The organism is Nocardia sp. NPDC052112 (assembly GCF_040680135.1).
Classification (GTDB): Bacteria; Actinomycetota; Actinomycetes; order Mycobacteriales; family Mycobacteriaceae; genus Nocardia.
The window spans coordinates 325,988-379,096 of record NZ_JBFAWD010000005.1 but is presented as its reverse complement, the minus strand read 5'-3'; the positions used below and the strand labels follow the sequence as shown (position 1 = coordinate 379,096).

The window sequence follows — 53,109 nt, the reverse complement described above, 5'->3', positions numbered from 1 at the left end:
TGCGAGCTGCGGAGGACGTGCTGGCTCGGGCCAGGGCGGACGACGGTGCGGCCTGGGCGCGGGCGCAGGTGCGGGCCGCGGAGGACGTGTTGGCTCAGGCCAGGGCGGACGAGGCTGCAGCCGAGGCACGGGTGCGAGCGCGGGAGGACGCGTTGGCTCGGGCCACGACGGACGGGAGTGCGGCCGGGGCGCGGGTGCGAGTGGCGGAGGACGCGGTGGCTCGGGCCAGGGAGCTCGAGGCTGCGGCCGGGGCGCGGGTGCGAGCTGCGGAGGACGTGCTGGCTCGGGCCAGGGCGGACGACGGTGCGGCCTGGGCGCGGGCGCAGGTGCGGGCCGCGGAGGACGTGTTGGCTCGGGCCAGGGCGGACGAGGCTGCAGCCGGGGCGCCGGTGCGAGCGGCGGAGGACGTGGTGGCTCGGGCCAGGGCGGCGCGGGATGCGCAGCTGACCCGAGACGTGCTGGACGGGGCGCGGGAAGAAGTAGCGCCGGCGCAGGCGCGGGACGTGGTCGCGCAGGCGCAGGTGCGGGAGGCGCAGGCACGGGCAGAGGTACGGGAGGCGCAGGCGCGAGTAGCCGAGGTACGGGCGAGGTTGCGCGAGGAGATCGCCGAGGCGCGTGCGAAAGCGGATGCCGCGGTCGCCACCGAACGCGAGGCCATGGAGAAGGAGGTGGGGACCGAGCGCCGCAAGGTGGCGACGCAGATCGCGGAGGAGCGGATAGGCGCGATCGAGACGGTCGAGCGGGAGCGGTTGGCGAGACTGGAGTCTCGGCGACGGATGGTCGAGCTGCGGGAGCAGGCGCGGCGCGACGAGGACAGGTTCCGTGAGCAGGCCCGTAGCCGGGTGCGGCAGATGTGGGAGTTGGAGCGGGAACTACGGCACCAGGCGCGGGAGCAGACCGATCCTGCTGCGCGACGTGAGCTGGAAGCGCGGATTCGTGAGTTGCGTACCCAGATTGCCGAACGGTGGGATTTGCTGGAGGAGCAGCTCCGGGTGCGCCGCCAGGAGCTGGTGGCCGAGATCGCGGAGATCCGCCCGGAGTTCGAGCGGGCGGTGGCGATCGAGCGGGAGACGGCGCACGGGCTCATCGTGACCGAGCAGATTCGGGAGGTGGGCGCCTCGGCCGTCGGGCGGCAGGAGGCGGCCGAGGCCGCGGGCCGTGGGCTGGCCCGGCATTACCAGCTGCTGGTAGCCAACACCGTAGCGGTGGGGGGTGGCATCCAGACGGTCTCGGATGAGGTGTTGACCCACATGCAGCGGCATGGCAACGCGCTGGAATCCCGGATGGCGGCCACGGAGATTCTGCGCCGCACTACCGCGGTGTTGGAGGGCGGGGACGGCAAGGTGCTGCGCTGGACGCAGTACGCGGCCGGTGAGGCGATGAGGTACGGCCCGGTCAATATGGATGCGGGCGAGGGTAAGTCGATGATGTATCACTACGTCGTGAGCAGGCTGGCCGCGGAGAAGGGCTCGGTCCAGTACATCAACAAGGCCAACCTGATCGCCCGCGAAATCCACGAATTGGTGGCGGCTTTCGGTCACCGTGGGTACAAGATCATTCGGATCGACTCGAATATGAAGATGCCGGAGCCGGTCGATGGGGAACCCACCATCTATCTCGGTGATGCCGAAGACGTGGTGGTGTCCCGGATGCATGGTCATCCGGTGCCCGGTCGCCATTTCATCGGTGACGAGATCGACGAGACGTTGATCTACGGCAGCCAGCGATGGAGCAGTTCCGATGGGGCCAACGACCTCGCCCCACCGCATGTCGAGGCAAAGATCCGGTGGGCGGACAAGTTCCTCACCGATGCCATGCGGGACAAGGTTCTGACCCATGAGGATTTCGGGCGGAAACTTCACCAAGAAGAGGGTCCGGCGCGTTTGACCGAGGAAGGGAAAGCGAAGGTCGAGGATTTCCTGTGGCAGGAGCGGATCAAGCAGGAGGAGCAAGACCGCGGGCAGGAATTGACCCCCCAAGAGCGGGACCGGCTCAGGCGGGAGCTGACCTCCGAAGAGCGGGACCTGCTGGATACGGCCGCGATCGCTCGCTGGGAGTTCATCCGCGGAAAGCATTACATCATGCACGGTGAACCGCAGAAGTTGGAGGTGGGGGAAGACGGTGTTGTTCGGAGGGGGATCCGTCGAGGTCAGATCCTGATCGTCGATCAGGTCACGCACAAATTGATGATGGGCAAGGGGATTTCCAATATTACCCGGTGGAAAAAAATCGCCCAAGCGCTCGAGGCGCGGTTGAATATGGAGATTCGCAACAATACGGAATATTCGAAGACGCAGACCATCGACGAGACGTTCACCAAGGAGCATTACGACCTTCGTTCCGGTGCTTCAGGGACCGCGAAAGCGGTGGCGGGTCAGCTGAAGAAGCTCGGTCTGGGGGAGACCACCCCGATCAGCCGGTTCTCTCCGAGCAAGTTGAATCTCGAGCCCGAGGCCAACCCCACCGGCACGAAATTCTCGACCACCCGGCAGGAGCGGGATCAGGCGATCGTGGATCAGGTGCTGGCGGTGCACTACGGGACCAAGCAGCCGATCGCGGTGTACGTCCACGATCCCCGGCTGGTACGCAAAATCGCCCGGATGCTCGAGCGCCGGGGCATCAAGGTCGCGACGACCGGACCGGAGAATGTCGCGAAGTGGGAGGATCCGAATTCGGGGACGTCCGCTGATGCGGAGCGGGCGCGGATCTACGCCGAGGCCGGTGAATTGGAAGCGGTCGGCATCTTCACGATGGAAGATGCGCGCGGGGTCGACATCAAGCCCAGCAAAGAGGCACTGGCCCGGGGTGGTCTGCATGTGATCGGTTCCGAGCACTCGCATCTCGCGGCTGTCGATATTCAGTTGATAAATCGAGGCGGGCGAAGCGGGCAGCCCGGTGAGGCCAGTTTCCACTCGATAGGCGATAGCGCGTTCTTGAACATGCTTCCCCCCGATCATCCGATGGCGGTGGTGGTCGAGCGGTGGAGAACCGCCGAAGATCCGTTGGAGCGAGCGGTCGCCGAGCAGCAGATCCGGGACAACCTGACCGAGATCCAGCGGGCGGCCGAAGCGCACCAGCTCGGCGTGGCTCTCAGCGATACGCCGGCCATGGGGGTGGCGGCCCAGCAGTTCGTCGCCGACGTCGAGCAGTTCGTTGCGGCCGCGGCGCAGGCGCCGGCCGTGCAGGTCGCAGCACCAGCAGCGCAGGCTGCGGCTGCCACGCCGGCTGCGCAGCAGGCGGCGGGAGCCCCGGCCGCTCAGTCGGCGGGTGCGCCATCGCGGGGCACGGTACTGCCGGAGACCAATGGCGCCGGAGCAGCGGGGACCGGTTCGACCGCAGTGTCTTCGGGTGGCGAGCGGGGGGCTCGAGCTGCAGGTGGGGACCGGGGTGCCTCCGCCGAGTCGAATGCTGACGGGACACAGACCCAGCCCGGGGAACGGTCCGACTCCCAGCCGGAACCGGGCGACCTGACCGGTGCTTTCACTCTGGTCGAGGAGCAGTCGCAGCCGCCGGCCGATGCCGGTGACGGCGGGCAGCCGTTGGTGTCCTCGGCCGAGGAAGGGACTTCGGTCGATTCTTCGACCGCCGCCGCGGCGCCCGCATCCGATGGTGCGTGGGCGGAGACCGATCCGAATGCCGAGCAGCTGGTTCTGCCGTTGGACGTGTCGAATCCCCATGCCGATCAGAACACGGTCGTCCTCACGGCCGGCGTCGCAGGCGGGACGGGAACGACCACCACCGCCGCGAATGTCAAAGGTGAAGCGGCCCAGGCGACTTCCGAGACCCAATCTCAGCCCTGGTTCCCGGGCCTGTCGGCCGGCTGGACCGCGGCGCAGCCGATGGCGACCCCGTTCAAGTCGGGTCGGCTGGAGCGGCGTATGCAGCAGGACAAGAAGATGCTGCAGCACGTGCGCCGCCGCTACGCGCTCGAGCTGATGGCGCTGCGCAGACGTGTGGTGCAGGCGGGTGTCGCTCCGGCTGGGTTGGCCGAGATGGATCTGCAACAGCTGGCGGCGGCTTATGGGCAGATGGTGCAGGCTGCCGAGGCCGAACTGCGCGCCCGGATCGAGCAGTTCCTCGGAGGGCTCGAAGGGGATCTGGCGGTGCCGGGCACGATCGGCGCAGGGATCGCCGGGTTGCAGGCCGCGCTCACCAATGCCGTGCTGCGGATCAGGCTCGCCCGTGCCGAAGCGACCACCCGAGGCGAGGTGGAATCGGGCGAGATCTTGGCGGCGGAGCTGCAGGCCGACGCATTGGCCACGGAACTGACCGAATTCGGCCGGGAAGCCGCAGGTGTGCGGGCGGCCCAGCGGCAGGCCGATGAGCTGCTGGAGCGGATGACGCAGGCGGCCTCGGAGGAGTTGCTCGACTCCCTTACCGACCAGGCGAAGGCGATGCCGCTCGGCGACGGGATGCAGTTGCTCGTCGACGAGAAAACGGTGCTGGTTGTCGGGGCGCAACCGGATCGGATGGTCGACGAGGCGATCCAGAGGTCGTCTGGCAAGAAGCCGACGGAGAGGTCGTTCCCCGAGGGGGAGTTGCAGCCGTGGATGAAGGCTCTCTTCCAGATCGAAACCACACAGTGCATCGTCGATTTCGACGGCAAGGTGTGGTACCGGAAGGTCGTCGCGCAGGAGGCGCCGAACACCGCGGATGACGGTTTGGCTCCGCTGGGAGATACGCAGCGGCAGCTGATTCTGGCCCAGGCGCTGTTGCGGGAGGGCGTGTCGCTCGAGCAGCTGACCGAGGATGTGCACAACGGTGGCCGGCAAGTCGCGCGACTGTGGCCGAAGCTGACGAAGCTCGAGCAGCAGGCGTTCCTGGAGGCACACCCGCTCCTGGTGATACGGGCGGAGGGGCTCGACCCTGAAATGCGCGCCGCCGAGTGCGAGAAGTGGTTGGTGCGGGCGCGGGAAGAGTTGGCCGCCGCCGAACAGCGCGACTTGATGACTCAGGCGATGGGGGCGGGTGCGGCCGGCCTGCTCAATGGGCGAACCCTGCTGCTGCGCACCCAGATCGCGATGGTGGAAAACATCGCGGCGAAGTTCACCGTGGACCGGGCGTTGGCCTGGTGGTCGGTGGAACTCGAAGACCTGGTCGAGGATGCCCGCGCCGGTGGCGGCATGCTCGCCGAACGGTGGCCGGAGCTGACCGGGCGCGAGCAGGCGGCGCTGATGAAGCTGCATCCGGAAATCGTTGCGACGAATCAGGCCCTCCCGGACGATGTGCGCGCAGCAGCGCAAGAGCTGCTGGGAGATGTTGGGCGGCAGCGGATTCTGGCCTTGGCGCTGCAGCGGGAGGGGGCGACGCTCGAGGAGCTTGTCGCGGATGCGGGCAACGGCGGGCAGCGGATCGCGGATCTGTGGCCGAGGCTGACGACGTTCGAGCAACAGCTGCTCCTGGAGGAGCACCTGATTCTGGTGATGCGGGTCGAGGGGCTCGATCCGCAAGTCCACGCTGCCCGGTGTGCGACGTGGGTGGTGCTGGCGCAGGAAGTGCTGGCCGAACTGCAGCAGCGCGATACGGCATTCCGGGGGATGCGGCCGGGTGCACCCAGCCCGCACACCGAGCGGCTCGCGACGCTGCAGGGCCAGATCGAGGCAGTCCAGCACATGGCGGCGGAGCTGGCCGCCCCGGCCGGCGGGTTCTCCGCGCACGATCGGGGGCGGACCGCTGTGACACGCGCGCGTGCCCGGATGGCAGCCAGGCGCGGGCAGGACAATCGCGCACTGCTGGACGCGGCGTTGGAGCGGCTGGATATGCCGGTCGAGGATCTGGCGTCGGCCGAGAGCGATGTGATTGTCCAGCTGTGGCAGGAGTTGAATGTCGATGAGCGAGAGGCATTCATAGCTGCCCATCCCGATGTCGTCATGCGGGCGCAGGGGCTGGCAGCCGAGGTGCGCGAGTTCGCCTGCTTTATCGTGCTGGAACGGAAGCGGGCCGAGCTCGCGCGGGAGCGGAATAATCCCGACGCCGATCCCGCACAGCTCACGATGCTGCTGACCGAGATCGACGCGGTGGCGAATCTGGCGGGGGAGTTGGCGGGGGGCTCCCGTGGCGGCGCTGTGGTCGGGGACGGAGATGCACCGAAGCCCGCGAAGGATTCCGCTGAATCCGGTGCGGCCGTTGACAATCGGCCGCTGCGGGGTGAACCCGGGAACGGCGAGCCGGAGCATGCGGCATCCACGCTGACGGCGCATATCGACACGTCGCAGGCGCAGGCCGGGCTGTCCGACCTGGTCGACTATCACATTGCGCGCCAAGCGATGACGGAGGCCGCGGGCGAGGTGCGCGCGGCGCGTGAGCTGGACGAGTCCAGCTACGAAGACGGGATGGCGGAGCGCCCCGAGGACGACAGCCCCGGTCCGGAGGAGCAGCGGGTGCGAGGGGCCGCCGAGGCGGCGGTGGCACGGCTGCAAGCCGCCCAACAGCGCGTCGACGCCTTCTTCGATCTGCTCGGAGCTGATCTGCCGCAAGGGATTTCAGCACAGCAGCGACAGTGGTTGCACAACTTCGCTGCCGCGGTGGCGCAGTGGCGCGCCGTCGATGACGAGATGGCGGACGCGGATCCGCACGCCGAGGGCCACGAGGCGTTGACGCAGCGCCACGAGACGGCTACTCGCCGGCTGCACGCCGCCGCGCGGCGCCTGGCCACCGTTGCCGAATTGCGCCCGGTCGCCGAACTGGACGGCGGGTGGGGCCCGGTCGATCCGAGCGGTGAGGTCCTGTCCGGAATCGCCACGGGCGCAGCCGATGCCAACGAACCGGTCGACCATTTCGCCGTCGATCTCGACACGATCGTCGGAGTCACCGACAAGGGCGCGAACGCCAACAAGCCACACAACCAGGACTGGATGGAATCGGTGGTGGTCAACACCCCGAACGGGCCGGTCCGGATCTCGGTGGTGTGTGACGGCGTGGGATCGACGATCGACGGTCACCGCGCCGCACGGGTCGCCGCCGAGGCCGCCCGCGCGCATCTGGCAGGATTCGCCGCCCAGAACCAGGGCATGTTCACCGCCGAGGACGCCGACCGGGCGATGCGGGAGGCCATCGACGCCGCGCAGGCCGCGGTGGTGCGGTTGAGCGAAACGGAGTACGCCGACGTCGACAAGCCGCCGCGCACCACGATCGCGGCGGTGATGGTCACAGCGGAACACGACGGCCGGCCGGGGCAGTACACGGCGGGTGGGGTCGGTGACACCCGGGTGCTCAGGCTGCGCGCCGACGGCCGGTCGGAGGCAGTGACCACGGACCACACCATGGCCGGGTACCTCCAGAAGACAGAGGAGGAGCTGCCGCCCGAGGATCGCACGTCGCAGCGCGAGCTGCTCCGGGACCCGGAAGCCCATGGGATCATGCATTCGCTCGGCGTGGACGCCGGTCCGCCCGCGGCCGACGATGCGGTGTTCTCGGAGTACATCTTCCAGGGCACATTGTCTGCCGACGACGTCATGGTGATCTGCACCGACGGTCTGTGGAATACCAACCCCGAGGCCGACGAGATGGCCGTCTTCCTCGATGCCGGCCGCGATACCGATCTGCTGCGGATGCGGACCCGGATGCTGAACCGGGCACTGCTCAACGGCGGGGCGGACCACACCACGTTCACGTTGATATCCGGTGCGCCCGCGGAGTCGACGCCCCGGCTGCTGCCCCCGCCGCCCATGGGCATTCCCGTCGGGTTCAGGCGCCACTACCGGGTCCTTGCCGACGAATACCAGCGCGCTCGTGCCGAGTTGTGGCGGGTGGCCGCGGAGGCGGGGGCGAATCCGGAACTCGTGGCGTCGCCGGAGAGGTTCCTCGGCGAAATACATCGTCTGGGTGACGATCCGGCCGTGGACCGGTTGGAGTCCGCGGCACGGCATTTCCACGCGTTCCGCGAGCGACTGGGTGAGCTCGGGCGGTGGCTCGACCGGCTCGAGGGCCGGTCACCGGCGCAGTGGACCGCCGATGATGCGGAATACCTTGCCGCATTGTCGGTTTGGTCGGTGACGCTGCGGGAGTTGTGGGAGGCGACGCAGACCGCTGTCGACGAAGCATGGTCGGACGGGAATTCCGGCCAGGTGGCGGTGTTGCGCGAATTGCCCAACGCGGGACTTGCCTCGGCCGTGGGCAATCAGGATGTGGTGGCCGCGACGCAGCGGTACACGGACGCGTTGGACGAGCTCCGCCGGACCGAGCGGCAACTCGACGACACTCGTTCGCGCGACGGAAGTTTGGAGATCCCGGCCGGGTTGCGGCGCGGATACCGAGCGTTGGTCGTCGAACAGCAGGCCGCGCAGGAGATCCTGGGCGAGCTGAGAGGATCGTTGCCGGTCGCCGTCCAGCAGCTGGTGGGTGTCGAGGACCTGATGGGCGACGACCACCACGGCACAATCGACGCCTTGCAGCAGATAGCGGCCGAGGAATTCGGTGACCGGGAGGCGCTGCAAATCACCGTCGACTGGCTCATCCACGCGACGCGGCGATTCCATCGGGCCGGCGACCGGATAGCGGCACTGGAGCGGTTCATCCGGACGCACGGTGACGGCCTGGACTCGGTCAATGCCCAGCCGCGACCACTGGTGGCCGCGGACGTCCTGGCCGCGGCGGCCGCACTCACCGATGGACAGCGTGCCGAGCAGCGCGCGCAGGCCGCGCGCCGGTGGCGGGCCTTCCTCATGTTCGCGCGCGAACCTGCCGATTTCCAGGTCATGTGGGATATGACCGATCACCCGACCAGGCGGGCGCTGATCCAGCACCTGCCCGAGGCGCTGGCTCGCACCGAGGGGCTCCCACGCGAAGTGCGCGATGAAGCCGCGAGGCTGAGCTTGCATCGCGAGCGGGAAACGTTGCGGCAGCAGCCCGATCCGGATGCGAATCGGGTGGCGTGGGCGAACTTCCAGGCCGATCTGGTGAATGCGGCGCAGCGGTGGGCGGCGCAGGTGCCGGGACATCCGACGGTGCAGATGACCGGCCGCGCCGGAACGCTGCTGGTGATCGGCGATCTGCACGCCGCGGAGGAGATCCGCTTCCACGCGGTGGATCAGAACGGCCGGGACACGGTGGGGACCGTGATGCGGGCGACGGCGGCGGCGGTCGAGGGGGTCGCGGCATCGCGACGGCCGGCCGCCGCGGTGGTGTGGATCGGTGCGGACGGCGCCGCGCTGGCCGCCGAGGTTGCCGGAATAGTGGAAGAACTTGCCGACAACGGACTTTCGGTGCCGGATATGGTGCTGGTGGGGCATGCGGATGTGGCCCCCGCGCGGGGCCCGCATATCGAGGGCATGCCGCAGGCCGATCCGGATCTGGTACTGCACGCGTGGGATGACGCGGCACTGGCCGAACATCGGGACCGGATCGATGTCGACGCGCCGGAGCCGGGTGTGGCTCGCTGGGAACTGTCGCATCGGGTGGAAGGCGTCGCCAACGATTGTGGCCAGGTTGCCGGCGAGGCCGGGCTGGGGCGGGTACTGGCGGGCCTCGAAGACAATCCCGATGCCGATCCCGATGTGATCGACGAGCTGGACCAGCGGCTGTCGATGCTGCGGCTGTTCGGAGTGCCGGAGAACGGTCTGAGCGGTCCCTTGCTCGCGCAATTGCTCGGCGCCGGTTGGCATCCGGATGGGTTCGCGGATTTCGATGCGATGGCTGCCGCGGTGCCCGAGGGCGGGGTGATGATCGGGGCGGTGGCATTCGACGGCTTCCAGCGGCGGGGGATGGTCGGTGCGCACGCGGTGATGCTCTTCCGGGAGAACGGCCGGGTCATGGTGCAGGACGGGAGGGGGCCCGCGGTCACCTTCGAGTCGTGGCGTGCGGGACTGTCCGGGGTGATCGGATGGCACGGCATCGTCATCAACGCCGACGGGTCACCTGCCGTCGAATTGGACGAGGGCGGCCGGACGCCGGGGATGGCCGGCGTCGCATATCCGATCGCGAACGTCGGTGCCCGGCCGGAAGCCCTCCTTGGTGTTCCTTTCGACAATTCACCACCTGGGCCGGAACGTACGCGGACTCTGTTGCAGGAGGCGCTGGATGACATCACAGCGCGCCGGGACGAGGCCGACCGGCATATGGCCGCCGTAATCGACGTGATGAACGCGGATGGTGTCGTCAGAGTGGACAATGCTTCGCGGGTGGCGCTGCAGTCGCAGGACTACGCCGGTGAACTCGCGCGTCTGCAGGCGTTGGCGCCCGATTCGCCGGATGCCGAGTTGCCCGCCCCGGCGCCGCGCAGCCCGCTGCCCGGATGGCATGAGCTGGCCGTGCACACCAACCATTACCACGAGCTGGACGGCATGGCCGCCCAGACAAAGGTGCTGCTCCACGAGATGGGCCAGGAGCGTCCCGGGGAGACCGAGGGGGGCAGGCGCAAGACGGCCGAACAGCGACAGCATTCACCGGAGTGGCTCGCCGCGGCCGGACGCTATGCCGGCGCGCTGCCGGCCTGGTCCGACACGGTGCAGGATGTGCGCGACGCGGTGCTCGGCCGGGTCGACCCGGCGCAGGGACGCACACTCATCCGGCGGGTGAGCGCCGCGATCGATCCGCTGCAGGCGAGCTGGGCGCAACTGGCCAGGGAAACCCTGGATCTGGGATCCATTGTCGGGGTGAGTGAACGGGGCCCGGAGTACCACGGCAATCAGGATGCGATGGCGGCCGAGGTCGTCATGGTCGGTGGCAGGCCGATCCGATTCGCGGTTGTCTCCGACGGGGTGTCGGTTTCGGTGGACGGCGAGCGTGCCGCATCCGTGGCGGTTACGGCGGCCCGTAAGAGCCTGCACGCTGCGTTGCGGAACCACAGCCCCTACCAACCGATCACCGATGAGCGGCGCCGGAAGATGGTCGCCGATGCCATCGATGCGGCACAGGCCGCGGTCATGAAACTGACCGACGACGAATACGCCGGTATCCGCGATCAGGCCCTCCGGGATGTCGACAACGGCGCCGACCCGCAGGCGATCAAGCGGCCGCCGCAGGCCACCATCGCAGTGGTACTGGTCGACCCCGGTCAGGACGGGGAGCCGGGTAAGTACACCGCGGGCTGGGTCGGTGACAGCCGCGTCGATGTGCTCGACCCGACCGACCCGAGCAGGTCGCGAACGGCGACATTCGACCATACGCAGGTCGGCATGGACATGCTCTACGACGCGGTGGACGCGGCCGCGGTAATCGATCGCACGAAGTCGAATGCCCAACTGATCGACGAGGTTTCGCAGGTCGTCGGCGAGGCGCCGAAGAGCCGCGGCGCACTGATGAACGTGCTCGGGCTGGGCTTGCAGAACGCGGCCGGTTACGGCACTCGCGGCGGTCCGCCGGTGAAAAGTGCGCAGCGCCATTACCGTTACCTCACCGACGGCGAGGTCGCCGCGCACGAAGTCGTGTTCGTCCGCTCCGATGGTTTCGGCGGTGAGAACCGCCAGGCCTCGGCGTTCGCCAGGGCCCTCGCCGCGCACAACGGTGATCTGACCGCCGCACTCCACTCGATGGCGGACACCGAACTCGACGACAACACCAAGGACAACACCACCGGCATCGCGGTCCTGGGCACCCCGCACGAACCCACGGATGCGCTCGTTCCGCGGGAGCAGTTGCAAGCGGGACTGCAGACTCTGCGCGACTACCACCGGGCGCGACGTGCGATGGAGGCCGCCGCCAGGGATCTTTCGCAGGCGCGCAAAGACGATGGCGTGGCGCGTGCGCGTGCCGCGGAGCAGGGACACCCCGTCGACCCCAATCCCCGCGGCCCGGCGGAGCTGGCGGCCATCCCGGTGATGCGGCGAGCGGTACAACGCTTCGAGGAGCTGGAACAGCAAGTCGGCGCCTTCGCCGACCGGCTGGGGGCACTGCAGAACGAGCCGCTGTCGCCGGCACAGCGTCATGTGCTCGTGCGGTACGGCGCCGCCGTGGCGGAATGGCACGTCCGGTTCGACGCTTTCCGGCGGATCGAGAAGGCCAGGGACGAGCGGAAGGGGCCGAAATGGTCTCCGGTCCTGCACGACGAGGAGGCAGACGTCTGGCGGCACTATATGGCTGCCAGGGACGCGGTCACGGAGACCGTCCGGCCGCTGGCTGCCGACCTCGCGCTGCGGCCACTCGCGGAACTGCGTGGCCTCTGGACGGGCGACATCACACTGGACGATATTCCTGCGCAACGTCGTTCAGCGGAAGACAACGACGCCGCGGTCGATCGTCTCGAGTTCGACCTCGGTTCGGTCGTGGGGGTCAGCGAGCTCGGTGCGAGGAAATCGCGCAACGAGGACAGCATCGCCGCCGTGGTGGTGCAGACCCCCTATGGGCCGGTGCGGATCGCGATCGTGTGTGACGGGGTGTCCTCGTCGACGGATCCGCACCGTGCCGCCAAGGTTGCCGCGGCGGCAGCCCGTGGGCACCTGGAGGAATTCGCGCGCGGGCTCCCCGCGGGACTGTCGGTTGACGAGGTCCATCGCAGGATGCACGACGCGATGCGAGCGGCGATCGATGCCGCCCAGGCAGCGGTGGTCGCGATGTCGGATGACGAATATCCGGGCCATGACAATCCACCTCTCACCACGATCGCGGCGGTCATGGTGATGCCGGGCCGGAATGGGCGGCCGGGCCATCAGGTCAGCGGCTGGGTGGGCGACAGTCAAGTTCAGCTGGCGCATGCCGACGGCACCGCGGAGCTGCTCACGACCGACCATTCGAGGCTGAATTGGTATCGGCTGCACGGCATGTCCGATGACGAGGCGCGCCGCAAGGCGGATCGGCACCGGCTCACGTTCGCGCTCGGCCGTCGCAATGGGCCGCCGCCGGAAAATATGCGCGAGCACCCACTGGGAACCTACATCCGGTCCGGTCCGGTGTCGGCGACCGATGTCATCTACGTCGACAGCGACGGGATCAGGTTGCAGAATCCCGAGAATCCGTTCGAGCTGGGCAGGTTGCAGGACAACGGCCGTAATGGTGACTTGCGGTCGATGGTCGACTGGCTACTCCACCGTGCGCTGCTCATCGGCGGCCCCGACAACGTCTCGGTGTTCGCGGTGTCGTGCGCGGAGTCCGAACCGCTGCCCCGCCGGCTACCGGCACCGCGCGACAGGGTTCCCGCCGACGTGCGCGGGCACTATGAGCGGCTGGTCGACGACTACGAACACGCCTGGTCACGGCTGCGCAAGGTCGTCAAAGCGCAACCGGGGGTGAGCCTGGACCATCTGGCGGTATCGGACCGGGTCGCCGACGAAATCCGGTTCGCCGACGAAACCATCACAGCGGCGGCCGCGAATGTGCCGATCCTGCTGGGTATTGCGACCAAGCGCCTGCACCAGTTGGGTGAACGGCTCCGCGAATTCGGGGAGTGGTTCCACGCCGCCGGCGACCGGCACGAATCCCGGTGGACCGATGACGAGACGAATTATGTTGCCGCGATGGCGGAATGGTCCGCCGCCGTGCGTCGGGCACAGGACGTCGAAATGGCGAAATTCCTGTACACGGAACATCCCGAGATCACCGCGGCGCACCGCGATCTCGAGGCCGCCGAGGCCGGCGTCCGATGGGCGAAATGGAGTCTCGCCGACATCTACTCCCGTGATGGGATGTTGGAGATCCCACCCGGCCTGCGTATGGGATATCGCGCTCTGAAAGTCGAACTGCGCAGTGCCGGGCGGGCGGTGGTCGAAACGTTCGCAGAGTTGCCCGCTGCTGTCATCGATGAACTGTCGCTGTCCGAGGCGGAGCTGACGGGCGACAACTACCGTGCCGCCCTGGACAGAATGAAGCAATCCCTGACGGAACTCGACCCCGGCACGAATCCGGCTCGGCAGTTGCAGTGGGTGATCGCCGAGACCGAGCGGTATCACCTCACCCTCGGCCGGATCAATGTCTTGGAACTTCATATCGCGGAGCGTGCACACGAGGTGGACTCCGTTCATGCCCAGCCGCGCCCGGCACTGCCCGAGGATGCGGAATACAGCCAGCAGCAGCAGAATCGAGCGACGGATCGTTGGCGCAACATCCGTTCGTGGGCGCGATCGGCGGCCGATCAAGGGATCGCGTGGGAGTGGACCGATCCGAGCACTCGGGCGGCGATGATCCTGGCGACGCCGGAAGATGTCCTCGCCACCGAGGGATTCCCGCGCGCGGCACGCGACGAGGCGATGCGGGTGCTGTTGCGCCGCAACCGGGATCAATCGCGGGCACCGGACCTCACTGGCGAACAACGCGAACGGTTGGCGTTGCTGAATGCCAGGGCCGACCTGCTGGCCGCCACCGAACGGTGGGTCGCGCAGGTACCGGGGCATCCGGCGGCGCGGATGCTCGGCACCACCGGCACGGTACTGGTGATCGGTGATCCCGACACCGCGACACAGGTGAGTGTCCATGCGGTGGACGCGAATTCCGGTTCTCCCGAGGAGACGCTGCGCAGGGCTAGCGCCGCGGCCGTGAGCGCGGTCGCCGCGTCCACGGAGCCGGCCGCGGCGGTCGTGTGGATCGGACCGGCCACCGCCGTCGACGGCAATGCCGGGACCGATCTCGACGCGGCGCGTACTTCCGGCCCACAGCGTGGCGGGGCGACGAGTTTGGCGCAGTCGGTGGCCGAGCTGCTGGACGCCCGGCCCGGCGCCGGATCTCCGGAATCGCCGGTGCGGCTGATCGGCTACCACGACAATGCGGCCGCCGCGGCCGCCTTCGTAGCCGACGCCTGGGCCGATGACGCATTGGCGGGTCACCGCGACCGGATCCGGACCGAGCACCCGGACCAGGCTGTCCTGACGTGGCTGCCTTCGCATCGCGTGGAAGGTGTTGCCAACGACTGTTTCCCGCAGGCGGCTCGGGGTGCCTTGCGGCGTGCGCTGGCGGCACGATTGCGCGTTCCGGGCGTGGATCCCGACACCGATTCGGTGGTGGCCGATCTGCGCAACCGCCTCCAGATGCTGGAGTTGATGTCCGCACCCGAGTTCGGGGTATCCGGCGACCACGGCGCGATGCTGGTGGGCGCGGACTGGAATAGGACCCCGTTCGCGGATTTCGATGCGATGGCTGCCGCGGTGCCCGAGGGCGGGGTGATGATCGGGGCGGTGGCGTTCGAGGGCTTCCAGCAGCGGGGTGTCGTCGGTGCGCACGCGGTGGAGATCTACCGGGAGCACGGCCGGGTCATGGTGCGAGACGGCAATCGAGCGCCGGTCGATTTCGAGATCTGGCGCGCGCAGCAGGTCGGTGTGGCCGGGCTGCACGGCATCGTCTTCAAGGCCGACGGGACCGCGGCGGTGCCGCTCGGCCCGGACAACAAGAGCCACGGTGTCGCGGGTATGGCGTTCCCGATCGCGAATATGGGCAGGGCCCAGATGCCTCGTGCGCCGGACGCCGCGTTCGGAGCCGGTGGTGGCAACTTCGGTCGCGGCGGGGGCGGCTCGGGATCTGGTGGCAACTTCGGGCCCGGCGGTGGCAACCTCGGGCCGGCGCTCACCCGCCTGTTGAATGAACCTCGCACCGTGGTGCCGGATCTGGCGCGCGTCGTGCACACGCAGATGATGGCCCACCGGCTGGACATGATCGTGCTGGACAGCTGGTTGAACCCGAGGAACGTGCTGACGCCGGCTTCCGCGGCGCGCACGGCGTGGAACACCCAGTTCGCTGCAGCCCGCGGGCAATTGGCCGATTTGCTGGGGATATCGGCCTCGGTGCTGGCCGATGACGTATTGGCCGCCCAGGAACTGGCGGACCTGACAGACCGGACCGATAAGCCGCCGGCACTCGCCGCAGCCGAGCAGGAGTTCCGCTGGCGCTACGACATCACGCGCATCCTGCGGCGGATCGACCGGATTCAGACGCGAGCCGGGCTGATCACGCAATTGCAGCAGCGGTTGCGCGGTGCCGCCGCCCAGGTTCGCAACGGCGGCGCCACCGACGAGTATCGCCGGTTGACTGCCCAACTGGCCCGGCTCGAGGAACTCGCTGGAGACCTGGCACGGCTCGATGCGGATCCGGTGCTGTCGCACACGCGCCGGAGCCGAGCGGAACAGACCGGGTTGGAGACCGATCTCCGCGATGCCTATGACGGCACTGCCATGCTATTGAACGCTCTGCTGGACGGCGATATCCCGCCGACCCATATGCGTCGTGCGCAGTTGGTGGAACTCGCGGAGCACCCCGCCGTGCCCGATGATCATTCGATCGAACGTGCCAGGCGGGCAAGCGAATTCCTCGAGGTGCGGGACGAGCTCGAACGGAATCTGGACCTCGACGAGCACGCCACCACTGCACGGACACTCGACGAACTACTCGACAGCGGCCTGGCGGAGGCAGTGCGCGATCACGACCGGACACCGGTCACGCGGCGTGGTGCACTCGGCCCGGAACTGGTTCGCATCAGCCGCGCGAACGCCGCGGTCCGGGTGCGGTATCGGCAGGACGCGCTGGCGGCGAACGTGAACACGGATCTCGCCGCGATCAGCAGCGAGCAGTACCAGGCCGCCGGCGAGTGGATCACCCGCCTCGAAGCATTGTCCGCGGCGATTCGCCGGGCCGAAATCGACAATGACCGCGCGCGAGTGAAATTCGCCGATTTGTTGCGCACCGCGCACGCCGATCGGTCGAGCGAACTCGCCCGAATCGTCGGCACCGAGCAGGACTGGACGAGTGCGACCTGGCGCGGTGAGCTGCGGGTGCACGGGGAATTGCTCGCCATGTCCACACGGGATTCGGAGCAGCTGCGGTTGTCGCGCATCCTGATGGAACTCGCCGACGCCGCCGAGGCGCGCGTGGCCGCCGCCCGGCGGGTCGCCACCCTCGAAAGCCACACCGAACTACTCGAGCAGACCGCTCGGATGCTGCGTCGAGCCGAGGCACTCGCCGCGGCGCAGGTCGGCGATGACGAGGCTGCGATCGCTCGCCGCCAGGAATTGTCTGAGCAGATAGCCGGATACGAGACCGCGCTGACCGAAGCGCTGGACCGGGCCGCTGCCGACATCGACCACATCCTCGCCAACTCGCCGGAAGGCAGCGGCGGTGTGGTCACCGGCCCGACCGATGGTGTGCGCCGGTCCCCTGCACACGCGCGCCCGGCCGCCGATGCCGGCCGCACGCCACGCCCGCCGGCCGGTGCCGGCCGTGGTCGGCACCGGCGTAAACCCGGTCGCCATGCCAACCTGCTCGATGGGCCGGATGCCGACGGCACCACGACGCCGCGGCGCCCCACCAAGCCCCAGGCGCGGCATCTGCTCGGTGGAGTTCCGCAGGTATGCGTCGCGGAGAGCATGTCGTTCGGCGCGAATGTACTCGGCCTGCCGGTACAACCCCCGTCGATGCAGGACCGCTTGATGCAACTGCAGGGCACGAGCTCGAAAGATGCGGCGCTGGCGGCGAATGCCAAATGGTATCCGGGCGGGTTCTCCTCGCTCGATGAGATGTACGTGATCGCGGCACAGGGCGGCACGGTCTTCGGCGCGGTCGACTTCGGTGACATCGGTGCGCACATGTTCGTCGTGTACCAGGGCAGTGATGGCGAAGTCCGAGTGCACGAACTGGTCGCCGAACTCGATGGCGATCTGGTCGTCAACCGGGTCAATGATGTGCGGTTCGACGAGTGGGACAAGCCCGAAGGTCCCTTGTACGGCCTCGCTTTCGGCAAAGACAAGCAACCGCTGCACAAGCTGGAGCCGGGTGAAATACCGCCCGACAACCCAGGCGTGGACCATCCGCGACGCAACCTGGGCCGGCGTTTCGAGTCCGAAGGCCCCGACAACGAAGGCCCCGACAACGAAGGCCTGGACGACTCGACCCCACCGGAACTTCCGGCCGATCCCGGCGCGGTGGGTGTCGGGCCGGTGCTGGCGCGACTGCGGTGGCAGCTCGGAGGTCTGCAACGGTCCGTGCTGAGCACGGTATCCAAGCAGCTGCTGGAACAACTTCCCACCGACATTGCCGGGTACGCATTCGACCGGTCGGAACTGGCCGCCCCTACTTCTGCTGTGCGTGACTGGATACTGGCGCAGCGGGATGCGGCACGTACGCGCCTGAACGAGATGATCGCGCGCATTCCCGAGGCCGAGGCACGCGCTGCCGAGTTCACTCTGCCCGCGGATCTGTCCGACACCCTGCAGGTCATGCGGGTGCTGGCCAATATCCGGGAGTGGGACGGCCAACCTGCCGTGGTAGCGGATCTCGCGGGCAATTTCGAGCTGTGGCACAACGAAGCGGTACTCGTCGAGGATGCGACGCGCTTGGGTGCCTGGGTTCGGCATATCGCATCGCTGGATGCGGCGCTACATGATGCCTACGCTCAGCACTCGCAGGGTGCACCTCATGGGGCGCAGGCGTATCGATCTCTGGTCGCCGACGCGATCCGGCTCGAGGAGCTTGCTCGGCAGTTCGAAGCTGCCAGAAGTGTGCCGAGGGACATCGTCTTCGAAGCCACCAAAGATATGGACCCGGACGACTACGGGCTGACTGTCGAAGACCAGAGCACGGTACCGGGGCGACAGACATTGCTGCGGCTGTCCCGTGAACTGTTGGACGCCCAAGACAAGTCGAAGCCGTCCATCGAGAACGATCCCGCTGTGGGCGCCGAGGTGGCGGCCGTCACCCGCAGACGCGACGAGTTGCGGACGCTGATCGACGCTCTCGCCGCCAACGCCGAGCGTATCGACAGACTGCGAGCGGCGACCGTGGCATTCGACCTGGGCTGGGCCACGCTGCTGACACCGGAATCGTTCTCCGATGATGTTTTCGGCACCGAGCTGACCAGGTTCGGTGAGGATTGGCCCGACGCCCGCGCGAAGCTGTCGGTCGCCATTGCGGATTCGGCGCAGGAGCTGGCGAGAGTCGGAGACGGGCAGTACCGGGGAATCCCGGCGGAGCCGAAAGCTGTCGACGTCGCGCGGTTGAAGTTGTGGCATTCGCAGGTGCGTGGTGAGCTTGCCGAAGCCCTGGGAGTGAAGCCCGCCGACTTGACCCACGTCAAGGTGCAGTGGGTACACGAGCTGGAAGGGCTGAAGGGGAATGGACCGCTTGCCCGGACCTACCTCGCCCTCGATGAATTGCTGGCCTACGCGACCCGGTTCGTCCGTTCGGATACCTGGTTTCGCGGGATCACGGTGCTGGGCCAGGCCCTGCGATATGCCGGTGCCCATCGGCGGGCGGCCGACAACCGGTACGCCGTCGCCCGTGAGCGCTACGGCCGGATGTTCCCGGATGCCGATCAACCTCCGGAGCATTGCGGAGAACTCGGTCAACTCGACGAGCTGCGCGCATTCGCGCAACAGCCGGATCAAAAACGCTTCCTCGATCGCCGGCGCCGGAGTGCGGAGTCCCAGCGACGTCGCGCGGCACTGGCGGAGTTGCTGGCGGCCGGTGAGGAGCTCCGGCACTGGACGCTGCTCACCGCACGACTGGATGTGCAGGCGCGGCAGCTCGACAGCGTGGCCCGCGTGCGGCGCGAGGTTCGCGAGAAGCTCGATGCGGCCGACGCGCAATTGCGTGCGCGAGCAAAACAATTCAGCGTGTCCGCAGCGGATGTGGCGAATCCGCGGGATCGCACCACCACACTGCGCCGACTGCGCGACGAGGCAATCGTCGAGCTGTTCACGGCGCAGAGCCAGCAGAACCAGACCGCCGATCCGCAACCCGATATCGGCTCCGAAGCAGGGCGAATCGACCAGCTGACCTCGATGATCGAGCTGGCCGACGAATACATTGCGCTGTCCGAGAAACTGTTCCACCTCGAATCACAGCTGGACGGCGCCTTGATGGGGGTCCAGAGTGTCCCGGCGGCTTTCGCGGCTGTCGCCGAGGGCGCCGGAGGTGGTGTCGTGGCCTACCAGCACCCCGATACCGGTGAGTTGATCACCCCGCCGGGCTCGATCTCCGCACACGAACTGGCTCAGTGCGCGCAGCACACGCTCCGCGATATCGCCGCTTACTACCGGCTTTCGGTCGACGACCTGTTGTCGGCACTGGGTGAGCAGGAGCATCCCCTGGCCGGATCGCTCATCAGCCAAGTCGAGGCGGCGCTGCCGCAGTTACCGGTGGCAGGGCAGACCCGTTCCGACGATGACGAGCCCCTGCGGGCGCAGCATGTGGCCGATCTCGCCACGGTGGAAAGGATGTTGCGCGAGTGGGCCATTCAGCGCGAAGGGCAACAGGCCGGGAGCGGCGATCGAGTCGGTGTCGTGGTCTTCGTGCCGAATCTGGGTGGCGATGACCGGCACGGCGGGCTCGGCCACACCTTCTGGCTGACCCGGTCGGTGGACGAGCACGGTGAGGTGCACGTCGAGCGCCGCGATCTCGGCCTGCTGGTGCATCAGCCGGATCTCGTTGTGTCCCCGGATGAACAGGGGCAGCCGGTACTCGCCCTGTTCCTGGACAACCAAGGCAGAGCGTGCCGGGTGGCTGATGGTGACCGGGCGCCGCAGGTACGTACCGATGACGAGAACTACCGGGTCGGTAAGGATTTCGACGAAGACGGTCGACCGCTGCGCGGGCCGGAGCCGGACGGAGCGGGGCAGGCGCCGCAACAGCCGGCCGTACCGGATCCTGTTGTTACCCAAAGGGGGAGTGCGGACCCTGCAGGCGCAACCGTGCCCGCCCAGGGCGCGATATGGCGAACCGGTGAGGTGCCCGACGACGACCTGTCGGTGGGCGGTCTATCGGAGTGGCAGGCCGAGAATGCGGACCTGGTATTCGCAGGCACGGACACCGTCGACGGCAAGCAGTTCCGGGTCGGTGTCACCCAGGTCGAAGTCCCGCCCGCAGGAATGGCCATCGGGCTGAGCATCGATCAAGAAGATGGGCATCAGGCTCGGATCATCGTGGAATTCGGCGGTAGTCCGATTGCCGCCACCTACCGGTTGGTCGAAATGGGCGCTCACGCCGAGGCGCTCGCGCCTGCGATGCGGCGCCTGCACGAACGGATCGGTGCCTGGCTGGCCGAGTCGCAGCTGGGCTGGGCGGTCGATAGTCCGGCGCCGACCGAGGATATCGACCGCACCGGTGCCCGACGGTCGCGGTTCGATCGGGCCCGGGGATTCGAGGTAACAGTCGGTCTGGACGATCTCGACGAGATGCGTTCTACGGTGCGGCGACGGCTGAAAACGCATGTGCTCGGCTGGCCGGGACACTACGCCCGCGTGGCTCGCGTCGCCCTCGAAAGTGCCCTTGATCAACTGCAATTCGACGGTCGAGAAGAAGTTCGCGTGGAGGTGAACGTTTCCGATGATACCGTGCGGATCGCCATAATCGACGATGGCAGTGACTCGCTGTCGCGCACGTTCGCGGGGCCGGGGAGGAAGATCGAGCAGTACTACCGTTCCGGTGTGACACGGACCGATTCCGGGCGGGTCGCCTGGATCGAATTGACGGCTGCCACACCGGAACTTGTGACATTGGTGCGCGCTGCGGTCAACGGTGCCGACGGTAGCGCGGTGCGATCGCTGCTGGACGCTGACACATTCGCTCCGGCCGATGTCGAGACGGCCCGCGCGGCCGGCCGCGGTGCGATGAATCTGTGGCAGGCAGCTGAGGAAGCCGATCTGACCTCGGATCTGCTGCGCGAATATCCGCGGTTGTATGAGATGACCGGGGTCGTGCCCGAAAGCACACTGCACGAGCATGTTCAGGGCATGGTCGGGGATCGGCTGATGGGGCTGCTGCGGGTGCCCAAGGATGCATTGCACCCGGCCGAGCGGGATCTGTTGCCGAAGTGGTCGGCGATCGACCAGGCGTTGTCGGCGGTGGTCGAGTCCACCGAGGAGGTCGTGCGCGGCACGGATACCTCCGTGCGGTTGCTCTCGTGCCAGATGCTCACCGATGGCGGTGAAGCCGGCCGCTGGCGGATCCAGGTCGCCGTCGGTGACGTGCGCGATGCTCGGGCACTGATCCATTACCGAGCGGGCACCGTTTCCGATACCGAGGCGATAGCGCCGGCCGCACTGGAGGCAGGAGAGTTCTTCCGCTCGCATCGGGACGGCACCGACCCAGACTCGGAGGCGATGGTCTTGACCATCGACTACGACTTCGCCGCGATCGCCCGGCCATCGATGTCCTGGGATCGCATCGTGGCAGAGCGCGACCATGAGGACTCCGCGACCTTTGGGCACCAAGTGGCTGCGATGAACGCTGCCTACGAGGCCGCGCACGGGGAGCCGCGCGAACGAGTGGTGCTGGTCGGCCGCCGCGATGCCGCCGAAGTGGTCAACAACGTCTGGGTGAGCGGGGAGCTGGCCGGGGAGTACCACGAGGTCGATGTCCGTGAGTTGTGGGACCCGATAGCGCAACGGCGGCAAACACGCACTGCTGCCCTGGCCGAGGTGGAACAGCTCGCGCGGCGGTTGCGGATGCTCGGACCCGAACCCACGGTCTGGCAGGTTATTTCGCTGCTGCGCGAAACCGGTGGTACCGCACAGGATCTGGAGAATGTGGCCGAGGTCCATCCCGAGCTGATCGCGCAGCTGCCGGGCGCACCGGTACGGGCTCGCCACATTGCCGCGCTGCTGGGATATATTGCCGCGCCGCAACAGCATCCCGAGCAGGTGAACCAGCTCGACGATCTGCATCACACGCTGCGCGACTTCCATCGCACCGCCCACCTACTGCCGGGTTCGCCGGAGCCGATGTTGCTGGCCCAGGACGGTTCGGTGGTCGCCATCGGTGACTTGGCCGATGCCACCCGTATGGAGTTCACCGTATCGTTCGGCAGTAACGAGCTGCACCGTGCTCTGCAATGGACTGTCGACGGTCACCACAGGGCGCTGGCGGCGCTCGCCGGCGCGGCCACGCCGGCCCGGGTGGCTTCGCTCGCGTACCACGGAGATAGCCTGCAGCAACTCATCGATGCCATCACCGCGGTGTGCCAGGCCGATGTATTACGGGGCGTGCTGGCAGGAGAGGATTGGACTTACCCGCCGCTCGCGATCAATGCGCCGCCGGAGTTGAACCCGGAGTCCGGGTTCCCTCGCGGGTTGCTCACAAGGGCGGTGGGCACTGCGCGCGATTTCGTCTACACCACCAACAAGATATGGGCGGCGGGCGCCGACGCCGGGCTGGATGGTCATGGGTTGCTGCAGCCCGGGCCCGTGCGCGAGGACTTACAGCATCGACACCGGCGCGCCCGCGACGAGCTCGCCGGGCTGCTGGCGCGCGACCGGGTCGGCGCGAACGCCACCGCAGAGCAGATCCTCGAGCAGACCGAACACTTGTCGCAGGTGCTGGCCGACCCGCTGCTGGCGGTGCAGGAGTTGGTCGATCTCGACGACAACCATGCCTGGCAGCTGGATTCGGAGAAGGTGCAGGCATCCAGTAAATTCCGCCGGTACCTCGAGCTGACCGAATTGGTCGGCGAACTCGACCGTCTCGAATCCCGCATCCACCGACTTCTGCTGGTGGACAAGGGGATACGGGCAGCGAAACGGCGTGCGCGCGCCGATCACGACAGCACCGAGGACTTCGACAGGTTTGCCGCGCGAGCTGAGGAACTGTCCCGGGTTTCGGATGATCTGGCCGCAGTCGAACGACGACGTGGCTCGCTGACCGATAAAGAACAGGCGTTGCTGACTGAGCACGACGCCGACACCGTCACGTTGCGGCGCAGCCGGAGCGCGATGGCCGAGTTGCAGGAAATCGCCGATTTGGAGCTGGCCTTTGCCGGTGACATGCAGTCGGAAAACCAGGCTGCGGAGTTGCAGCAGCTCTTGTCCATCGCGGAGCGGGAAGCCGGACTCGACACCAGCACACACGTGCTGAACAGGGTATTCGACAACCTGTTGGCCAACCTGGCCCAGGACGCCGCGGCACCCACGCAACGCACCCAGCCACCGGTGGCGCCCACCGATGGGGTGCGGTCGGCGCCGGTGCAGCCGCCGCCGGTCGACCCGGTCGCTGCGATGTTCGACGGTGTCGCCGAATGGTCCGGGTCGCTGACCGAGGCGCAGGAAAAGCATCTCGCCGGTGTGCCGAAACTCTGTGCCGTCGATGCGATGTGGTTCATCAAGGATGTGCTCGGTGTCGCTATCGACCCGCCGTCGATGTTCGACACTGCGATCCAGGCCAACGGCATGCTGCCCTCCGACATCGCGCGGCACCTGGGTACGAAGTGGAAAGAGAACGGCTTCGCCGATTTCGAAGAGATGCGGGCGCTGGCCGCCGACGGCGAGATCGTCCTCGGCACCGTCACTCACGGTGCGGCCGGGGCGCATATGTTCGTGATGTATCGCGCCGCCGACGGCACGGTGATGGTGCACGAACGCAAGGGCCACGAGGTCATCGACGTTTCGTTTGCCAAGTGGGACAAGCCGGGTGGGAAGCTGCACGGCATTGTGCTCGGGCCGGAGGGGCAACGGCGTCACCCGCTGGAGGAGGGGGAGTCGCCGGGCGAAATCGGGCGAGATATGCCCGGTGTGGTGGACGCCGAGGGGCGGTTGGTCGAGGCGGCGGTGGCCGGGGACCTGGATGGGAATGACGAGTGGTCGCGCGAGCGTCGCGCGGTTGTCGATGCCGCCGTGCGCGCCGCGGGGCTCGGCGATGTGGCGGAGCTGGCCACGGACGGGGCCCGCGTCGATGTCGCCGCGACTCGGGCCAAGGCAGCGGGAGCGGTCCGCTTCTGGGATCGCGTCACTGCCCAGTATGTGGATGTCGATGTCCGCGCGGCCTTCTCGGGCGGATACCCGGCGATCTTCGCTGCCGCCGAAGTTGTGCCGAGCCGGTTGCAGAACAGGAACAACCGGCTGGCGGCGGCGGGAGAACTCCTGCAGCTGGAGGCGATGGCACAACAGCGCGTCCTCGATCCCGCGAGAACGGCTCGGCTCGAGGAGCTGCGCGATATCAAGGAGGCAGTGGCGGCCGCCGACGCCCGCGGTAAGGCGATGGGCATGCCGGTGCACCTGGTGTCCTACGACGACGGGGCGCTGGTTATCGAATTCGGTGACCGCAAAGCCACTGCGCAACACCAGGTCTGGTTCGTTGCGCCGAATGCCGCCGACTCGGGCGGGCTGACCGCGCGGGTGCACGAGACGGCCGACATCGCGCAGGTGGAGAACCAGCCGGATCGGGTCACGGCCACGGTCGCGGTGCTGCGCTACGGCGCGAAGGGGAATACGGCGCCGACCATCGACGCGGTTGGCGAGAACCTGGTGCACCGAATCGTTTCGACCCAGGCGATCCACGAAGCACGTGGGCAGCTGCCGCCGACGGTCGAAGTCATCGGGCGCGGTGACGGCGTCCGGGTGTGGGATGTCATGGCCGATCGGGTGCCACAGGCCGGAATCCACTTCGATGATGTGCAGGCCAGGACCCGGCAGTGGACGCAGGCGCTGCCCGGCAATCCGGCATTCGATATGCGCTGGACCGAGCACACCACCTTCGCCACCATCGGCGATCCGCGCACCGCCGACCTGGTGGTGGTGCTGGCGAACGGACAGTCGGATGCGCTGTCGCGTCGTAGCGGTCTGCGGGACGCGATCGGTGTGTATGCCGAAGAACAGCGCGCGGATCCCGGCCGGACCGTGGCGGTAGTGGTGGCACAGGCCACCGACCCGGACATGCTGGCCGCCGATCTCGCGAACCTCGCCGCCGAACGGACCGCGGCCGGTCCGATCCGGCTGCACACCGAACGAGGTGACCGTGCCCTGGTGCGGGCCGCACTGGCCGGCGAGCAGCTGGCCGAACACCGCACTGCCTTCACCCGGCCGGTGCCGCTCGGCGCCCAGCGGCGCACCCACCGGATCGGCGAACGGGTGGCTGCGGCGCACCGCAGAATTGCTGGTGACAGGGTGACGCGGCGGCCGGCCGCCACGCCCCGCCAGGGCTCCGACGTAGACCGACAGGTCCGTGTCGTCCGGGATGCACTGCCCACACGCAGCGCGAAGATCGATCTGGTCGAATCCGCGATACGTCGTGCCGCGGTGTACCGCGATCAAGGCCTGGTGACCCAGCGCCAGTACCTGCAATTGACCGATCACCTTCTCGCGTTGAGCGAACAGGCGAAGGCGATCGAGAGCAGTCGCAGCAGGGCGCGCACCGACGATGAGGCGCTCGACGCGCTGGCTCGGCTCGTCGCCGAATTCGAGACGCGGTCGGATCAGTTGCTGGCAATGGCACGCGAATTCGATGTGCTGCCCAGCGATGTGGATCTCGACGATGCCGCGAGCGCGCCCACCGCCGGCAGTTCGGCGATACCCGCCTTGGCGCAGATGCTCGAGCAGCAGCGCCTCGACCTGCGCGCCCGGACCGGGGACGAGTCCGTCACGTTCGACAACATCGGTCGGCAAGAACTGGATCTCGAGCGCTGGCGCGGCGAGCGCCGGCGGAACGCCCGGCAGTTGGCGCTCCAGACGGGCATTCCGGAGTCACAGCTCACCCCGGCGCGCGTAGCGCGGTTGGCGGCTCTTTTCACCGCCCAGCACGACGCGCCCGAACGCACGACGCTCGCGAATGCCTGCCGCGACGCCGATATCGAGATCGCGAAGCGGGAATCGGTCCTCGCAATCTCCCGGCGTATGCGTCAGGTGCACGAACTGCGTGCGGCACAGGCGCGGGCCCGAGCGGAGATGGAGGCGATCGGCGAGCACCTCGGCCGGCTCGCGGAGCGGTATCGGCAGAATCTCACCGGCCACCGCTTCCAGCTGCCCTCCGGCCCACTCCAGGTCACCGACCTGACCGAGGCCTACCGAGCCGCCAAGACATACCGCCCGCGGAGCGCGGAAGGGGCGGCGGTCGGCCGGATCAGGTTCGAACTGCAGCAGATGATCCGGTACGCCGAGCAACGGGACGCCGCGACCGCACAGTTGCGCGGATTGCTCGAGCTCACCGAGCGCCTCGGGGTGATCGCCGGGGAGCGGGTGCGTGTACAGGACGAGCTCTACCTGGCCGATGCCGCGACCACCGCCGCACCCGCCGCCGATATCGCCGCCGCACAGCTGGCCCGCATCGACGCGGCGCTGGATGACGGATTCGGCGCACAGCTCACCACCCTGCTCACCGACGATCGTCCCGGTGACATGTCGGCCTACGAACATCCGGATATCGCGACCCGGAACCACCTGCGGGGAGCGAATCTCGCCGAAGGCGAGCGGCTGGGCATGTGCCTGCCGGATGCTACCGATGCCGCCTATCGCAAACTCGGCAAGCAGCCGCCGAAGCGGCCGGTCGACCTGAGCGGCCTGGCGGGAACCGATGCCCGGCTGGCGCCGCAGTTCGTCGGATCCGATTGGGAAAAGGGCGGTTTCGCCTCGTTCCGGGCGCTGCACGACCGGGTTCGGAACACCGGGGACGTTGTCGTCGCGGTGCTCGGTTATCGCGGTTTCGACAAAGCCGACGAGATCGGTTCGCACGCGGTCACTGTGTACCTGGACGGCGACACGGTAATGGTGATCGACGGCGGTACGGAGACCGAGTTCTTCGAATGGGCGTCGCGCCAGCACGGCGTGGACAGCCTCGGCGGTATGGCGTTGAAAGGCGATGGGTCCGCGGCCATATCGCTCGGTCCGAACGGTACTTCGCGGGCGATCGCTGGGCTGGACTTCAAGAACGTTCGTATCGGTGCACGCCGGGACGAGATACCCGGTTATGTTCCGCCGCGTCCGGGATTGCCGACCATCGACCCCACCGCCGTCGAGTTCGGTATCCGCTTGGGCCCGGACGTATTGCGGGAGAGGTGGCAGGGTCTGCTCTGGCGAGCCGACGCTGCGGTCGCCGGAGCCGAGGCCGATGGCGAATTCGGCGAGGTGGCTCCCGGCGAGCGGGTGCATGCACGGCGCAGAATGCGCCTGAAGCAGATCGAATGGCGGTGGAGCGTACTCGATTTCGCGGAACAGGACGCGATCCTGCACACCATCGCCGATGAGATGGCCGGTGAAGATCTGCCGGATACATTGCGCGACAAGGTGAATAGGCTGCGCCTGGTGTTCGAGCGCGACCGGTTGCGCGCCGCCGAACCGACTGCCGAAAATGTGGCCCGGCTCGCGGAACTCGATGTCTGGGCCGACCGGTTGACCGTCGCCGAACGCTGGATCGCGCACGTGGCCGGGGATCTGCAGGTGCGATTGCTGGTGTTCCCGCGGCCGGGTGAGCCTGGGATCCCGATGATGTCGGTCGGTAACATGGCCACGACGCGGAGACTGTCCGTCCACGTCCGCGACCGGGCGATCACGTTGCCGAAGCTGCCGGTCCGCCCGGCGGATTTCCTCTTCGGACCGGGCTTCCAACTGATCGAGCACAGAAAGCCCACGATCACGGATCCCGAACTGGCGCTGCTGATCGAGGAGATGACCGGCTTCTTCGGTGAAGGCGAGCCCGTCACCGTGGTATTGGCTTTCCCTGCCGGTGACGGCGCCACCCTGCGCCGGCAGGTCACCGACATCGTCGCGGCGAGGGATGAAGCCGCCGAACCCTGGGACAGCATCCTGCTGGGGGCCGAAAGCGACGAAGCCTTGACCCTCGCCTTCCGCGCTTTCGAACTGACCGCATCCTCCGCCGTCATCCCCGGAGCCGACGACGGCGAGTCCGGAACCGACGACGCGGTGTTCACAACCGCCGACGGTGTGGTCGGAACCCCTGTCGATTCGTTCGAAACTCCGGCCGATCCGTTCGCAACCCCTGCCGACCCGTTCGAGGACGCCCTGTCCGGCAGCTATGGCGAGCTGTTGTCGGTTCCGTGCAATCTGTTCCGGAGCCGGCCCGTGGATCAGGTCTTTCCGCCGCCTGTCCAGCAGCGCGAGCTGAGCCCGTCGGAGGCGGTGGAGGCCACCGTTGCGGATGGTCCCGCGTCCCGACCGGATGTGGTTGCCACCGCGCTGGAGTGGGCCGGAATGGGCAGTCTGCAAGAACTTCTGGTGCCCGAAGGCGCCGATCTCGCAGAGATCGGCCGCCGGGCCGAGGCCAACGCCCGGCTGTGGCGCACCTGGCCGCCGTATGTGCACAACGTTCTGGTGAAGGAACATCCAGAGCTCGTTGCCAACGCTCCGGGACTGCTGCCCGTCGAGGCCAGTGACATAGCCCAGGAGTCGGTTCGGTCCAAACGGGCCTCTTCGCTGGATACGGACGAGCCGCGGTCGGTTCGCCAGGGCTATCAAAACATCAACTTTGCGATGGACGCCATCAAACGCGAAGCGGTACCGCGGGTGCTGTCGCAGCGCGTGGACCCCGACACCGGGGAAGTAGAAGTCACCGTGGCGTTCGGTAACCCGGACACCGCGGCGCGAATCCAGTGGGCGTCCTTCGACGATGCCGAACTGCTGACGGGGTTGCGTACGGCGAACGACATGTTCAACGGTTTCGGCAACTCCGACTTGGACTCCGAGAGCGCGCTGATCGCGGTGGTTCGTGGCCATGGTCACAACCCGGTCACCTCCCCCGAGGAACGGGCCGCCGCATCCGCGCAACAGTTGGAACGCACGATCGTCGAGCGCGACGCGATGCGCCGAGCGCTGCATCCGTACGGCCACGGACCCGAAAACCACCTCACGGGTACTTCCCGCGCGGTCGCCCAGGTACGGATGGCGGGCGTCTCGACAGTCCGGATCGCTTCCGCGCCAACAGGATCACAACTCGAGATCCAGCGGAAGCTCGGGGCCGCGCGTGCCGATCGCGCCGCAGCCGCCGAGCGAGTTGCCGAATTGATCAGCCAGCTGCGGGTCGATGGGGCCCCGGTCCAGCTGGACCCGGCCGACCTCGAACCTCGGCGGGTGCTCGAGACGATTCGCCTATTGCCCACGATCGCGACCGATCTGGACAACATGGCACCCCTGGCGGGCCTGTTCGATAACGCTGCGCGATTGGTACTCGCGGACGCGCAGGTGCGTCGATTCGAGCGCCACCTCGAATCCGCCGGCCCGCAGCCGATGCCCGGGGACGAGGTGGAGCGGGATCTACTGGCCGCACAGGCCCGCCATCTGGTGGCGGGCATGCAGTTCCTCGCCCGCGTCCAGGGTTTGGTCACCGAGATGACCGAGCATCTGGGCGCAGCAGAACGCCAGTTGACCGAGGCCTTGGGGCTGCCGTCGAGCATGGACGATCTGTCCGCTGATCGGCTGCGCGTGGTACTGACCAACCTGCTCGGACGGGCGCGGTCCACTGACGACGTCGCGCGGATCGCCCAATTCATCGAGGAGATACCGGATTTCGTCATCGCGGATGCCGAAATCGCGCACTTGAAGTGGTGGGCCGGCAGCGAAGGTATCGCCTCCCTGTCCGACCAGGTGAGCCGGGCGCACACGGAACGAGCATTCATTCGGCTGGACCTCGCCACCGACTACCACGTGAACGTGGACACTTTGGATTCCGCCGCGGTGCGGCAGGCGCGAGCCAGGCGCGCCGAGCTGCTACGGGATCTGGCCGCTCTTCTGAAAAAACCGACGTCGGCATTGAGTGAGGGGTACCTGCGCGAGCACCTTCGCGGGCTCCAGATGCCCTCTGATGAAGACGGCACGGCGGCCGCGCTCGAGCAGCAGTACACGGCAGCCGCGATTCGCCGGTATCTGGACCAGGTCGAGGTGACCGCGGCGATCGACGCGTACGTGCGGGCGGGTCTCCACTACGACCGGCTGGTGGAGCAGGCCGGACGGCTCGGGGCGCTGGCCCGCAGGCTCAGTGCGGATCTCGACGACGAGGCGCGTGCGGACGCCGATGACGAAATGCATGTGCTCGCTGCGGAAATTATCGGGCAGCTCGAGTCGAGCTCTCCGACCGCGGTCGTGCCGGACTTCCCCGAACATGTGCCGCCGCCGATCTGCGCTCCGGTGGCGGTGAAGCGGTTCCTGGAATTCCGCGCGGAGCGCATCCGGCGCAACGGCGGTGACTTCGCGGTGCCGGAGTCCGTGCTGCCGAATGTCGGGCTCGAGGGAGCGAACGAGGACGAGGTGGCGCAGCAGGCCCAGGGAGACTGGCAGCGCTTCGCTTCACTCGAGGAACTGATCTCACATGTGCGGGCGCACGACGGTGCGATCGCGGGGGCCATCACGTACCGGAACGGCCGGCGGGTCGGCGGCCACATGTTCGAAGTGGAAGTCGACGAACACAACCACCTGGTAGTGCATGAATGGGTCGACGGGCAGGAAAAGACCTTCCGCGACGGCGAGGTGTGGGAGTGGCTGCGTAAGCGCAACAAGCTGAATATCTTGCGGGTGCACGGCATCGTGGCCGACGCCGACGGCAATGCGGTCATCCCGTTCGTGGCAGGGACGCGGTTCGCGATCAAGGACGACAAACCCGATGTCGAGCTCGCTGGGCTGCCCCGCGACGATCGTGGCCCGCCGGGCCCCGTCGAACGGGATGCCCGGAACCGCGAAGACCTCCACGCAGAGGATCTCGCACTGGACGGCAGCGACGATCTGTCGCGCCTGGCCGAGGTCGAAGCAGTCGGTGAGGTCCTGCACGACGCCGATCGCGAGGCCATCCGGCGTGGATTCGACCCGGTACTCCTGCTGGACTACAGCCGCGGTGACCGGGCCGATGACAGCGGTCGCATCGTGCTCGAATACGGCGACACCGCCACCGCGGACACTGTGATCGGTCTTGTCGCCCGCACGGAAACCGACCTGTATCAGCTGGCGAAAACCGCCGAATCGCTCGTCGGGTATACCGCCGACCAGCAAGCGCGCGGGTCGGTTGCGGTAATTGTGGTGCTGCGCTACGACGACGATCTGCTCCCCGAAGGCCGGGCCGACCATGCGGTCGACCTCATCGCCGCCGATGCGGATGTGCTGACCCTGGAGTTGTCGCAGCTGTACGAGCGCCGCGCAGCGTCCTCGCGCACCGGGACGAATCTTCCCGCGGTCGAGATCGGCGGCATCGGTGACGGTGTCGCGGTAGCGCGCCTGGTGCATGCGCGACTGGCCGCGTCGCCGGACAACACATCCGGCGGCAGCGTGCGCTTCATCGAGCTGGCCGATGACGCTCTCGGCGTGCGGGAGACGCGGGCGGACGCTTTCGATCTGCCGGGCCATCAGCCGCAGTTGCCGGCGGAGATCACCGACGCGGTACTGGACGACCTGGCCGCCGCCATCCGCACCGCCGAACTGGATGCCGAACTGGGCGGTTTCGCCGAACCCGGCTACGCCGACGCCTGGATGCGGTGGCTGGCGGCGACAGTGAGCCGGGAGCAGGCCGCCGGTATGCGCGCCGAGGTGACCCGGCTGCAGGCGTTGGTGGCGTGCCTGAACAGGCTCAACCGATTCACCGTCACCCTGCAGGAGACTTCGGCGCCCGACTTCCCGTTCACTACTCGCCTGTTGGCGCTGCCGGTGCGGGAGGAGCCGCGCGCACGGTCCTTCGTGTCGACCGGAGTGCGCACCCCCGATGAGATCACGGTCTTCGTCGACGCCGCCCGATCGACTCCCGAGGCCCTGCGCGCGGGGTTGGTCCGTGCCCGCGGCGAGCTCGAAAAACAAGTGGTGCGTGGCGAACTCGGGCCGCAATCGGTGGCCCTGTGGCAGGGTACCGATTCGGAAAGGCTGGCCGAGGACCTGGCCGAACTGGCCGCGGCCCACCCCGACAACGTGCGGATCCGGCTGGTCACCACGGCAATCGGTGGCCGTGAGCTGGTGCGTGCGATCCGGGCCGACGATCGAATGGTGCAGTACCAGAACCGATTCGAGATCGACGCGGTCCCACTGCCCGATGCCGACTTCTCCGATGTCATACCCGATTGGGCCCGGGGCGAATCGGACCAGCCCGATTCCGTAACGGGCGCGCAGGGCAATACCGAACGCGGCACGGTCCAGCCGCGACCGGCACTGCCCATGTTGCCCGGCGACCCGGGTGTGGGCCAGCGCGCGCATGCGTTGTGGCGCTCCCTTTTCGGCGATGCCACGACGATTGATCGCGACACCTTCCAGACGCAATGGGAGAACGTGAGCCGGGACGACCGGTGGTTGCTTGTGGAGGGTGCGCCGGAGAAGCTCGCCGAACAGCCGGGGGCTACGGCACGGTGGCGCGACCGTGCCAACCGGATGCTGCTCGCCCAGCGACTCGCCGTCCTGTCGCCCCTGGAAGCGACCGGCCGGATCGACGAAATCCCCGGCGGGACGGTCGAACTGGAACAGCTGCGCAATCGCCTGAACGCTTTGGAGGTGGCCGCCGAGAAGGCCGCAATCCTGCCGGGCCACCCGCACGTATATGTGCTGTCGCTGGGCGTGGCCACCCCGGTGCTGGCGCTGGCGGGTAGCGAGCGGCCGCACCGGATGATCGTGAGCTACAACGATCCGGACACCTCGAGCGGGATCAGGGTCACCGTGGCGGGACAATTGCCGTCGGCGCCGCCGCATCCGGATATGGTGTCGCCGACGGCCGTCGTTGAGGCCGCCGCACTCGCATTCGATCCGAATGGCACAGGGGCCTCGGTTGCCTACATCGGCTCGAATATGGGTGTGGCGCAGGCGGGTTCGGATCTGACTGTCGATCTGGTTGACATGGCGGCGGTGCAGAGCCGCTACCGATCGGCCACCGGTGTGGCTCGGATCGAGGTGCGGGCGATGCCCGCCGGAGCGAGCATCGCCGACTCCGCGCAACTGTATGCGGACCTTTTGTCGGACGACGCCAAGTCGCTGCTCGACTGGGCACAGTCCAGCCGCGAAACCGGCAATTCATCGGGCGACTACCAGCGTCCGGATACCTTCGACCCCACACAGTGGGATGACGTGCTGGAGGGTTTCAACGCCAACTGCACCACCTACGTATCCCACTCCCAGCGCCGCGCCTGGCCGCACCTGAACCTGCCGGTCGCAGCGAACGTCGGTCCGAAGGGGCGATCGGCGGATGAGTTCACCGAACTCCTGCAGGCCGGTTGGCATCCCGAGTCGTTCACCAGCGAAGTGATCGGCGGGCTGACCGCGCACGACCGAATCGCGGCGAGGCTGCTCGCGATGGGCCCCGGCGCGGTCGCGGTGGTGGTCGACGAAAGCGCCAACGTCGACCCGAACAGCACCGACAAGGTCGGCGCGCACGCGTACGAGATGTATGTCGACCGCGACGTCGACGGCGAACCTGTTGTGCGAGTACGTAGGTGGGAGCAGACCCCATACACGGACCGCCACGTGATCCAGCGTCCCATCGACGACGTGCTCGATGTGATCCATCCGTTCGACGGAATCCCGAAGGAGGGCGTCGAGGAAACCTTCGTGATCTTCCGCCTGCCCGACGGCACCCCGACCGTGGCCTACGACCCGGAGGCCACCGGCGTCCCCAAGCCGAAATCCCGGATCGGGCTTGCCGTGGATGTCGCCGAGGACGGCGGCACGCTGAACCGGGGCCGGCGGGCGATTCCGTGGGTCGGTGACGGTGCCGCAGCAGATCGGCCGGCGGTTACCCTGCCATCCGCGGAACCCGACCCATTGCGCACGCCGACCGGGCGGCGCACCCCGATCACCAAGACCGATGCGATCGCCCGCCGGCAATTGGAGCGGGAGAACGAGGCCCAGCTGCTCGCGCAACTCGGTTACGACGTCGAGCAGAACCCGGACGTGCCCGGCCCCAAGAACCCCGATTACCGCATCGAGGGCCGGATCTTCGACCATTACGTCCCCACCACCAGCCGACTCCGCAACGTCATGTACCGGGTGTGGGAGAAGGTGAACGAGGAGCAGGCCGACCGGATCATCGTCAACCTGTCCGAGACGCGCGTCAGCGCGGAACAGATCGGTGATGCGCTGCGCCGCCGCCCGATTCGCGGACTGCGAGAACTGATCGTGATCGATCAGGCACACCACATCGTCCACATCGATCCGACCGTGCCGCATGCGGGCGCCGACGGTCGGCGCCCGTCGATGCAACCGCCGTCCGGGTGGGTGCCGCAGCAGCCGATCGATTCCGTGAGCGCCGACGCCGAAGTGGTCGCCAAGCCGCCAACCGTTCCCGCGCAGCACCACCTGGCAGGCGAAGGGCCGTTCAACTGCGGTCCGGCCGTACTGCACTTCGGCCGTCAGCAGCTGGGGCACGAGGTGAGCCCGCCCGCTCTGGACGACCCGCGGATCGCGGTCGCCGGCATGGGGTGGGGTGAGTTCGCCGAGGCAGCGCACGCGGACTGGCACGCAGAGGGATTCGACTCCGTCGACGCGATCGCCGAGCATGTGCGAGACCATGGCGGCGCGGTCTATGGCGCGGTGCAGTACGCCGGGCGCAAGCGGCGCGCGATCGGCGGGCACGTCTTCCTCATCTACGAGGCCGACGACGGCCAGGTGATGGTCTACGAGAAGGGCGAGAACGGAATCGTCCACTGCGCCTTCGCGGCATGGGACCAGCCACAGCATGTGGTAGCCACCGAAGGCATCGTCATGAAGCGCGTGACGGCCGAGCAGGGTGCCGTCACGAAGCAGAAGCACACCGCCGAAACCTCGTTGGCCGACGGGGAGAAGTCGATCGTGGCCGTCAGGCGTGGTTTCGGCAAGCGCGGGAATCTCGGGTCTCGGGAACCCGAAGCGCTCGACGCAGCCCTGGACCGGACCTATCGCGACCTGCAGCAGCTGGAATCCTGGGATACACCGGCATCACCTGAGGAATTGCAACGCCACGTCGAGGTGGGCGCGGAGTTCCTGGCTCTCGGCACGCTGACCACGCGTCTCGAAGCCGCCCACGTGTCGACGCCGGTGTTCGTCCGGTCCGACGACGGGACGGACGAGGACGGTGGCCGCAGCCGGATCGTGGTCCAGCTCGGGGACCCGGCCACCGCGGACACCGTTCTCGGCTACGCGGCGCGCACCGCGCACAACGACGGCGATATCGGCGCGACTACCGAGTCCCTCGTCGATTTCTTTGTCGCCGAACAGGTGTGGCGCGGGTCGGTGGCGATGATCGCGACCCTGCCCATCGATCACGACGATGCCGACCACGGCCGGGCGCCACATGACGTCGATCTGGTGGGCCTGGACGCCGACGCACTGGTAGCACACCTCACCGACGCCATCGGTGCCCGGCAGCCGCAGATCGTACTGATCGGCGACGGTGACGGGGCCGTCGTGACGCGGCAGGCACAGCCGCAGCTGGACGGCAACGTCACCGTGGCGGAAGCGCCGCGTGGCGTGGACCCGGCGCCGGCGGCGTTCGTACTGTCGGACTACGAAGACGACCCGGCCGACGCCGCTCCGGTCGATCTGGCGAGGGTAGGGCTGGAACGCCATGGTGACACACCGGATGTGGTGGCGGCACTGTGGCAGGAGTTGCCATCGGCTCAACGCCGCGCGCTCGCTCAGGCCGCCGCGGACCTGGTCGCCGGCACCGACGGCATCCTGGATACCTTCCGTGCCGATGCGGTGATGCGGCTGTTCGCGCGCGCGATGAACGATCGGCTCGACGCATTCGAGTCGACGCAGGTGGCACGTCTGCGCGCTTTCCTGGCGGCATTGAACCGGGGCGGCCGGCTGACCGAACCGGAACGGCCGATTCTGCCGATCGCGCTCCCACTGGGTGAAAGTGCCTCGGACGAACGCTCATTCGTATCGATCGGCGAGGTGGGCATCGCCGACGAGATCACCGTGTTCGTCACGGCAGCGGATCCGACGCCCGAAGCGCTGCGCACCGGCCTGCGCCCCGCCACTGATGAGCTCGGCCTGCAGGATAGTTTGCCGCAGCGTCGCGCGGGTCTCCGGCGTGCCGCGGTGGTGTGGCAGGGAACCGACCCGCAACGGCTGGCCCGCGACCTGGTTTCGCTGGTCGAGGACGCCAGGGTTCGTGCGGGCCGGGAGAATACCGCCGAGCCGCAGATCCGCATCGTCGTGGTGGATGACGCCGACAAGGCCCTGGCGCGTGCCGCATTCGAGCACGAGCGGTTCGACGGCTACCGTGACGAATTCGAGCCGGAAACACACCGGCGCGTCGAGGGTTACCTGCGCCCGGAGGTACCGCGCCGGACAGATCGAACCCCGCCGCGGGGCGACGACACCGCGAATAGCGTTCCGCGACGGCAGGTTTTGCCGGATGACCTGGTGGATCCCACGGCGCTGACGCGGTCCGATCTCATCTGGGAGCAGTATTTCGGCGCCCCCGGCCGGCACCTGCGGCCGCAAGAAATGGCGACGATCTGGCGGAAGCTGACCTGGGACGACCGCTGGACTCTGGTCGAAGGGAAGCCGGAGCTGCTCGTCGATCCGCGGTATGAACGGGGAGTCCCCGCGCGATGGCGCGACCGTGCCAATCGGAGGTTGCTCCAGCGCGAGCTGTTCCGGCTGGAGTCGTTGGCAGCGGCGGATTCCGGGCTGTCCGCAAGCGACAGCGCCAGGTTGATCGAGCTGCGGCAGCGGCTGGCGGAGTTGATCCAAGCCGAAGAGCTGGCCGCCACGTTGCCCGGTCACCCACCGGTCCATGTGCTTTCACTCGGTTTGACCGGGACCGACCGCCGACTCATGGTCGCGTTCGGTGACGTCGACACCGCCACCCGCGTCACTGTCACGGTGGCAGGACATGTCACCAATGGCTCGCTGGCAGACGGATTGCGCCACGCCGCGGCCAACTTCGACGAGAACGCGCGCGACAGCGACTCCCAGCGCAGGCATGCGACGGTCGTGTACTTCGGTGCGGACGGCGTCGACATTGCCACGTCTCAGAGGTTGCTCTACGACATCAACAGTCTGTTGCAGACGCGCAGGGCGCTGGCAGTATCCCTGCCGTGGGTGGAGGTCCTGGCACTGCCCGAGGGCATGGATCTGACCAACACCGCGCGGGATCGGACGCTGGCGCGGTCGCTGTTCGCAGATGTCGATATCGACTGGGGCGATTTCGAGCCGGTGGACCGTGCGGATCTGGCCGCCTACCGGATTCCGGACACCTCCTTCGAGGTGCCGCTGATCGAATACGCCTTGGAGGGCAATCCGGCGAACTGCACCACGAATGTGGCCTGGTCCCAACATCGTAGGTGGCCGGACCGGGTTCCTGCGCCGGTGGATGCGCGCGGCCTGCACGGCCGCACGGCCGACGAATACGCGGAACTGCTTCGCGCGGGTTGGCATCCGGGCGGTTTCCACGCCGACCCGGACGGCGGCCGCACCGCACACGACAAGATCGCCGACGAACTGCTGACCATGGGACCGGGTGCGATCGCCGCGGTGACCGACGAATACCTCGGTTTCGACCCCGAGAACCCCGACGTCGTGGGCTCGCACACTTACGAAATGTATGTCGCCGAGGACGGCGAGACGGTGAAGGTCCGCGACTGGTCCTGGGAAAACCCGGTGCAGCGCACCGCGATTCAGCGCCCAGAACCCACCGGCATCACCTACGACCACGTCCGCGGGCAGCGCAAGGCCGATGTGCGGCAGACCTACGCCATCCTGCGTCACGGTGACGGCCGCCCGACGGTCGAGCACGTGCCGGGGTCCGCCGTCGCGGGCCGTGACAAGCCGAGGACCCGGATCGGGCAGCAGCGGCGGGGCCGGGCTGGGCAGGAGCTGCCCGGGGTCGGCGACGGCACGGGCGTGCCGGTGCGCGAGCAGTCGGGAGCGGTACGCGACGGTGAATCTCGACCGGGTTGGCGCAGACGTCTGACGAGTGTCTTCCGTGGAAAGGGCAGAGCCGCAACGGCCGGATCCGGGGAGGCCGGCGTGCTGGACACGATTCCGGAAGGGTTCCGACCCACCTATCGGCAATTGATTGCCGAGCGTGCCGGTGCCGCAGCAGATTTGGCGAAGGTAGCTGCCAGGACCGACGCCAACCTGGATGCTTTGTCGTCGGATCGATTCGACGAGGAGCTGACGGCCTCGCGACGCCGGATGGACGAACAAGGGGTCCTCGACTCCGCCCGCTATGACACTGAGCTGCGGGCGGCGACGCTTCGTTATCGCGAGATCAACTCCATGGTCCACAGGCTCGAGGAACTGGCTGGCGCTTCGAATTCGGCCGCGTGGCGATACCGGCTTCTGAATGCTCACGCTGAGCGCGTGGATGAATGGACGCGCCAGTACCAGAAGCTGCAGGCTGCTGCTGCCGCCGCCGAAGCCGCGGGGGTCACGGATGTCGACCTGGCCGCACTGCGGTCGGAAGAGCGATTTGCCGCCGAAGTTGCCCGCTTGCGGGGAGAGATTCCCGAATCCACTCACCGCGAACTGCACATCTCGGCCGCGACATTCATCAGTTCGACGGCAAAGGTCAGAGAGATCGAGCGCGCCATCGCCGTGCACGAAACGGTGCGGGAAAGTCGTATCGACACTCTGGATCCGAGCGTGGACTTGGCCTCGCTTGTCGAGGGCTTGTTTGCCGAACGTGAACAGATAGTGCTGTTCGCCTGGGGGCAGGGGCAGTTACTGGACGAGGGTGTCCGCGTGTTGGGGGCCAGGCTGCGGGCGTTGGGCTGGCGTGACGAGGACAAGATCGCGGCTGCAATGGAGATGGTGCGTAGCGCTGGACGCGACGTGCTGCAGTTCATCGCGGACTTCCCTGTGGAATCGGAAATCTGGCAAGAGGGCGTTGACAACGAGTTCACCCGAACTCAGCAGTTCGTTCGCCTCGAGGGACAGCGGACGGTCCCGGATAACCAGGCTCTGCTCCGGCCGACCATGCGAATGCAGGTGCAATTCTCCGGAGATGCCGATGTCCGATCGCTGCGCGTGTCCGTCGAATGCGATCAGTACCGTCCACTTGGGCAAGTCGACTACGCGGATGGGGCTGCGGCAATTCCGCAGCACAGTGCCGCGGCGGTGGGCGAGGAGGTGCACCGGTCACTGCTGGCTGCTACCAGGTCGGGGGTCGAGTCGCACGGCGAGGTCTGGGCGTATTTCGAAGAGTCTCGCGACCGGGATGAATCCACCCGCGGCCTCGTCGATGGCGACGAGGGGGCTGGAGCGCCGTTCGAAGCATGCCGAAAGATCGTCGAGAAACTATATGACGATCACCATGTTCGGTTGCTCGGATGGGAAGACGCGAATCTGGATGCTTTGGCCGACGTCGATCGCGAATTGCGTGCGCTGATCGCGAAATATGGTGGCAGGCACAATCTTCGGGAGGTTCGCTTCGTTGAAGCGAACACACTCGCCGGGGATATGGCAGTGACGTATTCCCCTGGGACTCGTCACGAAAAGGATGGCCCTGATTTCTATTCGGTCATCGAAATCGACCGCCGGGCAGTGGTCGATCGGGAATGGTCCGAGAAAACCCTGCGGACGAATCAGAAAGTTGGCTGGTTCAGCCGGTCCACAAGGTCCTTGGTAGCCCACCTCGTACGCCATGAATTCATCCATGCTGTGGATCGGTTCCATGGGATCAATTACATGGACGGCGATGCCATGACAAGAGGGTTGGAAGCGGCCCTCACTGAATATCGAAACCGCTCGTTGGTGCAGCCGAACCTCGACGTCGACGGCTATTTGAAGAAAGCGGCGCCGAAATATGCCCGCTTCGGCAAGGGCGCCGATGGAAGGTGGATCAAGGAGTTCAATCCGTTCGAGATGCTGGCGGAGGCCGGTGTCGGTGGCGCTCTGGACTCGTCGTTGTCGTTGCTGCATCCGTCACGGGTTGCGGACGGAATGTCGCATCGACTGAATCCGGCAGTGTTCGCGACGACTATGGCGAACTGGGAGCAATGGCACCGGGCCAACCGTGTCGGCCGCGGAGTCCTGCGGCCGGCCGCGGAGGTGGGCGACCAGCTGCCCGGTCGACAGAGCGACAGCTACGCGGATTATCAACGCCCACAAACACGGTGGCCGCATGCGGACAACCAGTGTGGCCCGTTGACGATGCAGGACATCGGTGAGGAGACCGGCCGGGATGATCTGGGCGGGTTCACCGCTGGGCTGGACGGTATGCGGGTCAGCGTTATCGAGGAGGTGATGGGCGGGCCCAAACAAGCCTTCGCCGATATCGGTACGGCTGTTGCGCGGTTGGAGGCTTTCGGATGGGAGGTGGATGCACGGAACCGGGGCATCGATCCGAAGAGGGCGTGGCGCAAGGGTATTGACCCGCCGGGCGACCCCCGGTACATGGTTGAGCCCGAGGCCGAGGTGGGCCTGCTGGTATTCGACCCGACACATACCGATGGCAGCGGTGAGCATGGTGATATCGGGCATGCGTATTGGTTGGTGCGCCGGGTGGATGCGGATGGGCGTGTTCGGATCGAGAAGCGTGATCCGGGTATGGGTGTGTTCCAGCCCAATTTCGTGCCGTCGGCGGAGTCGGCTGGGCATCCGGAGTACGGCATATTCCTCGATCCGCGCGGGCAGCGAGTGGAAGTCGCCGACGCCGATGGTGTGGTGCGGACCAGTACCGAGGACTTCTATGTCGGTACGTCCGAGTCGCCGCGATCGGGGCAGGTCTCTGCCGCACCTGGTTTCCGAGAGCGTTTGGCGCAGTTGTTGCGCGGGAAGATCAGGGCCGCACCGGTTGTCGCGCCCGAGCTGACACCGGCTCTGGTCGAACTGCGCCGTCACGATGACAAACGGCTCGCCGAGCTGCATCAAGCGTTCCGCGATCTGGTAGCCCCGTTCGGTAACCGGGGCTCGCAGTTGCTGAACCCGAAATCGGAGGCCCGGAGCGCATTCGAGCAAGAGCTCACCAACCTGCGGCAAGAGCTGGCCAGGCAGGTGAAAATCGCCGAGCGGCAGTTGACCGACCAGGCGCGGGTGCATGAAGAGGTCGGCAAAGTGCTGGGGTCCGTCGAATCTACCCAGACGGTGAAAGACCTTGCGGTCGATTTCTTCCGCCTTTTCGAGGTGATGGAGAAGGTCGCGGACATCGATCGGTGCACCCTCAGGGCCCGCCGTATCGATGTGTTGGAAGACAAACTTGCCGACGCATACACGCGTTACGAAATGGGGCTGGACTCGGCCGCCTCGGTGCGGGAAATGGCCGGTCGGATTGCGGAACTCGGCGAATTGGCGGGGCTGGTCCAGAAGACCGAAGACACGATCCCGAAAATGCAGACGGTCCGGGAACGGGACATTACGGACTTCTATTGCATGCGCCCGAGTATGCGGGTAGCGCAGCAGACCTTGGCGAACGTGCAGGCCCGCTACGACGAGACCCGTGAGCGGCTGCGGGAGTTGCTGGGCAGTGATCCGGAGGACATGCGCGTCAGCGAGCTGGAATCGCTGACGCCGGACCCGTTCTCGAACAGTGTGCGGACCCGGGATCCGGAGCGAGAGCAGCAAAAGTACGAGCTCGCAGTGGCATTCGAGGACTGCCAGGCAGTGCTGGCGTATGCCAGGACGGTCGAACAGCGGGATGCGCGACTGCAGGAGCTCACCAGCAAGTTCGATCGAGCGATCGAGGCCGCACTCGGACCGGCCGCCGAGAACCCGAGCGCCCGGGTCGTATTGAGTGATTCGCTGGCCAGGCTCGCCGATGTCGCGGCGGAAGATCGCGCCGAGCTACCAGGGGCGCTGGCGGATAACGGTGTGAGAATCCGCCTCGACATGGGGATTCGGGGCCTCGACGCGGAGACCCTGGACGCCGCTGCGGTGGATGAGCTCCGTCGTGAGGGAGAACGCCTGGCCGACCCGCGGGTGATGGAGTCGGGGTTACGGCCGAATGTCACCGATCCGGCGCGGGCGATCACGGATATCACCAGGCTGCTGGACGCAGTCGCCCGGATTGGCGGCATCGTCGCACTGCAGGCGGAACAGCGCCGGGCCCATTCCCGGACAGCGGTAACCGAAGCGGTATTCGATGCTCGGCGGGCCGAGCATCTGGCCCGGTACCCGCGTGACGAAGACGTGTTGAGCACCGCATTGGAGGACTCGTCCACACTGCTCGACGCGTGGAGAAGCACCTGGGGCCGTCGCCATCGCTCACTCGGCAAGCTGTTCGAGCTTGCCTACGACTATCGGCGTCACGCCGCGCGGGCGGCTGCGCTGGACCAGCAGGCGAGCGAGCTCACGGACTTGGCGCGCCGTCGCCACGCGGTGGCGAGCCGCAGCGAGAAGGCCGAACTAACGCTGCGAAAGCTGTCCAAGGGCAAGCACGGTTACTGGAATTTCACCGCCGAGGTACCCACGGAGCTGCGCAAGAGGCGATACCAGCTCCAACGTGACCTCGCCCGTGAGCTGGACCGGAAAATCGCTCGGGATATGGGTATCGAGGCGCCGGAGACCGACGAGCACCAGTCGCTGCCGATCGCCTTGATCCACCAGATGGTGTATCAACCCAATGGGATGGGCCCGCTGACCGATCCCGAAACCGGACAGCACGACGTCGAGCTGGAGTTCTTGGCCAGGCAGGCCCTGACGACCGGCGAGATGCTCGATGCCGCAATCGATTACGCCGCGGCGCTCGCCGAGATCGACCGGCTCGACGCGGCGCTGCGTGCCGGTTTGTCCGATCTGCACCCGCAGGAGACGACCGCCGATGCCACCGGGGACTACCAGCGTCCGGGCGGGCTCGAACACCTGCTGGCCGACGGGCCGAAGAACTGCTTGCCGGAGGCTGCGCGGGCAGCGTGGGCTGCGGTAGGCGGGACAATGCCTGCCGGTTTGGCGGGTCTTGTCGCGGGCCCGGACGGTGTGGCAGCGGCGGACGCGGCGGGAATTGTCGGCGCGGACTGGCACGAGAACGGCTTCTACTCGTGGGATGAGCTCTACCACCGTGTGCTCGCGAACAAGGGCGCGATCGTCGCTGTTGCGGCGTTCGAGGGCTTCACGAACGAGAACGAGGTCGGCGCGCACGCGGTATGTGTGAAGTGGGATGCCGAACGCCGGCAGGTGATGGTGGTCGAGAACGGTACGGAGACATCGTTCGAGAACTGGACCCCGCCGGATCGGGTCGCGCGTCTGGGCGGTATGGAGCTGCTGCCCGGCGGTGTCGCCGCGCGGGCATTGGGCCCGAACGGTGAGTCGGCTGCGGTGGCGGGCCGGGACTTCCGCAACGTCCGCATCGGTGCCCGCATGGACGACGATGTGGCGGTCATCCTCGCCGCCGCACGTGCCAGCAGGGCCGCCGAGGGGAACCGCGGGCCGGACGAGCAGCGGCAGCCGCTGCCATGGGTCGGTGACGGCACCGCGGATCCGGTATCGGAGCAGTCGACACCCGCTGAGGAGCCCCGCGAACTGGTCGTCATTCCGGCAGCGTTCCGGGCGGCCTATGAGGAGTTGATCGCCGAGCAGGATCAAGCCCTGGTGGAATTGACGGAGACGGCGCGCAAGGCGAACGCCAGCGTGAAGAATCTGCAGTCGCACCAATACAACGATGCACTGAGAACCGCGCGGCGCCGTCTGGACATGCAGGGGGCCTCCGGCACCGCCCTCTCGGCTGACCTCTGGGCGACGACCATGCATTACCACGAGGTCGGTGCCATGATCCGCCGACTCGAGGAACTCGGTGCCGTGCGGCCGGAGGATGCGCCGGAACAGCATCGGTTGCTGACGAATCATGCTGTCGCGGTGGAGAATCGGCGCGAGCCGTTGCGCAACCTGCGCGAGGCCCTCGGAACCGACGCACAACCCGAGGCCGTGGATCGTTTTGTGGTGCACCGTGACTCGGTGCGTGCGGCGGCGGGGGCCCTCACTGCACACGATTACCCCGAGAAACGAGCGCTGGTCGTCAAGCTCCGGGAAGATCACGGAGTCCAGTTGACGGGCTGGGAGTACGACGATGTTCCGCTCGACGCCCTTTTGACTCTCGATCAGACCCTGCGTGAGCTGTTCGCGGAATACCGCGGAACACACACCCTCACCGAAATACGTCTCCTCGATGAGGAAGGCATGCGTGCTGTCGATGCCAGGACCCCGGTCTTCGGCAGCGAAAAGGACCGTGCCCCCCGCGCCCTGTGGCGTCTCATGTCGGCGGGCGGGCAGGTCTTCTCCGATATTTCTGTCGATCGACGGATCGTCACCGAGCGGAGATTGACCGCGAAGGCCGTGCGGGAGGCGCAGGCGAAGGGTGTGTGGGGCAAGTCGTCGGGTAAACCGATCACCGACTATCTGGTCCACGAGTTCTTGCATGCCGTCGACCAGGCTCTCCAACTGACCGCCCGCGGCACGCTCCGTAAGGAACTCCGCAACGCCTACAACGTTTATCGGCGCCATCCGGTCCTGCGAGTGGACGAGGACTTCCCCACGTGGCTGCGGCGGCTGCCGCGTTATGCCTTCGAAAAAGGTAAACGCGGAAAGCTGAACGACCTGGAGGCATTTGCCGAAGGCGCCGCAACCGGGGGACGAGATCGTTCGCTGCCGCTGACCGATCCGTCACGGATCATATATGCCTTCTCGCACGGCCTCGACGGCGGCGATTACGCCAGGACGATGGCGGACTGGGCACTGGCGCACGCGGTCAACCAGGACACCAAGGCCGGTCTGCAGCCGTCGCTGGCGCAAGTGCGCGGCGAGGCGCCGGCCGACGAGGGCGATACGGCCTACGTGCACCCGGACCCGCGCCGGCCGCATGCGGATAATCAGTGTGGTCCGTTGACGATGCGGGACATCGGTGTGGTGACGGGCCGCGATGATCTGGGTGGGTTCACCGCCGGGCTCGGGGGTATGCGGGTCAGCGTTATCGAAGAGAAGTTGGGCGGGCCCAAGCAGGCTTTCGCGAATATCGGCGAGGCCGTCGAGCGGTTGAAGGCGTGGGGACATCGGGTCGACGCGGAGAATCAGGGTATCGATCCCGACGGTGCCGAGGCCGGAAATGTTGTGCCGCAGGCCGAGGTCGGTTTGCTGGTGTTCGAGCCGACGCATGTCGACGGTACGGGCGAGCACGGAGATGTCGGGCATGCGTATTGGCTGGTTCGGCGGATAAATTCGGATGGGACTGTTCGGATCGAGAAGCGTGATCCGGGTATGGGGGTGTTGCAGCCGAATTTCGTGCCGTCGCGGGAGGCGGCGGGGCGTCCGGTGTTCGGTACGTTCCTCGATACCGATGGTCAGCGGGTGGTGGTTGCCGATGCCGATGGTGTGGTGCGGACCAGTGCCGAGGACTTCTACGTCGGCGCAACAGATCCGGAACGATCGGAACGATCCGACGATGCTCGCAGCCGTCCGCAGGACGAACGTTTGCTCGCTCTGCTCGAGCTGGCCAGGAACGGAAGCCCGACCGCGACATCGTCGGTGCAACAGATCCTCGGCCGGCAGATCTTCCAGCATCTGCTGGGCCGCCTGAACGATCGGCAAGCAGCACCGCTGGCGCGTGCCGCCACCGATGACGTGCTTGCCACTGCGGCACAGCGCAACTGGACTTCGCCCACTAGCCAGGCAATCGGTGAATGGTTGCTCGAGATCGCGCCGATGGCAGTGGAACGCCGTATCGCCCAACGCATTCGAACCGAGGTTCTGGACCTGCTTCGAGCCGACGAGTCGAGCGAGGATCCCGATACCGCCGTTTACGCACCGCTGCGCACCCAGGCTGTGGCGTCGGCGCATCCGGCATTGATCACGCAGGCGCTGAACAACATCTCTCGTGGACCGCAACGAGAATGGATGCGCCGGCGGGTCGGCATGGCATTCCCGCGCGAGACGGTGGAACCACTGGTGGCAAAGCTCGGTTGGGCCACCGACATGGCAGCACTCGACCAGAGCGCGAAGCGCGCACTGGCAGATGTCCTGATCGCGATCATCCCGATCTCGCTGCACGACCTTCCGGCACCGGGCACACCGGAATACGAATTGCTGAATCTGTTGGTGGCCGCGCGTTTTCCCACCGAAGTGGTGGAGGCCGTCGGCGGCGACCTCGCTCGCCTTCGAGATGCGGTCGCGGAGCTGACCGGCCGAAGTGCCGAATACTGCAATCTCCGGTTCTTGCGCGGTCTGTCCCCTGCGCAGGTGATGGACACCATGGGTATCAGCGTCGAGACCGAGTACTCGGCACGTGTGCGCACCGCGGACAACCTGATGATTTCGCTGCTCGGTGTCCCTGAGCCGCCGGTGGTCGACATCGACGGTTGGCTGAGTCGGCTCCCCGAGGCCGGTCCCGAATACGACCGGTTGGTTGCGGAAGTCGGGGCTCGGTTGTCGCCGCCACTCGACCGGATGATGGCAGGCGACCTGACGAAATTGGCCCAAGGGATCGCGCGTCTGCCAGCACAGCAGCGGACGACATGCTACTTGATGATCTTGAATGGCGAGTCGTTGCTCGACACGAGCCGGGCAATGATGCGGCCTCGCAGCACCGTCACCAGGTTCCACAGTGTTGCGATGGCGGCGTTGGTCGAGTGGTTTACCGAAGTTCGCCCCGATACAGAGGCACCCGAGCCCGCTGTGCGCGAGGACTCGGTCGCCGCCGATTCGCCCGAGCGTGTGGGACAGGACAGCGAAATCGGGCAGGCCGCAGTCGATTTCACCGCGGATGCGCCGCCCACCGCGGCCGACCTGGCGCGCATTGCGGGTTTCCCGCTCAGCACGGTCATTCTCGTGCTGAGCAGGAAGGCTGTCAGCCCGTGGATCCACGAGCAAGTCGTCCGGACGGCGCGGCGGATCGGGTTCGAGCTTTCCGAGGACGTCGCACGACCGCAGAAGCTGCCGCAGCCGGTGTCGGCGCATGCTGTGGGGCGCCGCGCCCGCGTGTCCTTCCGAGTCGTCTTGCGGATGGCCGGTGGGCAGTCGGTTCCCGACGCGATTCGGGAGCGTGTGACGGCCGCGATGGCCGAACTCGAACTCGAGTTCCGCAACGGCGAGCTGGTCTCGATTCATGAATTCACCCCCAGATTCGAGTGGCGGACCCTGGCCTCGGTAGCCGGGGTGGGCAGGAAGACGCTGGGCAGAATGCTCAATGGCGGCAGTGTGTCGGCCGAGACCCGGGAGAAGGTCGCCGCGGCGGCGGTCGCGCTGGGCATCGAGCTGCCGCCGGAACTGCTGATCGCACCGCCGCCCCCACCGCCGTCACCGCCCTCTCGGACACGGCTGGCTCGTGAGGCGGGTGTATCATCGCGCAATGAGGTCAACCGGGTCCTCAACGGCGAACGTGTCACATACGCCACCTGGCGCGCTGTCGTCGAGGCGGCCGCGCGCATAGGTTTCGAACTTCCGGAAGCCGCTCGGAAACTACCGATTTGGTGGAATACCGGCGAAATCGCGCGCAGGGCCGGGGTTTCCAAATTGTCGGTCGGCCGGGTCCGCAACGGGAAGCGGGTTACTCCGGAGACGTGGGACCGGGTGGTCGCAGCCATCCGCGCACTCGCTCCCGAACTCGTCGATGAAATTCCGCCTGCCCCGGTGCCACAGGCACGTCGCAACATGGTCGATGTAGCGCGGGAGTCGGGGGTACCGTACGACCGGGTTCGGCGGGTATTCAGGGGTTTGGAAACCGATGCGCGGATAGTGCAGTCGGTGCTGGCGACTGCCGATCGACTTGGTGTTCCGACGCCGGCGGATATCAGGATTCCGACGGCATCGGCGCCGGCGGTCACCTTGGCGGCCGTGGCGCGGCGAGCCGATGTGAATTCCGGTAGTGCTCACCGAGCCCTCAACGGCGGACGGGTTAGCGCGCGCGTAATGCGGGCCGTGTTGTCCGCCGCGACAGAGCTCGGATTCCCGCTGTCCCCGGAGGTTCTGGCCGGAATTCGGTTGCCGCAGCAGTTCGTAGCGGATCTTGCCGAGCTGGCCCAGGTGCCGGAGGAAGCCGTTCACCTGGTCTTCGTGGGCGGGGATGTGGATCTGACGACCTGGATGCAAGTACGTGATACAGCCACGCGACTGGGGATTCTGCCTCGGCAGACGGCGTTCGCGGACGTCGCTCGCCTGGCCGGATTGAAATCCGTGATAGTGCGCGCGGCTTTCGCAGGCCGGCTCGTGTTCCCAGACAAGATGCGGCTGGTACTGGCCGCCGCCTTCCGGTCCGGATTGCCGATGACCACGAGCGTCTTGTCACAGCTTCGATTGCCCGATCTCTGTGTTGCGGACCTGGCGGTGGAGGCGGGTGTACCCGACGAGGTCGTGCGGCGGGTGTTCGCGGGCCAGGATGTGAACGAACAACTGCGGCACCGTGTGTTGGACGCAGCACGGATGGGTGATTGCGCGACGCTGTCGGAATCCGATGTCCGGCAAGAACTTTTCGGCCGCATGACGTACTCCGCGGTGGCACGAGAAGCGGGACTTGCGCTCAATGCGGCGTACGAGACCTTCAACAATGTCAGTGTCATGCCCGAGCGGACGCGGGCCGTGCTGGCCGCCGCGGTCCGTGTGCGTTTCCCGCTGTCTTCCGAGGTGTTGTCCGGGATTCGTCTGCATGACGAATTCGTCCAGGTGTTGGCACAGGCCGTTGATGTGCCGGGTGAGGTTGTGCGTGAGGTCTTCGCGGGCCGTAATACGGACGTGGGGTTGCGGCAGCGGTTGTTGACGGCGGTGGCCGAACTGCCACCTTTTGTTCGGCCTTCCTACCTGCAGATCGCCGATGAGGCCGGGACGACCGAATCCACGGTGTCCAGTGTCTTCAATGGTCGCCAGGTGGGGGCGGATCGGTTGCGTGCGGTGCTGGCCGCGGCGGTCGTGCTCGGCTTCCCGCTGACTTCCGAGGTGTTGCCGCGGATTCGTTTGCACGACGATTTTGTTGCGGCGTTGGCCGGGGCGGCTGATGTGTCCGCTGAGGTTGTGCGTGAGGTGTTCGCGGGCCGTAATTCGGACGTGGGCTTGCGGCAGCGGTTGTTGGCTGCGGTGACCGAGCTGCCGCCGGCCCCCGATCGCCCGACCTATGCGCAGATCGCTGATGAGGCCGGGGTGGGTCTGTCGATGGTGGTCGATGTTTTCAATGGTCGTGAGGTGGGGGCGGATCGGTTGCGTGCGGTGCTGGCCGCGGCGGTCGTGCTCGGCTTCCCGCTGACTTCCGAGGTGTTGCCGCGGATTCGTTTGCACGATGAGTTCGTCGAGGCGTTGGCCGGGGCGGCTGATGTGTCCGCTGAGGTTGTGCGTGAGGTGTTCGCGGGCCGTAATTCGGACGTGGGCTTGCGGCAGCGGTTGTTGGCTGCGGTGACCGAGCTGCCGCCGGCCCCCGATCGCCCGACCTATGCGCAGATCGCTGATGAGGCCGGGGTGGGCCTGTCGATGGTGGTCGATGTCTTCAATGGTCGCGAGGTGGGGGCGGATCGGTTGCGTGCGGTGCTGGCCGCGGCGGTCGGGTTGGGTTTCTCGCTGTCTTCCGACGTCATGTCCAAGATCCGTCTGCACGATGAGTTCGTCGAGGCGTTGGCCGGGGCGGCTGATGTGTCCGCTGAGGTTGTGCGTGAGGTGTTCGCGGGCCGTAATTCGGACGTGGGCTTGCGGCAGCGGTTGTTGGCCGCGGTGACCGAACTGCCGCCGGCCCCCGATCGCCCGACCTATGCGCAGATCGCTGATGAGGCCGGGGTGGGTCTGTCGATGGTGGCCAACGTTTTCAATGGTCGTGAGGTGCGTGCGGATCGGTTGCGTGCGGTGCTGGCCGCGGCGGTCGTGCTCGGCTTCCCGCTGACTTCCGAGGTGTTGTCGCGGATTCGTTTGCACGATGAGTTCGTCGAGGCGTTGGCCGGGGCGGCTGATGTGTCCGCTGAGGTTGTGCGTGAGGTGTTCGCGGGCCGTAATTCGGACGCGGGGTTGCGGCAGCGGTTGTTGGCTGCGGTGACCGAAATGCCTGCGGCTCCTCGCCCGACCTATGCGCAGATCGCCGATGAGGCCGGAGTGAACGAGGCGGCCGTGGCCAACGTTTTCAATGGTCGTGAGGTGCGTGCGGATCGGTTGCGTGCGGTGCTGGCCGCGGCGGTCGTGCTCGGCTTCCCGCTGACTTCCGAGGTGTTGTCGCGGATTCGTCTGCACGACGAGTTCGTCACTGCTCTGGCCCGAGTGGCCGACGTATCCGAAGATATGGTGCGCGAGGCATTTTCGAGCCTGGACGCAGACGACCGGCATGAGCAGTTGCGGCAGCAAGTGCTCGCCGCAGTGGCCGAATTGCCGTCGGCTCCTCGGCCGACCTATGGGCAGATCGCCCAGGCGGCCGGGGTCAGTGTGGCGACGGTGTCGAATGTCTTCAATGGTCGCCGGGTGGGGGCGGAACGATTGCGGGCGGTACTGGCCGCAGCGATCGAGCTCGACTTCCCGATGACACCGGAGGTCCTGTCCGGTATTCAACCGCCGGAGCAACTCGTCGGTGATCTCGCGACGGAGCTGGCTTGGACCACCGGTGCGGTGCGCGACGCGTTCTCGGGTGACCGGGCCGACCGGCAATCGCGGCAACGGTTGCTCGCAGCTGTCGCTGGTCTTGCGGATCCGGCCGCCGCGGATATGGCTCGAGCTCCGCAGTCCGGCGCCGAAAACGATTCGCTCCCAACGGTCTTCACTGCCGACGTGCCGCCGGCACAGCCCGTCGATGTCGAGCAGGTATGGGCGTTGCGTACGCAACTGGCCGAGCTGCTGGAGATGGATCCGGCGAATGTGACCCGCGGCCGGGTATGGCAGCTGCTGAACGCCACGAACACCGGCGAACGAGCCATGCCGATGGCGGGGAACCTGCTCGAGGTTGCTCAATGCTTCCTGGCGGTGACGAACGACGAGGTGAACAGGAACCCGAACCAGCTCGACATCTCGCGTCTGTGCGGGGTGACTCCGGCGACCGTGTCCAGGGTGCTTCGACGCCGCACCCCGGTCTACACCGAATCCGAACAGCGGGTACTCGCCGCGGCGGCGCTGATCGGTGTGCGCATTCCCGAGGGCCTGCAACGCGCCATCGACCCGGACTTCATCCGCACCAGGTTCATTGCGCCCAGGTTCATCGACGGACAGTTCGTCCCTGGGCGATTCCGTGACCAGCCCACCCAGGATGACGTGGCGGATGCCGCGAATGTGGATGGTGGCAAGCGGGTTGTCAGCCAGGTGCTGACGGGGGCGGTTTCACCCGATACCGACACTGCGCTCCGGGTGTTCGCTGCCGCCGATCGGATCGGCTACTGGTACTCGCCGTATCGCGGCGACGCCGATCTCGCGCAGCCGCGAGGGACGGCACTTTCGCCCCGCTCGCTGCTGGATGTGGATGGACCGGGTTACGCCACCCGTGCCGGCGTCGCTGCCATGGGCGGGCAGACGACTGAGTGGCGAGAAGGCGACCCGGCCGTTGCGGATGTGACTCCGTCCGTCCCGCTCGCCTCCGACCATGTCCATGCAAATGGACCCAAGAACTGCCTCCCCGTCGCCGCGCGGGATGGGTGGGCGGCAGTCGGGCGTCCGGCGCCGGAAGGGTTGGCCGGTTTCACCGCCGGGCCCGACGGTGTGTTGTTGCGGGATGCGCCCGGGGTGGTGGGCGTCGGATTCGACGAGAGCATCACCAACCTGGCGGGTGCGCGGGATCGGGTGGCGAATGACGGCGGCGCGGTGGTTGCGGTGCTGGTGTACGAGGGTGTCGATGGGCAGCCGCCGCAGTGGGGGCATGCGGTGAACATCAAGCGCGGCGCCGATGGGGTCGTGCGGGTGTTCGAGGAGGGGATGACCGGGGAGGGTGTGGCATTCGAGGAGTGGGAGCCGCCGGCGGGTGTGATCCGCGATGCCGACGGGGAGCCGGTGGTCGTGGGTATGCGGCTGACGGGTTCGGCTGCCGACGATGTCCCGGTCAGTAGGGAATTGCCAGCTGCAGCAAGGGCATTCGAGCATGTTCGGGTCGGTGTGCGCGCGCCGGAACCGGACGATCACGTGGTACCGCGGCCCGCGGTACCGGCGATACCGAGCGAGGTTTCGGGGCATCAGTGGGAGAGTTTCTGGTCGGGTGTGCGCGCCGAGGCGGACCTGGCGAGTGGCACCGGCCTCGACGATCTGAATCCGCTGGCGGCAGATCTGTTGCGGGTGGTGATGGAGCAGCGGTGGACGGATCTGCCCGCGGCGGCCCGAGCGCAGATCCTGGGGCATCTGAGCGATCCGATAGCACGGTTGTGGGCGGAATCCGCTGGTACACCTCTGCCGACCACCGAGCAGCTGCCGGAGTCGATGGCCGACGAGCTGAACCGGATGCTGCTTGCCCGGCGCAGGCAGGAGTTCGAGGGTATCGAGCAGCCCACTGCCGAGAATGTGCGGGACCTGGCCGAGGTCGACAACTGGATCAATCGGTTGCGGATCGCGGAGCGGTGGGCAACCCACCTGCCTGGTCATCCGCGGGTTCGGTTGCTGCGCTTGGGCTTCGGTGACTCGCGGCAGCTGGTGCTCACCGTCGGCGACCTGCAATCCGCGCAGGTGCCCGAGGTCCAGATCCACGTCTATGACAGCGAGTCCGACGCGGCAGCCGATGACGGTCTGAACGCGGTACTGAACCACGCCTCGCGGTCGACGCCGGGCGCGGTGCTGTGGTTCGGACGGGACGCGGCGGGGCTCGAGGCGT

At 67.2% G+C, this 53,109-nt stretch carries 1 protein-coding gene (running past one end of the window); it reads left to right on the top strand.

The genetic code is table 11. From position 1 onward, the window contains the following. Nucleotides 1-17 precede the first annotated feature (17 nt). Nucleotides 18-53,109: the start of a sigma factor-like helix-turn-helix DNA-binding protein gene (locus AB0L58_RS12155; protein ID WP_364385318.1), read on the top strand. The gene runs 54,533 nt beyond the window's last position; the window shows 53,092 of its 107,625 coding nt (coding positions 1-53,092); the start codon lies at nt 18-20; the stop codon falls past the right edge of the window.